This is a genomic window from Bacillus sp. AK031, from assembly GCF_053903065.1.
The window spans coordinates 2,123,658-2,179,760 of record NZ_CP096424.1; the positions used below are offsets into that span (position 1 = coordinate 2,123,658).

Annotated in this window: 71 protein-coding genes (1 of these 71 cut by a window edge); 58 read left to right on the forward strand and 13 right to left on the reverse strand. The window is 38.6% G+C overall.

Going from position 1 to position 56,103, the window contains the following annotated elements; all coding sequences use genetic code 11:
• The first annotated feature begins 801 nt into the window (after positions 1-801).
• The 5 genes from M1E09_RS10805 to M1E09_RS10825 all read left to right on the forward strand — a co-directional run bounded on the left by M1E09_RS10805 (position 802) and on the right by M1E09_RS10825 (position 3,985).
• Positions 802-1,149: a hypothetical protein gene (locus M1E09_RS10805; protein ID WP_456274830.1), complete on the forward strand. Its 348-nt coding sequence runs from the start codon at positions 802-804 to the stop codon at positions 1,147-1,149.
• 91 nt (positions 1,150-1,240) lie between these two features.
• Entirely contained in the window at positions 1,241-1,486 is a 246-nt protein-coding gene (locus M1E09_RS10810; RefSeq protein ID WP_456274831.1) for a hypothetical protein, read from the forward strand.
• Between the two features lie 135 nt (positions 1,487-1,621).
• Complete coding sequence (locus M1E09_RS10815; RefSeq protein WP_456274962.1) at positions 1,622-1,861, forward strand: hypothetical protein; 240 nt, start codon at positions 1,622-1,624, stop codon at positions 1,859-1,861.
• 226 nt (positions 1,862-2,087) lie between these two features.
• On the forward strand, positions 2,088-3,221 hold the full coding sequence (locus tag M1E09_RS10820) for a YibE/F family protein (protein WP_456274832.1): 1,134 nt from the start codon (positions 2,088-2,090) through the stop codon (positions 3,219-3,221).
• Positions 3,218-3,985, forward strand: a complete 768-nt coding sequence (locus M1E09_RS10825) for a YibE/F family protein (protein WP_456274833.1) — start codon at positions 3,218-3,220, stop codon at positions 3,983-3,985. Before M1E09_RS10820 ends, M1E09_RS10825 begins: the two co-directional genes overlap by 4 nt.
• Positions 3,986-4,623: 638 nt before the next feature.
• Here the strand turns inward: M1E09_RS10825 and M1E09_RS10830 are convergent.
• Complete coding sequence (locus M1E09_RS10830; RefSeq protein ID WP_456274834.1) at positions 4,624-4,767, reverse strand: hypothetical protein; 144 nt, start codon at positions 4,765-4,767, stop codon at positions 4,624-4,626.
• 757 nt (positions 4,768-5,524) lie between these two features.
• On the opposite strand from M1E09_RS10830, the gene M1E09_RS10835 reads away from it, so the two are divergent.
• The 5 genes from M1E09_RS10835 to M1E09_RS10855 all read left to right on the forward strand — a co-directional run bounded on the left by M1E09_RS10835 (position 5,525) and on the right by M1E09_RS10855 (position 8,274).
• Positions 5,525-5,968 carry a hypothetical protein gene (locus M1E09_RS10835; RefSeq protein ID WP_456274835.1) on the forward strand — a complete coding sequence of 148 codons (444 nt, stop codon included), beginning with the start codon at positions 5,525-5,527 and terminating at the stop codon, positions 5,966-5,968.
• A gap of 343 nt (positions 5,969-6,311) precedes the next feature.
• Complete coding sequence (locus tag M1E09_RS10840; protein WP_456274836.1) at positions 6,312-6,593, forward strand: hypothetical protein; 282 nt, start codon at positions 6,312-6,314, stop codon at positions 6,591-6,593.
• A gap of 175 nt (positions 6,594-6,768) precedes the next feature.
• Positions 6,769-7,200 (forward strand): hypothetical protein, encoded by a 432-nt coding sequence (locus tag M1E09_RS10845; RefSeq protein WP_456274837.1) that lies wholly within the window; start codon positions 6,769-6,771, stop codon positions 7,198-7,200.
• 172 nt (positions 7,201-7,372) lie between these two features.
• Positions 7,373-7,696 carry a hypothetical protein gene (locus M1E09_RS10850; protein WP_456274838.1) on the forward strand — a complete coding sequence of 108 codons (324 nt, stop codon included), beginning with the start codon at positions 7,373-7,375 and terminating at the stop codon, positions 7,694-7,696.
• A gap of 197 nt (positions 7,697-7,893) precedes the next feature.
• Positions 7,894-8,274, forward strand: coding sequence for a hypothetical protein (locus M1E09_RS10855; RefSeq protein WP_456274839.1), 381 nt, complete (start codon positions 7,894-7,896; stop codon positions 8,272-8,274).
• Positions 8,275-8,391: 117 nt separating this feature from the next.
• On the opposite strand, the gene M1E09_RS10860 is transcribed toward M1E09_RS10855, so the two are convergent.
• Complete coding sequence (locus tag M1E09_RS10860; RefSeq protein ID WP_456274840.1) at positions 8,392-8,775, reverse strand: hypothetical protein; 384 nt, start codon at positions 8,773-8,775, stop codon at positions 8,392-8,394.
• A 158-nt stretch (positions 8,776-8,933) separates the two neighbouring features.
• Here M1E09_RS10860 and M1E09_RS10865 point away from each other — a divergent pair, with 158 nt between their 5' ends.
• From M1E09_RS10865 to M1E09_RS10890, 6 genes are all read left to right on the forward strand, one after another.
• Positions 8,934-9,128, forward strand: a complete 195-nt coding sequence (locus M1E09_RS10865; RefSeq protein WP_456274841.1) for a hypothetical protein — start codon at positions 8,934-8,936, stop codon at positions 9,126-9,128.
• A 570-nt stretch (positions 9,129-9,698) separates the two neighbouring features.
• Positions 9,699-10,733 carry a two-component system sensor histidine kinase NtrB gene (locus tag M1E09_RS10870; protein WP_456274842.1) on the forward strand — a complete coding sequence of 345 codons (1,035 nt, stop codon included), beginning with the start codon at positions 9,699-9,701 and terminating at the stop codon, positions 10,731-10,733.
• A 229-nt stretch (positions 10,734-10,962) separates the two neighbouring features.
• Positions 10,963-12,399, forward strand: a complete 1,437-nt coding sequence (locus tag M1E09_RS10875; RefSeq protein WP_456274843.1) for an ATP-binding protein — start codon at positions 10,963-10,965, stop codon at positions 12,397-12,399.
• Between the two features lie 707 nt (positions 12,400-13,106).
• A complete protein-coding gene (locus M1E09_RS10880) occupies positions 13,107-14,276 on the forward strand; it encodes an anti-sigma factor (RefSeq protein ID WP_456274844.1) in 1,170 nt (389 codons plus the stop codon).
• A gap of 95 nt (positions 14,277-14,371) precedes the next feature.
• Positions 14,372-14,557: a hypothetical protein gene (locus M1E09_RS10885; RefSeq protein WP_456274845.1), complete on the forward strand. Its 186-nt coding sequence runs from the start codon at positions 14,372-14,374 to the stop codon at positions 14,555-14,557.
• Between the two features lie 118 nt (positions 14,558-14,675).
• Positions 14,676-14,807 carry a hypothetical protein gene (locus M1E09_RS10890; RefSeq protein WP_456274846.1) on the forward strand — a complete coding sequence of 44 codons (132 nt, stop codon included), beginning with the start codon at positions 14,676-14,678 and terminating at the stop codon, positions 14,805-14,807.
• A 236-nt stretch (positions 14,808-15,043) separates the two neighbouring features.
• Here the strand turns inward: M1E09_RS10890 and M1E09_RS10895 are convergent, their stop codons facing one another.
• Positions 15,044-15,418, reverse strand: a complete 375-nt coding sequence (locus M1E09_RS10895) for a VOC family protein (protein WP_456274847.1) — start codon at positions 15,416-15,418, stop codon at positions 15,044-15,046.
• Positions 15,419-15,695: 277 nt separating this feature from the next.
• Here M1E09_RS10895 and M1E09_RS10900 point away from each other — a divergent pair, with 277 nt between their 5' ends.
• Positions 15,696-16,292: a YdeI/OmpD-associated family protein gene (locus tag M1E09_RS10900; protein ID WP_456274848.1), complete on the forward strand. Its 597-nt coding sequence runs from the start codon at positions 15,696-15,698 to the stop codon at positions 16,290-16,292.
• Between the two features lie 237 nt (positions 16,293-16,529).
• Here the strand turns inward: M1E09_RS10900 and M1E09_RS10905 are convergent, their stop codons facing one another.
• Positions 16,530-16,655, reverse strand: coding sequence for a hypothetical protein (locus M1E09_RS10905; protein ID WP_456274849.1), 126 nt, complete (start codon positions 16,653-16,655; stop codon positions 16,530-16,532).
• A gap of 423 nt (positions 16,656-17,078) precedes the next feature.
• Here M1E09_RS10905 and M1E09_RS10910 point away from each other — a divergent pair, with 423 nt between their 5' ends.
• Both M1E09_RS10910 and M1E09_RS10915 read left to right on the forward strand, forming a co-directional pair.
• Positions 17,079-17,369, forward strand: a complete 291-nt coding sequence (locus M1E09_RS10910; RefSeq protein WP_456274963.1) for a S41 family peptidase — start codon at positions 17,079-17,081, stop codon at positions 17,367-17,369.
• A 172-nt stretch (positions 17,370-17,541) separates the two neighbouring features.
• Positions 17,542-17,913 carry a VOC family protein gene (locus tag M1E09_RS10915; protein WP_456274850.1) on the forward strand — a complete coding sequence of 124 codons (372 nt, stop codon included), beginning with the start codon at positions 17,542-17,544 and terminating at the stop codon, positions 17,911-17,913.
• Positions 17,914-18,009: 96 nt separating this feature from the next.
• Here the strand turns inward: M1E09_RS10915 and M1E09_RS10920 are convergent, their stop codons facing one another.
• Positions 18,010-18,882 (reverse strand): TetR/AcrR family transcriptional regulator, encoded by an 873-nt coding sequence (locus M1E09_RS10920; protein WP_456274851.1) that lies wholly within the window; start codon positions 18,880-18,882, stop codon positions 18,010-18,012.
• Between the two features lie 318 nt (positions 18,883-19,200).
• Between M1E09_RS10920 and M1E09_RS10925 the strand changes: the two genes are divergently transcribed.
• The gene (locus tag M1E09_RS10925) at positions 19,201-22,266 is read left to right on the forward strand and encodes an efflux RND transporter permease subunit (RefSeq protein WP_456274852.1); all 3,066 of its coding nucleotides are present in this window, start codon (positions 19,201-19,203) and stop codon (positions 22,264-22,266) included.
• 141 nt (positions 22,267-22,407) lie between these two features.
• Complete coding sequence (locus M1E09_RS10930) at positions 22,408-22,659, forward strand: cytochrome P450 (protein WP_456274853.1); 252 nt, start codon at positions 22,408-22,410, stop codon at positions 22,657-22,659.
• 124 nt (positions 22,660-22,783) lie between these two features.
• Here M1E09_RS10930 and M1E09_RS10935 read toward each other — a convergent pair whose 3' ends face one another.
• Positions 22,784-23,221 carry an N-acetyltransferase family protein gene (locus M1E09_RS10935; RefSeq protein ID WP_456274854.1) on the reverse strand — a complete coding sequence of 146 codons (438 nt, stop codon included), beginning with the start codon at positions 23,219-23,221 and terminating at the stop codon, positions 22,784-22,786.
• A gap of 279 nt (positions 23,222-23,500) precedes the next feature.
• On the opposite strand from M1E09_RS10935, the gene M1E09_RS10940 reads away from it, so the two are divergent.
• Positions 23,501-24,088, forward strand: a complete 588-nt coding sequence (locus tag M1E09_RS10940; RefSeq protein ID WP_456274855.1) for a GNAT family N-acetyltransferase — start codon at positions 23,501-23,503, stop codon at positions 24,086-24,088.
• 617 nt (positions 24,089-24,705) lie between these two features.
• The gene (locus M1E09_RS10945) at positions 24,706-25,128 is read left to right on the forward strand and encodes an NUDIX domain-containing protein (RefSeq protein WP_456274856.1); all 423 of its coding nucleotides are present in this window, start codon (positions 24,706-24,708) and stop codon (positions 25,126-25,128) included.
• A gap of 77 nt (positions 25,129-25,205) precedes the next feature.
• On the opposite strand, the gene M1E09_RS10950 is transcribed toward M1E09_RS10945, so the two are convergent.
• Positions 25,206-25,310 carry a YjcZ family sporulation protein gene (locus M1E09_RS10950; RefSeq protein WP_456274857.1) on the reverse strand — a complete coding sequence of 35 codons (105 nt, stop codon included), beginning with the start codon at positions 25,308-25,310 and terminating at the stop codon, positions 25,206-25,208.
• 206 nt (positions 25,311-25,516) lie between these two features.
• Positions 25,517-26,635 carry an AI-2E family transporter gene (locus M1E09_RS10955; protein WP_456274858.1) on the reverse strand — a complete coding sequence of 373 codons (1,119 nt, stop codon included), beginning with the start codon at positions 26,633-26,635 and terminating at the stop codon, positions 25,517-25,519.
• A gap of 328 nt (positions 26,636-26,963) precedes the next feature.
• Between M1E09_RS10955 and M1E09_RS10960 the strand changes: the two genes are divergently transcribed.
• The 13 genes from M1E09_RS10960 (at position 26,964) to M1E09_RS11020 (ending at position 38,673) form a co-directional block, all read left to right on the forward strand.
• Entirely contained in the window at positions 26,964-27,338 is a 375-nt protein-coding gene (locus M1E09_RS10960) for a nucleotide excision repair endonuclease (protein WP_456270915.1), read from the forward strand.
• Between the two features lie 330 nt (positions 27,339-27,668).
• Positions 27,669-28,673: an LLM class flavin-dependent oxidoreductase gene (locus tag M1E09_RS10965; protein WP_456270916.1), complete on the forward strand. Its 1,005-nt coding sequence runs from the start codon at positions 27,669-27,671 to the stop codon at positions 28,671-28,673.
• Positions 28,674-29,477: 804 nt separating this feature from the next.
• The gene (locus M1E09_RS10970; RefSeq protein ID WP_456270917.1) at positions 29,478-30,692 is read left to right on the forward strand and encodes a S8 family peptidase; all 1,215 of its coding nucleotides are present in this window, start codon (positions 29,478-29,480) and stop codon (positions 30,690-30,692) included.
• A gap of 290 nt (positions 30,693-30,982) precedes the next feature.
• Positions 30,983-31,261 carry a hypothetical protein gene (locus tag M1E09_RS10975; protein ID WP_456270918.1) on the forward strand — a complete coding sequence of 93 codons (279 nt, stop codon included), beginning with the start codon at positions 30,983-30,985 and terminating at the stop codon, positions 31,259-31,261.
• Positions 31,262-32,908, forward strand: a complete 1,647-nt coding sequence (locus M1E09_RS10980) for a sodium:solute symporter family transporter (RefSeq protein WP_456270919.1) — start codon at positions 31,262-31,264, stop codon at positions 32,906-32,908.
• Between the two features lie 56 nt (positions 32,909-32,964).
• A complete protein-coding gene (locus tag M1E09_RS10985; RefSeq protein WP_456270920.1) occupies positions 32,965-33,534 on the forward strand; it encodes a YIP1 family protein in 570 nt (189 codons plus the stop codon).
• A 527-nt stretch (positions 33,535-34,061) separates the two neighbouring features.
• Positions 34,062-34,454: a hypothetical protein gene (locus tag M1E09_RS10990; RefSeq protein ID WP_456270921.1), complete on the forward strand. Its 393-nt coding sequence runs from the start codon at positions 34,062-34,064 to the stop codon at positions 34,452-34,454.
• Between the two features lie 361 nt (positions 34,455-34,815).
• The gene (locus tag M1E09_RS10995; RefSeq protein WP_456270922.1) at positions 34,816-35,418 is read left to right on the forward strand and encodes a hydrolase; all 603 of its coding nucleotides are present in this window, start codon (positions 34,816-34,818) and stop codon (positions 35,416-35,418) included.
• Positions 35,419-35,753: 335 nt separating this feature from the next.
• Positions 35,754-36,317, forward strand: coding sequence for an HD domain-containing protein (locus M1E09_RS11000; RefSeq protein ID WP_456274964.1), 564 nt, complete (start codon positions 35,754-35,756; stop codon positions 36,315-36,317).
• Positions 36,318-36,723: 406 nt separating this feature from the next.
• The gene (locus M1E09_RS11005) at positions 36,724-37,143 is read left to right on the forward strand and encodes a hypothetical protein (protein ID WP_456270923.1); all 420 of its coding nucleotides are present in this window, start codon (positions 36,724-36,726) and stop codon (positions 37,141-37,143) included.
• Between the two features lie 123 nt (positions 37,144-37,266).
• Positions 37,267-37,665, forward strand: coding sequence for a hypothetical protein (locus M1E09_RS11010; protein ID WP_456270924.1), 399 nt, complete (start codon positions 37,267-37,269; stop codon positions 37,663-37,665).
• Between the two features lie 172 nt (positions 37,666-37,837).
• Positions 37,838-38,122 carry a hypothetical protein gene (locus tag M1E09_RS11015; protein ID WP_456270925.1) on the forward strand — a complete coding sequence of 95 codons (285 nt, stop codon included), beginning with the start codon at positions 37,838-37,840 and terminating at the stop codon, positions 38,120-38,122.
• Between the two features lie 122 nt (positions 38,123-38,244).
• Entirely contained in the window at positions 38,245-38,673 is a 429-nt protein-coding gene (locus M1E09_RS11020) for a hypothetical protein (protein WP_456270926.1), read from the forward strand.
• A gap of 152 nt (positions 38,674-38,825) precedes the next feature.
• Here the strand turns inward: M1E09_RS11020 and M1E09_RS11025 are convergent, their stop codons facing one another.
• The 3 genes from M1E09_RS11025 to M1E09_RS11035 form a co-directional block, all read right to left on the reverse strand.
• On the reverse strand, positions 38,826-39,011 hold the full coding sequence (locus M1E09_RS11025; RefSeq protein WP_456270927.1) for a hypothetical protein: 186 nt from the start codon (positions 39,009-39,011) through the stop codon (positions 38,826-38,828).
• A gap of 104 nt (positions 39,012-39,115) precedes the next feature.
• Complete coding sequence (locus M1E09_RS11030) at positions 39,116-39,604, reverse strand: hypothetical protein (RefSeq protein WP_456270928.1); 489 nt, start codon at positions 39,602-39,604, stop codon at positions 39,116-39,118.
• On the reverse strand, positions 39,604-39,810 hold the full coding sequence (locus tag M1E09_RS11035; protein ID WP_456274965.1) for a helix-turn-helix transcriptional regulator: 207 nt from the start codon (positions 39,808-39,810) through the stop codon (positions 39,604-39,606). The genes M1E09_RS11030 and M1E09_RS11035 overlap by 1 nt, the downstream gene beginning before the upstream one ends.
• 378 nt (positions 39,811-40,188) lie before the next feature.
• On the opposite strand from M1E09_RS11035, the gene M1E09_RS11040 reads away from it, so the two are divergent.
• The 9 genes from M1E09_RS11040 to M1E09_RS11080 all read left to right on the forward strand — a co-directional run bounded on the left by M1E09_RS11040 (position 40,189) and on the right by M1E09_RS11080 (position 46,585).
• The gene (locus M1E09_RS11040) at positions 40,189-40,761 is read left to right on the forward strand and encodes a histidine phosphatase family protein (RefSeq protein ID WP_456270929.1); all 573 of its coding nucleotides are present in this window, start codon (positions 40,189-40,191) and stop codon (positions 40,759-40,761) included.
• Between the two features lie 154 nt (positions 40,762-40,915).
• Positions 40,916-41,107: a hypothetical protein gene (locus M1E09_RS11045; protein WP_456270930.1), complete on the forward strand. Its 192-nt coding sequence runs from the start codon at positions 40,916-40,918 to the stop codon at positions 41,105-41,107.
• Between the two features lie 53 nt (positions 41,108-41,160).
• Entirely contained in the window at positions 41,161-41,481 is a 321-nt protein-coding gene (locus tag M1E09_RS11050) for a hypothetical protein (protein WP_456270931.1), read from the forward strand.
• Positions 41,482-41,880: 399 nt separating this feature from the next.
• The gene (locus tag M1E09_RS11055; RefSeq protein WP_456270932.1) at positions 41,881-42,225 is read left to right on the forward strand and encodes a hypothetical protein; all 345 of its coding nucleotides are present in this window, start codon (positions 41,881-41,883) and stop codon (positions 42,223-42,225) included.
• A 156-nt stretch (positions 42,226-42,381) separates the two neighbouring features.
• Positions 42,382-42,915 (forward strand): hypothetical protein, encoded by a 534-nt coding sequence (locus M1E09_RS11060; RefSeq protein WP_456270933.1) that lies wholly within the window; start codon positions 42,382-42,384, stop codon positions 42,913-42,915.
• A 208-nt stretch (positions 42,916-43,123) separates the two neighbouring features.
• Entirely contained in the window at positions 43,124-43,510 is a 387-nt protein-coding gene (locus M1E09_RS11065) for a DUF3021 family protein (RefSeq protein WP_456270934.1), read from the forward strand.
• Positions 43,511-43,623: 113 nt separating this feature from the next.
• On the forward strand, positions 43,624-44,100 hold the full coding sequence (locus M1E09_RS11070; RefSeq protein WP_456270935.1) for a DUF4367 domain-containing protein: 477 nt from the start codon (positions 43,624-43,626) through the stop codon (positions 44,098-44,100).
• Between the two features lie 974 nt (positions 44,101-45,074).
• Positions 45,075-45,548 carry a GNAT family N-acetyltransferase gene (locus M1E09_RS11075; RefSeq protein WP_456270936.1) on the forward strand — a complete coding sequence of 158 codons (474 nt, stop codon included), beginning with the start codon at positions 45,075-45,077 and terminating at the stop codon, positions 45,546-45,548.
• 116 nt (positions 45,549-45,664) lie between these two features.
• The gene (locus M1E09_RS11080; protein WP_456270937.1) at positions 45,665-46,585 is read left to right on the forward strand and encodes a GNAT family N-acetyltransferase; all 921 of its coding nucleotides are present in this window, start codon (positions 45,665-45,667) and stop codon (positions 46,583-46,585) included.
• A gap of 105 nt (positions 46,586-46,690) precedes the next feature.
• Here M1E09_RS11080 and M1E09_RS11085 read toward each other — a convergent pair whose 3' ends face one another.
• Complete coding sequence (locus M1E09_RS11085) at positions 46,691-46,954, reverse strand: hypothetical protein (protein WP_456270938.1); 264 nt, start codon at positions 46,952-46,954, stop codon at positions 46,691-46,693.
• Positions 46,955-47,116: 162 nt separating this feature from the next.
• Here M1E09_RS11085 and M1E09_RS11090 point away from each other — a divergent pair, with 162 nt between their 5' ends.
• From M1E09_RS11090 to M1E09_RS11140, 11 genes are all read left to right on the forward strand, one after another.
• Complete coding sequence (locus M1E09_RS11090; RefSeq protein WP_456270939.1) at positions 47,117-47,980, forward strand: aminoglycoside phosphotransferase family protein; 864 nt, start codon at positions 47,117-47,119, stop codon at positions 47,978-47,980.
• A 693-nt stretch (positions 47,981-48,673) separates the two neighbouring features.
• Complete coding sequence (locus M1E09_RS11095) at positions 48,674-49,006, forward strand: hypothetical protein (RefSeq protein ID WP_456270940.1); 333 nt, start codon at positions 48,674-48,676, stop codon at positions 49,004-49,006.
• A gap of 61 nt (positions 49,007-49,067) precedes the next feature.
• Positions 49,068-49,202 carry a hypothetical protein gene (locus M1E09_RS11100; RefSeq protein WP_456270941.1) on the forward strand — a complete coding sequence of 45 codons (135 nt, stop codon included), beginning with the start codon at positions 49,068-49,070 and terminating at the stop codon, positions 49,200-49,202.
• Positions 49,203-49,266: 64 nt separating this feature from the next.
• Positions 49,267-50,481 (forward strand): hypothetical protein, encoded by a 1,215-nt coding sequence (locus M1E09_RS11105; RefSeq protein WP_456270942.1) that lies wholly within the window; start codon positions 49,267-49,269, stop codon positions 50,479-50,481.
• 48 nt (positions 50,482-50,529) lie between these two features.
• Positions 50,530-50,826 carry a hypothetical protein gene (locus tag M1E09_RS11110; RefSeq protein WP_456270943.1) on the forward strand — a complete coding sequence of 99 codons (297 nt, stop codon included), beginning with the start codon at positions 50,530-50,532 and terminating at the stop codon, positions 50,824-50,826.
• Between the two features lie 72 nt (positions 50,827-50,898).
• Positions 50,899-51,318, forward strand: coding sequence for an RND transporter (locus M1E09_RS11115; protein ID WP_456270944.1), 420 nt, complete (start codon positions 50,899-50,901; stop codon positions 51,316-51,318).
• A 52-nt stretch (positions 51,319-51,370) separates the two neighbouring features.
• Positions 51,371-51,841 carry a DUF4306 domain-containing protein gene (locus tag M1E09_RS11120; protein WP_456270945.1) on the forward strand — a complete coding sequence of 157 codons (471 nt, stop codon included), beginning with the start codon at positions 51,371-51,373 and terminating at the stop codon, positions 51,839-51,841.
• Between the two features lie 33 nt (positions 51,842-51,874).
• The gene (locus M1E09_RS11125; RefSeq protein ID WP_456270946.1) at positions 51,875-52,093 is read left to right on the forward strand and encodes a DUF4190 domain-containing protein; all 219 of its coding nucleotides are present in this window, start codon (positions 51,875-51,877) and stop codon (positions 52,091-52,093) included.
• 152 nt (positions 52,094-52,245) lie between these two features.
• The gene (locus M1E09_RS11130) at positions 52,246-52,707 is read left to right on the forward strand and encodes a DIP1984 family protein (RefSeq protein WP_456270947.1); all 462 of its coding nucleotides are present in this window, start codon (positions 52,246-52,248) and stop codon (positions 52,705-52,707) included.
• A gap of 631 nt (positions 52,708-53,338) precedes the next feature.
• On the forward strand, positions 53,339-53,590 hold the full coding sequence (locus M1E09_RS11135) for a hypothetical protein (protein ID WP_456270948.1): 252 nt from the start codon (positions 53,339-53,341) through the stop codon (positions 53,588-53,590).
• 320 nt (positions 53,591-53,910) lie between these two features.
• Positions 53,911-54,492, forward strand: coding sequence for a DUF4256 domain-containing protein (locus M1E09_RS11140; protein WP_456270949.1), 582 nt, complete (start codon positions 53,911-53,913; stop codon positions 54,490-54,492).
• A gap of 68 nt (positions 54,493-54,560) precedes the next feature.
• On the opposite strand, the gene M1E09_RS11145 is transcribed toward M1E09_RS11140, so the two are convergent.
• The gene (locus tag M1E09_RS11145; RefSeq protein WP_456270950.1) at positions 54,561-54,890 is read right to left on the reverse strand and encodes a YueH family protein; all 330 of its coding nucleotides are present in this window, start codon (positions 54,888-54,890) and stop codon (positions 54,561-54,563) included.
• A gap of 118 nt (positions 54,891-55,008) precedes the next feature.
• Between M1E09_RS11145 and M1E09_RS11150 the strand changes: the two genes are divergently transcribed.
• Positions 55,009-55,455 carry a hypothetical protein gene (locus tag M1E09_RS11150; protein WP_456270951.1) on the forward strand — a complete coding sequence of 149 codons (447 nt, stop codon included), beginning with the start codon at positions 55,009-55,011 and terminating at the stop codon, positions 55,453-55,455.
• A 251-nt stretch (positions 55,456-55,706) separates the two neighbouring features.
• A protein-coding gene (locus M1E09_RS11155; protein WP_456270952.1) for a DUF2975 domain-containing protein crosses the window boundary here: on the forward strand, positions 55,707-56,103 show its 5' portion. Its footprint extends 86 nt past the window's final position; 397 of the gene's 483 nt are visible here — the first part of the coding sequence; it begins with the start codon at positions 55,707-55,709; its stop codon lies off the right edge, out of view.

The window sequence follows — 56,103 nt, forward strand, 5'->3', positions numbered from 1 at the left end:
TATATCGGGCATCCTTTCTTGAAAAAAGAGCTTGATGTCCTAAGAGTGCTGATGTGCCAGCATCATATTCTTAAAGAACCTCTATGGGGTCGTCAAATCCGAGAACGGTCAAGATGACGTCCCCATAGAGCTTCAATGGGGTGGTCAAATTCGAGAACGGTCAAGATGACGTCCCCAAAGAGGCTCAATGGGGTGGTCAAATTCGAGAACGGTCAAGATGACATCCCCAAAGAGGCTCAATGGGGTCGTCAAATCCAAGGATGGTCAAAATGACGTCCCCATAGAGCTTCAATGGGGTGGTCAAATCCAAGGATGGTCAGAAAGACGTCCCCATAGAGCTTCAATGGGGTGGTCAAATTCGAGAACGGTCAAAATGATGTCCCCATAGAGCTTCAATGGCGTCGTCAAATTCAAGAACGGTCAAGATGACGTCCTCAAAGAGCTTCAATGGCGTCGTCAAATTCGAGAACGGTCAAGATGACGTCCTCAAAGAGCTTCAATGGGGACGTCATTTCCAAGAACGGACAAGATGAAGTCCTCAAAGAGCTTCAATGAGTGCATCATTTCCGAGGAAGGACCAAATGAAGTCTTCAAAGAACCTCAATAACAGCACCATATCCCGAAAGCCTAAAAATGAAGACCATAAAAACCTCCAATAACAGCATCATAAAACAAAAAAATGCTCAAATCTATTCATCACAGGAGCCTCATCCCCCACACCATTAATTTCACCAAAATCGGAATCAATAACGAGTCTCCACCTTATATATAGTAGAAAGAGAGTATAAGAGGTGACAGGATATGAGCTTTAACAGGCAAATGGCTAAGCTGCTGGCACTAAACCTGCAAGGCTTTATAGACTTGGTTGATCGCACCTACCGACAACCATCGGCAATCGTTCTGAATCAGGAAATTTTGTATAGGTTAAAACTGCTTGTCGAAGAATTCAGGTTTCAAATTTTAACGGATGAATTGCTCAGGTTGTCGAAATATGAGGGAGAGGACAAACAAACCCTGATGAATATTGAGAAAGTGAATGAAAAAATCGCCATCATGGAAGAGTTCGTTGAGCAAAACTACGATGACTTGTTTCTATTTACGGGAAGGATACATAGCATCCGATCCATAATAAATACATTTAACGAATAGGCGCACACGGAACAACCCAATGTCAGTCTCTAATAAAAAGGGTCCTGCATAGTTTGTAAATATGAGACTGATATAGGAAGGAGGGAGTCGTATGTTACTTAAACTGATAAAAGGATTATTCGCTAAATGGGAATTGGTTTATTCAACACACGATATTGGTGAATACTCAACCATGAAAGGGAGGCTGGAGAATCAAGGCATTCCTTATAAGACAAAAACGGTGAGTTCAGGAGGAGGACAGGGTGGAGGTTACGGGTTTGCTGCCACTTATCAGCTGTTTGTTCCAAAAGAATTGACCCACAAGGCCCATGAAGCTATTCATCATTCTAAAATCTAGGTTGTTTCAATGGCTAATCTGAAGGGGAAGGATGTATGTCCCTTCATTTCCTGGAGGAAGCTTTTTCTTATTTAGGCAAAGTGCCCAAGCCAAACCCATTCCCGGGCATATATATGGTGTATATCCCTATTGGGAATGGAGGTAAGAATCATGTACTATAGAAGCCCTTACCAGCCGCAGGATCAACGGTTTTTTGGATTCGGATTTGGATTGCCATTTTTAGGCGGCTTGGCCGGAGGTTTATTAGGATCTGCTTTATTCTACCCGCGACCGCGTCCTTTTTATGGATACCCGCCGCCACCGCCGCCGCCAAGACCGCCAGTTTACCCAGGGCAATGCTGCCCGCCAGGTTATGGATATCAATACCCATACTAATTGTTAATGAGGGAAGCAGCTGCTTAATGAGCTGCTTCTTTTTTCTGTCATTGGCCTGATTGGATGTAGCGATTAGTAAGACTCCAAACGTTTGTGAGAATAATCGGGGCATCATCCTAAGTTCTTTTTGAATAACCCATTCTTTTATGGAATAATGAATGGATATGTATATCTGGCTGCTATCATTTTTAAGTTGGTGACATCCCGTCCATTGGAGGAATTATCTTTGCATTCACTTATAAAAAGATTTAGAGAATTAACTATTAAACATTTATTCATATTCGCATTACTTGCAGTTTGTTTCACAAGTTCTGTTTTTTTTGTTTTCAATAATCACGATTATTATAATCGGCCCATTGCTAAAGTCGTCAGTGCCACGATGGTCGAAGCATCCGAAATAGAAGATATGAACGGGAATAAGGATCGGTTATATACCCAGGAAATCGTAGCAGAATTGATGAATGGCGAGCTAAAAGGAGAGAGGGTCCACTTAACGAACGAATATTCTGCTTCTGGTGCATATGATCAGGAATACAACCCTGGTAATGAGGTATTTGTGTCCATTGATAAAAATAACGGTGGATCATTGACCGGTATGATCGAAGACGTGAAACGGGATAAATATTTGATGATCATGGCGTGGGTGTTTATCCTGCTCTTACTGTTGATTGGAAAAAAACAGGGTCTGTTATCCATCATCAGCCTGGCTGTCAATTCCTTGATTTTATCTTATGCCCTGGATATTTATGTGCATTCAGGCAGAGTCAGTCTCTTAGTCGCATGCAGCGTCGGAGTTATATTGTTTACCGGGATCTCCCTTTTACTGGTGAATGGCTTCAATGAAAAGACGTACTCTGCTGTCGCAGCTACATTGATTGCGACCTTTATAACACTATTGATCAGCTATATGGTCGTAGAATCGCTTTCAGGGAAAGGGCTGCATTATGAGGAAATGCAATTTTTGACCCGCCCTTATAAAGTCGTTTTCATGGCCGGTATCTTGGTGGGATGCCTGGGAGCCGTAATGGATGTTGCAATCACCTTGTCATCGTCGATCTTTGGTCTGTATGAAAAGAATCATCATATTTCCATTAAAGCATTGAGACAATCGGGTCTTGATATCGGCAAGGATATAATGGGGACGATGACCAACATTTTATTCTTTGTCTATATCAGCGGTGCGATTCCTATGCTGATTTTGTTTTTCAAAAACGCTTCGCCGCTGGGATTCACCCTTTCGATCAACCTTTCACTAGAGGTGGCGAGGGCGTTGAGCGGTGGAATCGGCATTGTGCTGACCATTCCGATTGCCATTTATACATCCATTTTCTTTGTTAAACGAAAGAGGGCTGCGCTATGACTGTACAACTATTGCTCGCTGCCATTCTTTTCACACTGATGATTCTGATTGGGGGTAAAAAAGGAGCACGGTCATTCTTTGCTTTATTTCTGAATTTCGGCGTGCTTCTTTTCGTCCTTTTTCTCATGAATGACCCGAACATCAATCCCATTATCCTCACGTTGATTGCTTGCATACTGATCAGCTGCATTTCACTTTTTTACATAAGTGAATACAATATCAAGACATTGACGGCGTTTATCTCGACTATGGCCACTACCGGGGTGTTACTCTTCTTCATTTTGATGCTGACGGAAGTATCGATGATCCAGGGGTTCAGTGAGGAAGAAATTGAAGAAATCGGAGCATTCTCCCTGTTTGTCGGGGTGGATTTTGTCAAAATAGGCGCATCGATGGTCCTCATGAGTACTATTGGAGCGATCATCGATTTATCGATTTCCATCTCTTCACCGATGAGAGAAATTCATTATCATAATCCCGCCATCTCAAGGACCGAGCTTTTCAAAAGTGGAATAAGCATTGGCCGCGATATACTGGGCACCAGTACAAATACCTTGTTCTTTGCCTTCTTTGGAGGATATATGGCGCTTCTGATATGGTTCAAGGATTTATCCTATTCCATTGGTGACATCGTGAATTCCAAAGTATTCAGCTCAGAAATGATCTTTATTGGATCGGCTGGGATTGGAGTTGCCCTTGCCATTCCAATTACGGCTTGGATCACTGCCTACTATTTAGTGAGGACAGAAAAAAATAAGGAGTGAAAAGAGTAAGGAAGTACCGGCTGGATTTGTAATGAAGGAAGGCTGCAAATCAATAAATAACGGGTTCGGAACAGGAGTAGAAAATATCAAATAGCAAAAACACAATCCAATTCGCATAGGAATTGGATTGTGTTTATTTGTTGATATATAAGGGTTTATTATTATCTTGACAAGACAATTAGCAGTACATTTCACACTTCAATATGGTTAATTCGTTCTTATAGGGATTAAAATAACTTAACAAGTACTCTGATTGAAAATGCCAAAAAAGCAAGGACCAAAAAAGAATCAGCACCACCATGAGATTATACCTTAAGGGAAGAAATTCCCCTTATTTTAAGTAGCCTCCCTCTTACCTTGGTGACTTTCTCAATTAAAGGATTTATTATGTGATTTTTATTACGATTTCATAGAAAAAAGCAGTCCCTTTTAGACTGCTTTTTCTATTGCTATTTATTATCTGATGTTGTGATAATTGCACTGCGAATCGAGCTAGGAGTTACAGTTTTCTACATCTAAACCAAATCTTTTAGCAATAAAGGCAGCTTTTCTCTTTAAACAATCGGGGAAAAAGCATAGTAGAATAAATAACGCTTGAATTTAGATCCAAGCGTTGATGGTTGAATGAAATTCTACTATTAAATATTATCTGTATTAATTCTAGGGAAACCAGGCTCAAGAGCCGCTGCTGCCCTGGCATTTTCATTATGCCGATTATTATTGGATCCATCTAATTGATTGGATCTGTTTTTGTTTTCCGGATTTTTCTTTTTGTCAGCCATATTCTCACCTCCTATGGATACTATGTCCAACTTTTGCCTTAAAAATCTTTGGAAAGAACATAGTATTGATTGGCATGAAGATCAATGAGAAAAGGACTTTTAATTGGCATAAAGGCTTCCTTTTTCGGGTGCGTATTCTAGAATGACATTAATACTGACCTATGAATTGCCATTGGCCAGTTATATCAAGGCATATAAAGCATTATCCTTGTAAATGGAAGTCCATATGACAGGGTGTTTTTAGAGGACAACAGCATTGTCGTTGGAAAATGGAGTGTGTCAATTCGATTACCAGTTCATCTGCAAAAAAACCTTTAAGTCTGGGGTTTGGCCTATGGTAAAATAAGAATAGAGATTTTTGCGAATGTTCCGTTAAAGGAGCAGGTTAATTGAAGATTAGACAGTATTCTTTAATGTGAAAAAGAAATGTTTTCTATGGAAGATGTTTCTACAATTCAAATATACATAGGCTTCTTTATAGCTATCATTACTTTCCTTCAGGCGTTTAGCAACTGGGGAGAACGAGTGGTTTATCTTTTTTCTTATTAATTTGTGGAGTTAGTCTTTTAGTTCTTTACTCTGTTGCACTATATAAAAAGTTGGAAAATAAGAGTAATACGTTGAATATCGAAAAGTAATCCAGTAACCGCGGCGTTTGTTAAAAAGGAGCTGCCTATGCTCAAGTAAATGGAGTTTTATCTTGAGAATGGAAAACTTGTAGTATAGATATTAAATAACCTTTATTGGCGGTGAAGAAGTGAATAAAACTCTGATGACTAAGCTAAAGAAATTTTTAGCATTCATACTAATAGCGAGCATCTTTGCAGGTGTTTCATATCTGGTTGTTTTCAAGATTTCATTTTTACCAAATGGTTATGATATTGTCGAAGTCCAAAATGAAAGTATTAAGGTTAAATCATTTACTATGTTAGGAATTGAAGAGGAGATTAAAACCATAAGTTTTTCTGAAAAAGAGATTTGGAAGGTTGACGCTATAGAACACGAAGTAAACAGACAAAAAGAATTTTTATGGTCTTTGTTTTCATTCTTTTCAATATCTGTATTTTTGTTAGTTTATAAGATCCGCAACGAGATGAAACTATGGAAAGCAATCTTGGAGAGCAATATTGTTTTTTCCGTTTTATTACCCTTACCTACTGTTACTAGTTCACTGAAAAGCATACAAGTTTTAATTAACTGATTATGAAACAGCCTGAGCCGGACAAGCAGCTGCCTTGTTCAAGTATAGAGCAGCATTAACGGAACAATTGAGCGGGCAATTGATTATGGATATAGTGTTTGGGGTCTTAATTGCTATTTTGTTATTATTTTACTCTTCTTTGGAACTTTGGTTTGCACTAGATAGTAGTTCGTTATTTAAGGATTTCAGAAAAAACTAATGGTCATTCTTCTTTTGTTTTAATTGACATTTGTAATTTATTGTTTCTTTTTGGCGTGATTATTATTTAACTAATATTCCATGAACGGGGGCAGATTATCAGTTTCACAGTACGTAATAAACGGAAAGATATTGAGGTGTGGTTATGTGGATAATATTAGGGGTTATTGCAATAGCAGTAACTACTATTAATCTTTATATGTATACAGCAGGAAAGGATTATAAGCTTGCTATGGCGCTAGGATTATCATTTACTGCATTAACACTTTGTGCAGAATACAGTCTTGTATCGGAGTGGGTTGAAAAGGAAAACTACCCGGCTTTATGGGAAGTGCCTAATTTTGCAAGGGTATTATGGTTTTTGACCATTGTTTCTATCTTTCTAAATATAGCACCTATCCTTTTAGAACGAAAAGGTAAGAAATAATGACTGATTGTCCCATCAAATATATCGCAATTAATGTGGAAGTCTTTATGTATAACCAACAGGGGTACTGCTGTACAAGAAGCCGCCTCTCTTCAACTACGCCAGCAAGCGTTAGCATCTTAGTCGAATGAGCAGGAATGTTTAAGAAGAGATAAATGTAATCGGGGGTGGCAAAATGAATTATTTCTTGAAGTTAAACGTTATTAGTATTCTATATGCCTTAATGATATTTATACCTGTTCAACTTATTGTGAATGTTTATAGAATAAGTAGACTAACAAGTTGGGAAATCAGCACGGTAAATATTTTAACTGCTGTTATTCTTTTAATGGTAGTGATTGCTGGCACAATAATGCTTTATTTCTTAACAAAAAAATGGCTGAATGGGCGAAAAGCAAACTTTTGGGCTATTATTTTATGGATACCTTATTTTGTACTTTTGATTTATATTTTTGCGTCTTTATTCCCATTAACTTACGGTGGTGACGACCCTAACCCCGCCTCTGGACTTTTAATAATCGGAGGATTGATAGTGTATCCTTTTTATATTCTAATTCTTAATTTCTTTAGTGGGACTTCTAACGAAAAAAGGATTAAGACCTCTTGAGAAAATAAGCTTGTGATGAATTGTACATAAATTAACGGGGTCGTTTGCTGAACAAGCAGCGGTCCTTTCATCAAGTATCCGGCCGGTTTATTGAAGAAGCAACATACAGGATTGAAACTTTTTTTCGAAAAATCCGTATAGTTATTAAAATATTACACAAGGGGGTGTTACTTTGGAAACTAATGTCCAAACATCTCAAACCGTTCGAGTGGTGACCAAACAAGAAGTGAGTATGAGGAAATTGCTAAACATAATAGGCCTATTCATTTTTGCTGGATTAGCATTAACTAATCTAACAAATCCACTCTCTTCAACCGATTACACCAAAGAATTTTTACTATTTATTGCTGTAAGTGCTATAACCTATTATTTTTTAGTCAATGTCTATTTCATTGGAGAAATCGGTAGAAAGGTAGCCCTTACAATGCTTTTTGTATTAGGTTCTTTTAGCATTTTTATGGCTATATACCTTGCAACTAACCCGGTATCACACTAATAGCTATCTTCAATTACAGGTAGCGTTTGCTGAACAAGCAGCGGTCCTTTGTTCAAGTAATAGGTATGTTAATTGAATATGATGAAACTTGTACGGGTTGTTTCTCGTCAAATGATTATAGATAAATCGTCCAAAGGCCATCTACATTTATTTTTGAATTTAAGAATTTTTAAATCATGGGAATGGAGTGGTTAAGGATGGTGCGAAAAATCACCATGCTCATTGTACCTTTACTATTGTTAGCGGCATGCAACTTTAAAGATGTGACTTTTTCAGGGGAATCAGATAGTTGGGAAGCTGAATTGAAAATAATTCAAAACAGCGATACGTTTGAAAACCAGGATTTTGTGCTCAAATACAAGGGAGAAGATATTGATTCTGTTGGGGAAATCGCCTATGAAGTAGATAGCATAGGAAGTGATTTTGGCAGGGAAGGAGAACCCTTGGGGGAAAATGGTTCAATTAGGGATGATAGAGAATCCAGAGCTGATGATGCTGAAATCCCGGAAGAAGCAGAGATTGAAGTGACAGTTGAGTGGAACGGTCATACAGAAACATTTACTTTAACTGAACAATAACCACTGGATTCAATAAACCTGGGCTTTGATAGAAGATCGGCTTATAAGGTCACTAATCCATAGACAAGGCAAAGACTCGTCAATTGACGAGTCTTTTTGGCCTGAAAGTAAATCGGTTCACTCTTTATACCTTATATACTCAAAATTAGAAGTCGGAACTTCTTTGATCACCTTGCCGTTTGCATCCTTGTAAATTTCGTATTCACGATAAATTTCCACGATATACCCGTCTTCCTCCAACTTCGCGTCGAAAAAATAGTCCAATTCAGCGGATAAAACTTCTGCGTCAGTGGGGACAGTTGTTTCTTCATCAAATATCTCTCCCAGGTCTGCAGGAATCAGAATATTTTCTCCAGAAGGTTGAGCAGCTGCCTGACTTGAGGAATCCTCTTCAGAGAAGCTGGAGAAACTTACGTCTTTCACGTTTTCAACCAACCCGTTCAGCATAAGAACCGCCGCAACGGCTAGAATGATTGCTATAGATATGATGAATTGTTTCATTATTCACATCCCCCTAAGCTTATTACTTTAAAAATATGGTTTGTCCCGGTAAAAAATGACTTAAAACTTAATAGCTACCCCCTTATAGGACTAAGAGGTATAAACTCCGGACAAAAAACAAATGGTAATGTCAGCAACTAAAAATCTGGAGGACATAGATGATGAGATTTACTGAAGAAGACCAGGCAATCATTGAACAGGCTTTAAAAGCAGCTTCTGCGAATACAGCTGATTATCAGGAAATAACGCAATATCAGAAAGTACTTGAAAAATTCCAAACCAGTATTAACAAGGATGGAACAGCAATGCATGACGGCTTTCGTTATGATTATGATGATGCTTCGGATGTTTAATTTAAACGATGAATTCATTACTACTTTAGAGACCAGCGAAACGACTAGTTTCAGGAATCACAGATAAACCTTCCACACCTAAGGATACCAATTCGGATTGAATTGGTATCCTTTTTTTGATTTAAATTAATTCTTTCAGAAAGGCTCTTTTCTAAAAGGTTGTTGGTTTTAATGCTATTTTACACTTCACCCTAATACGTAGGAGGATTGGAGCGGAAATCCATTACTTTTAAACAGCCACAATTATTTAGAAAAGAGCCTTCAGAAAAAAACTGTTTCAGTAAAAATTCTATTAAACATATAAATTAATTTTCAATTTCGAAACTTAAATTCCTTGGGAAACGTCTAATTCAAAATAGGACTTATGTAGGAGTAGGAATCAATCATCCCTTGCTTTTACATCGGGTATTGAGCAATAGAAGCAACTATATACCCGAATTGTTTAAAGAATAAGTTGTTTAAAAACAATTAGCTATTTTTGGTAGTAATGCGAAAGAATTAAAACCATTAGAAATATAAATCTATATAAAGTTCGATAACTCAATAGATTGAGGCAGGTGCTTTTAAGAGGTGCAAGAGTTTGATGGAAATAATAATCTAAATATGTTTCATATCATGGAGAATATCTCTGATGGATGCTTTTTCTTAAATTCAGAGTGGGAATATACATTTATCAATAAGGCAGCAGCTGAATTCATGAATAATGGAGTGACCAGCGAATCATTTTTGGGTAAGAAAATCTGCTCTCTCTTCCCTGAATATCATGATTCTTACGAAAGCCAAAAAATAATCGAAGCTTTCAAAGAACAAAAAACATTAGAATTTGAAACCTTAAGCAAGTACTCAAAAAAATGGCTCGAAGTAAAAGTGTATCCTGAACCAGAAGGCGTTTTTGTGTTGTTTAGCGATCTTCCTGAAAAGAAACGACGGGAAAAACAGAAGGAATACTATGAAAAATTAAAAGTTATGGGGGAAATGTCAGCAGGGGTGGCACACGAAGTTCGTAATCCCCTTGCTTCTGTGAAAGGATTCCTGCAGCTAATGGCTGAAAACAAGAAACTCATTCAATACAAGGACATTTACAACTTAATGATTGATGAGATTAACCGCGTGAATGGAATTATTACAGAGTTCTTGGAAACCGCTAAAAATAAACCTTCTCAAAAAGAAGTGTGTAATTTGAATGAAATTATTGAGACGCTGCTGCCCTTACTGGAAACAAGGGCGATTCAGGAAGACAAATCTATCATTTTAGAATTAAACACCATTCCTAATCTGAAGATTGACCCCAATGAAATCAGGCAGCTGCTGTTAAACATGGTCAATAATTCATTGGATGCAATGGAACCGGGAAGAAGGGTGTCCATTTTTACATATGAAAGAAAGAAAGAGGTTATCATGACTATACAAGATGAGGGCCAGGGCATCCCTGATCATCTTATTAATGAGATACCGAACCCCTTTGTTACAACCAAAGAAACAGGGACGGGTCTTGGCTTACCGATTTGCTTTTCCATTGCTGAGAGAAATAATGCTCACATCGATTATTCCTCTGATGGAAACGGGACCACATTCAATGTTTGTTTTACATATGGTAAAGAGTAAAAACATGATCAAAGGCCAAGTGAGTTGGCCTTTTTCAGTTGAGACAGTGGCCAGGGTGACCAAGGACGCTTCCTGGAGCCGGGCATTCTTCAAAAAAAACAGACTTTTGTTAATGGCAAGAATATTAGAAATGGTATAATTAAGGTATACCGAGAAAAACACTTGGATTAATCGCTAAGAATTAAAAATTCAATTGGCAATTGCTTAATATTAGAGGGGGTTGAAGGCAATGGTCTTATCAAACCTAATCAGTGACAACAGATTTAGTTTGAAATCTCTGTTTCAACAAATTGATGAAATGGTCTTTCTAATCAAAGTTGAAGGAGATAAGTACCGTTGTGTTGAAGTGAACCAGGCGTACCTGGAGCAAACGGGGGTTCAGGAAGAAAATATTGTGAATAAAACTATTGAAGAGATAGTGGAAGGCATTGAGGCAGAACATGTCATTGGAAAATATAATGAAGTCATCGCCACTGGGAAAACGTTATCTTATGAAGAGGACATCACCTTAAATGGGGGAAAAAGGACTTATGAAACAACCCTTATTCCCTTGCACATAGAGACAAAAAAAGGCAGTTATATCATTGGGATTTCCCGGAATGTTTCCACGAGGAAGAATTATGAAGAGGAATTATTGCGCTCCAAGGAACAGCTTAATTGCGTCATTCATCATCAACAAGGCGTAATCTTCAGTGTGAACAAAGTAGATGGAGAGTTTATTTATACTTTGTTTGATGGAGAAGTTCTGCAGCTAATGGGGCTGACTCCGGAGCAAACGGTCGGCAAAAGGCCACAGGACATCTTGGGTGAGAGCTTGGGAAATGATGTCTGCAAGGTCTATGATGAATGCTGGATAACCCAAGAAAAAATCATTTTTGAAGAGAAATGCACAAGAAATCATGATTGGTTGACCGTCATCAATCCAATGGTTGGAAATGGACAAACGAATCTGATAATTGGATCTTCCATAGATATTACCCAAAGGAAGGTGGCGGAAAGAGCTCTTCTGAACAGTGAGAAATTATCATTGCTGGGTGAATTGTCCGCCGGCATAGGCCATGAAATCAACAATCCTTTAACGAGTGTAAAAGGGTTCTTCAAGATCATAAAGGAAAATAACAGCAATATAAATAAGGAAACACTTAATATTATCGAGAATGAGTTAGAAACCATTGAGCGATTCTCTGAAGAGCTCATCATGCTGGCCAGGCCCCAGGAACACCAAAAGCATACGTTTGATGCCCTGTCTTTAGTAAAAGAAATTACCAATATTATGGAGGTGAATGAGCCAAAGGTCCAGATTGAAATAAAACCTTCACCTGGCGAATTTTTCATTCATGGGGTTCGAAAACAAATGAAACAAGCCCTTTTTAACATAATGGAAAATGCGATTGAATCCATTGATCCTATTCATGGTGGAAAAATGCTGATCGAGTGTTCTGGATTCCAGGATGAATTGGTCATCCTGGTAACCGATAACGGCAGCGGAATACCGGAAGAACGCTTGGGCTCCCTAGGTGAACCTTTCTACACAACAAAAGACAAGGGTAATGGATTGGGATTGATGATTACCAATAGAATCATCAAGAATCATGGAGGACATGTGGAGATCGGTAGTAAGGTTGGCGAAGGGACAACGGTAACAGTAAGTTTGCCGCTGTTGTGACTTTGAGCAAAGGCTCTTTCTTAACTTTGCTGTTATGAATATGAATTCCACACCAATCTGTTGTATCGTTAATGGTTTAAAAGCTGTAATGACAACTGGGAGGGATAATAGAATCCTTACAGGCATTCTGGCTGCATGGAGGTGGTTTTGTGGAACGAGAGGATTTTCTGACATAAAGCGTTCCAGGACTGAGAAAAGTGAACATCAGAGCACCCCGTAATTTTAGATTTATCATGAAATAGAACTGGATTTTTAGAATAGTATGTACTTAGAGGGGGTTTTTTATTGGTTACTATATTGGAATATATATTCCAAGTGTCGGCAATAATCCTGCTCCTTTGTTCATTCTATTATTATAGACACTTTAAAAAGGTCAAGCGAGAAAGAAAACTGACGGTGTTGGAACTTTCTATTTATATTATCACTCAAGTTGCATTTCTTCTTTGTGCAGGCAGCTATCTCCTTTTGCTATTGAATAGGAATTATTGAACAAGGGGGACTAGTTGTAAACGGCAATGAATAGAGGCAGCATATTGGTTGGTTCCATATTGATATAGTAAGAGGTACTTTTTTAAATGAAAGGAAATGCTGAAGATTGATTCATAGATCTCCAGCATTTTTATGTTGTACTGGATGTTCAGTTAAAGATCGTTCTTGGTTAGTGAGTTACCAATTCCATTAGTGCGCGCAGAAAGGGACGAAAGCAAATGAGTGATGAATTCAAACGCAAATTAGAGGCCTATGAGCAAGGGGAGTTATCGGAAGCAGAATTAGAAGCCTTTGAGAAAGAGTTAGAGAAACTGGAAGAATACCAGGAATATCTACAAGAGAGGGACATCCCAATTAATCGGATAAAAACCAAGACAATGAATGATAAGAGACAGCCGAAAATTAAAAGACGGGGGAAGTGGAAATCCAGATTTCGAACAGCACTGACACTTGGTTCGTTTTTTATCTTATTCACTATAGTTGCAGGGGTATTCACTGGTATGTATTATTCATGGGGGAAACCAGACAGGCTTCAAGTGTTTAGCAATGTCATAGACCACACGCTTACAATAACGAATCCTTATGGTTACCTGGGAGGGACCAGTACTAACACGAAGGCGTACTTTGGTTTGGAGGCGACAAGAGATCTTAATAAAATGGTGGGTCAGGACCAACTGGAAGTAGGCGAAATGAAAGTGGATTTTCTCTTTTCGTTGATGGCTGTACCTGAAGAGCAGACATACGGAAGAGTCTCTCAGGACCGGCCGGCTTTTACTTTTCCAGGTGCAGGGAACAGGAATATGTCCGACTGGGATCATCTCAATGAACTGCCTGAAGGTACAGTGGCCTCAGCTTATGTATCGTTTTCCGATCTGCTGGAAACAAGGGAAGTATTTGATTTATTTGAAGGAAAGAATATGGACTTATTGTGGCTCGCTGTTGATACAGGAGTTGAAACGAAAGGGTTTGCAGAAGGAATCATCTTCGAACCGGTTGGCTTTCCGGGTTATCCTATCTGGCATGACGATGATTTTGTTGTAACCGAACGACATGAGGAAGAAGGAGGATGGTTCGGTGGAAAAGTGATCTCTGAAGGTGCTGAATCACCGGAATATGAGACAGGTGACCAAAACATGCTTCATAAACAGTTTATCAAGACACTGGAATTTTTAGAAAAACATGAACGTAAAGCGAACCGATTGGTATTCGGAAGGTTGCAACTTGCTGACCAAATCGACTATCTCAACGACAATGGAATTCATCATTATGGAGCAGTCATAACAGGCCCGACCAAAGAAATACTGAAACTGGAAGAAGAAGAATTGGTTGCAGAGCTGGAAGTAGATGAAGTTGCCTTTTGGAACTGGACTGAACGGCAGGAAGAATAGATGGTGCATTTTTCCTGAACGCTATGATTTTTTACAACTCTTCCTATCGGGGAATTGTCTTTTTCACATGATCTATATTAGAAGGAGAGAGGATATTGAAAAAATATATCAAACCCTTTTTAGTTTGTGAGTGGATAACACTCTTAGGGGCCACGACAGCAGCTTATTTCCGATTGGATATCCCGCTTTATATTTGTATAGGCATCGTTTTGTCAGGGGTTGCTCTTACTTTATATTTTTCAATGAAATACGAAAAGAACTCAGAAGTAAAAACCCTATAAAACAACGGGCGTCACTGGGGAATAATGTTTTCAAATAAATTTATTCCTGATTAATCTGAAACCTTTCTAGGAGTACATCGTACTTTAATAAAAGGTTCGCATTTAAGGGAGGGGTTTGATGAAAAAAACATTTTGGTTCCCGTTACTTGCAGCGTTCGGTGCCATGGTTTTTCTTTATTTGATTGGCTTTGTATTTGATCTAGCCATCCTGGAGTTTAAAATTTATCAGCATGGGACTCTAAAAAAATGACTTCAGTCTGAATACAGAAATAGCCCTGCTTCCTATAGCCGCTGGCTTAGCGGTCGGATATATTGTTGAGCGCATTGTAAAAGGAAGAAATATATAATGGTTCGAATGGGGCTATTGCTGTTTCCAGCAATCGCCCTTCAGTCTGCTTAATTCAAGAAAAAAAGCCTGGAGGAACCAAGCTGGTAGAAGATGAAGGATTCATACTAATGTGTTTTTAAGCCGGAGCAGGAAACTTTTTATTCATGTATCGCTAATACAGCACCTGCCGGATCCTGAATGACGCAGAAGAACATCTGTCCAAGCATTCTGGGACCGTCTATGATTTTTCCGCCATTTTCAACACACCGTTCAGCACTTTCTTTTACACTCTCTACCTTTACATACATAAGCCATTGAGGGGGGAGCGATGAGTTGGTTCCTTTTGCATGACAGATGCCTGTTACTGTTTCGCCTGAAGGCGTGTGCATGTTGAAGTCATGATAATCCCCCATTTCATGCGGAGTTGATTCCCATCCAACGACATTACAATAAAAATCTTTAATTTGTTCAGCATTCTCTACCGTTAAATCCCGCCATTGGATTTGGCCGATATCGTTTTTATTATTATTCATACTGTACTCCTCCCGCGGTTTAATCATTCTTATCTCTAATTCTCTCAAAGATTTTATTTTCCTGCATTATGATTGGATTAATAGCAGGGAGGGTGCATTTCTTATTATAGAAGAATGAAAGGTGTCATCAAGTAATGAATGGTTTAAAAATAGTTATTAAATTTTTGATACCTTAGTTGAAATTGGTTTAATGACTCTTATCCCGACTTATTATAAGATACTAATTATACTTACATAAAAAAATTACTGGCCGATAGCTTAAGAAAGGGTGTTACATATGACAGAGCGTAAACTGAATCCCATGGTGGATGAATATTTAAGCAAAATCACAAAATGGAAGGAAGAATCGGTGAAATTAAGAAATCTAATAATCGAATGTGAGGAGCTGACTGAGGAATTTAAATGGAAGCATCCTTGTTATACGTTGGAAGGGAAAAACGTCGTATTGATACATGGATTCAAAGATTATGTGGCATTGCTGTTTCATAAAGGGGCTTTATTAAGGGATCCTGATGAGATTTTGGTTCAGCAGACAGAGAATGTCCAGGCAGCCAGACAGATTCGCTTCACGAATTTGCAAGAAATCGTAGAAAAGGAAATCGTCTTGAAAGATTATATTCTTAATGCCATCGAAGTGGAAAAAGCCGGTTTGGAAGTGAATTTAAAAAAGATGGAGGAATACACCATTCCAGACGAACTTCAAACGAAATTCGATGTGGACCCATCATTGAAAACGGCTTTCGAAGCATTGACCCCAGGAAGGCAGAGGGCTTACATACTTTATTTTTCAAAAGCCAAACAATCCAGGACCCGGGAGGCCAGGGTTGAAAAGTATATGCAGCACATTCTCAGTGGAAAAGGATTAAATGATTAGCATTTATCCATGCGGCGTCACATGCATGGAACGGAAATCACTTTTAATCCCATTGTCCAATATCCATAATATTCACGAAAACAGCATTTTGATTAGTTTAGCCAATAAGAAAGTACCTCTTGAACAGAAGCCAGTGTAATGCAATGGTCCTTTGGAGGTCAGGGATCACTGCATAAATAAAAATAAAGTAAACATCCTGGGTTGCAATCCAGGACGTTTACTTTTTATGTTGTTCAATCAGTATTTTAGGTGTTTTCTAGTTCGTTTTTTCGGATAAGCTCTTTTTTCGGGGATTCTTTTTTCATTTTGTTTAGCTTCTTTTTCATACATCTCACGCGCTTTTTGATAAATATAAGTCATCATGATCCCTCCTATTTTTTGCTTATTCGATTGTATGTTGCATCTTTGGTTTTCATACTAAATCGTTTGAAAAGATTTGTCCATATGCCTGATGAAATTTTCATAATTTTTTCTCATACATATCGGAGGAAGATTCTTCATATTATTCTGAAATCATTGTAAGATAGATGTAGCTATTAATTTGGCAGACGATACACATATGAGAATCTGTGAAATGTGGGGAACTGACATGGTAACTACAAAGGATAAAATGATTGGCCAAGAAGAAATTACTTTGTTTGCGGACCGACCCATTTCGAAACTTTTTATCGCAGGGATGAAGACCGTACGTCAGAGGTATGGATCCTTCCTTATGTACCTGGTAAGCTGTATGGGGAGAAGCCGGTCTACATCCTGACAAGCAAAAAGACATTTTCGGCAGGGGAGCTGTTCGCTTACGCTTTCAAGCATATGGGAAGGGACGAAATGATAGGTGAAAGGACCGGCGGCGGTGCAAATCCCGGACATTATCATCAAGTGACAGATACTATCCGTCTATTTGTTCCAAACGGCAGGTCAATCAGTCCATACACCAACACGAATTGGGAAGGCACTGGTGTTGAGCCGGATCTGCAAGTTTCAGCTGAAGAAGCATTTTCTATTGCCTACGAAAGAGCTCTGTTAAAGGTGAAAGAATCGTATAGCGATAAAGAAGGATATGGATTTCTAATAGATTAAATTAATGAAGCTTTAGAAAAATAGAGATGATAAAATGGCCATTGATTTCTAGAGGATGAATGAAGCTAAGAAAAAGGGAAAACGATAAAAGAGATAGAAATAGGTTGGGTTAGAAGGTATTACTGAAAATATGGAGAAGTTCTAAATAAGCTATTTAAAAGGAGGAGATTTTGTGGAACTTGGGGCGTTTTCTGTCAGTTTAAGTGTAAAAGACATCCACCGATCAAAAGAATTTTACGAAAAATTGGGGTTCGAAGCCGGCGGCGGGGACATTAACCAAAATTGGCTTATTATGAGAAATGGTCAAACGGTGATCGGCCTTTTTCAAGGAATGTTTGAGAAAAATGTCCTGACATTCAATCCAGGATGGAATAACAGTGCTGAAAACCTGAAAAACTTTACCGATGTTCGGGAACTGCAGAAAGAATTGAACGAAAAGGGAGTTAACCTTATTCAGAAAACGGACGAATCAACAGAAGGGCCGGCCTTTATTACTATGGAAGATCCGGATGGAAACCCGATTTTAATTGACCAGCATCGATAAGGGAAAGCGCAGACATAAGACTCGTCAATTGACGAGTCTTTTTATTATTCACCGTTGCCAACTTATATCATCCGCTTTGTCCAGTCCAACGTCAATCTAGGATAGCAGCTCTTTCTCCAACTCAGCTGCTTCTATCTGTAACAAATCCACATCAGCAAGCAGCCGGAACATTCCCCTGATGATCAGTTCATCTGGTTTTGATTTACGGCATTCTTCAGAAATACGGTCAGCTATATTGATATATTCACCAGCATTCTCTTTGAGGGAATGAATTTTTTCATAAAGTTTTTTCCATGCTTCTTCCCGTTTTTCAAAAGAGGTGAAGGCGCCATCCCGGTCCATGTTGACAGAAAAGGGTCTCATGATCTCGTCATCGAGGAGTGGAGTGGTATTTCCATTAAAGAAATCATTGGCAATGATAGTGATTTGCCTCACGATATGTTTCCCGAGCCGGGCAGGGTCCAGTCCGCTTTCGGTTGAAACGAGCAGCATCATATAGGAGGTATAAATAGATTGGGTCATCCACATGAGATCCCATTTGTAAGGGGTGATTCTTTCGCCGTAAAGCTGCAGGAGGTTATGCTCAAGCCAGCTGAACAACCTGCCCCTCATGCGGTGTTCCATGGCGGAAAGTTTTTCGCTGTTTCTAGCAGAATCGCCTCTCATATGCATTTTCATATAAGATTTGTATTCCAGAATCCCTTCGAATTGCACTTGGAACTGCTTCGCTAATTTCTCCTCACCCGGCATATCCCCATCAAGGCCAACAACAACTGCCCGTTCAAAGACAAGCTGCTGATAGTGTTCATATATTGAAATGATTAAATCTTCTTTGGATTGAAAGAATGAATACAGTGAACCTTTTGAGATGCCGGTACTGTCAGCAATCTGCTGCATCGATGTCTGGGTGTATCCGTGTTCTGCAAAAAGTTCAACGGCTGCTTCCAATATTGCCTTTCGCTTATCCATCGTATTCACCTTCCTTAAATGAATCTTTTTATGAGTATGAAAGTTTTAATCTGTTAACAAACAACTTTATTACTATAAACCACCTTATTATAGCATAAATTCAGATCGCTTCTTTTTCAGGATAGGACTCGATTCAACTGGTAAAAAATTGATTGTGTAGTCTTTGTTAAAACTGCACATTATTTCTTGACTATATCTTATAACCATGTAGAATGACTATTGAGTCACATGTGTTAAATACCGTTATATAAGCATTTATAATTAAATTTAAAATTAAATTTGACCGACGGGTCGATTTTGGAAGAAGGAGGCTTTATTATGTTGAAAGCAATTTTGAATCGATCGAGGATCACCTTGATTTTCGTGTTATTATTCGTGATCATTGGAATCTTTACATTTTTCCAGCTGCCACAAAGGGAAATACCTGAGACGACGATTAATATTGGCACGGTTTCGACCGTATATCCTGGAGCGACGGTTGAGACTGTGGAAAGGACCGTCACCAATCCCATTGAGGATTCGCTGCAGTCCATAGACGGCATTAAAGAAGTGAATTCTTCATCCGCAGCCGGTTTCTCTACTATCATTGTAGAGGTTGAAGACGGCGCTGACAAAAAAGAAGTGTTCAGCGATGTGCGCCAAGCCGTTTCCGATGCTTCAACGTCTTTTCCTGAGGAAGTATTTGATTCTGAAGTCAATGAATCAACGGTGAAAATGCCGATCGTTTCCTATCAATTGACAAGTGACAGCCGGGAGTCCCTTCAACAGCTTAAGGGGGAACTCGACCGCTGGAGTGATGAAGTAGAAGAATTAGCAGGTGTCGAAGGGGTAGCTGTAAAAGGGCTGCCTGACGAAGAAATCTTAATCAAGCTTCAGCCTGATGCTTTAAAGGAAGCAGGCTTGAATGTTGGCAGTGTTCTGTCAGCAATCAACGAGGAGTATTATCCCACACCACTTGGAAAGCAAGAAATTAATAATGAAGTTGTCCAGTTATCCGTCGACCACTTTGCTTCAATCGAAGAAATGAATGAAGTGTTCGTCGGTAATAATCCTCAAGGCGAATCAGTCTTGCTCGGCGATGTCGCCAATGTGGAGATCGTACAGAAAGAGGCAGAAGACCTGATTACCTTTGAAGGAAAGCCTGCGATTTCGTTCACGGCTTTCGTTCAGGCAGGTGAGGATATTCCATCCGTCGATGAAACAGTCAGTGAAAAGGTAGAGGAACTGGCCGAAGAACTGCCAGCAGAAATCGAATTGGTACCTTATTATTCACAAGCAAATCTTGTGACGGAAATTTTTGACGGGCTATTCACTTCACTCGCGATTTCTGTTGTAGCGGTTGTCATCACCACTTCACTTGGGTTAACGGGTTCCGGTGCGTTCGTTGTCGCATTAGCCGTACCAATTTCGGTTTTGATGGGTTTGATCCCGCTTCCGTATGCTGAAGTTGACCTTAATCAGATTTCTGTAATTGGTGCCATCATTGCACTGGGTATCCTTGTCGATGACTCCATCGTCGTTAACGATAATATCCAAAGAAGATACAGGCTTGGTGATGATGCATTGGCTGGTGCTATTACTGGAATTAAAGAGATCTGGGTATCGATTGTAACATCATCTTTCGCAATCGTATTCACCTTCCTGCCGCTGGTGTTTTTATCTGGTGGTAACGGAGCCTTTATACGTGCGCTGCCGACGGTGTTGATCACGACGATTATTGCTTCCACGCTGGTTGCTTTAATTTTTGTACCTGTGATGCGCTATCTTCTATACAGCAGAACAAGCAAAAAAGTCTCTGATTCACCAGGGTTCTTAGGAAAGCCGCTGGATAAGCTGGCTGATTTCTATGCAGACAGCATTCTGACGAGATTTTCAAAGAAGCCATTTGTTACATCATTGGTTGGCTTGGTGTTCACGACCGCTATCTTTGGATTGGTGGTTTTGACACCGTTTGAATTCTTCCCGGCAGCTGACCGTGAAGAGGTGACGGTCGATGTGACACTTCCAATCGGAACAACATTGGAAGAAACATCGAATAGTCTTGCCGAAATGGAAGAAGTGCTGAAAGCGGATGAGGGTGTCTATGAAACGAGTGTGTTTGCAGGCACGGGCCTTCCCAACTTGTTCAACAGCTCTTTATCCAATGCAGGGCCAAACACCGGCCAGATTGTTGCCCGTGTAGACCGCGAAAACCAAACAGCTCAAGGGCTGATTGATGAATGGACCGAAAAACTGAGAAATGAATTCCCTGATGCGGAATTGTTCATGGAAACCATTCAGCAGGGACCTCCTGCAGGTGCGCCAGTAACGGTGACCGTCTCAGGACCAGAGCTGGAAAAACTCCTTGAACTTCGCGGATCGATAAAAGAAGAAATCAGAGAGCTTGAAACAAATCTAGTCGTTGATAATGTAGGTGAATTTGCCCCAACAATTGAATACGTGCCAAACCGCGATGTATTGGAGGAAAACGGCATCACCGTTAAGCAGATCAGCGATCAAATCCGTTTGGCCACAGAAGGAATTCCGTTTAAGTCCTTTGATAATGGCGTAACCAAACGGGATATGAGCATCGTACTGGAAGGAAATGAAGGGAATGTTGATCTTACTGCACTGGAACTTCCAGCTGCTGCAGAAAACCCGGCAGGACCACCGACACTCATCTCACTCGATGAGCTGGTCACTGTATATGAGAATAAGGAAATACAGCAGATTCCGCATAAAGACGGTGAGCGTGCCATCACCATTCGCTCTTTCCCTGAGAATGAGGAAGGATATGAAGCCAATGTCCAGGAAATCGTGGATAACGTCAAGGAAGGGCTGGACAAAGACTACAGTGTGACACTTGGAGGGGAAAATGAAGCACAAGATGACTTCTTCTCTGAAATCACGATTCTCTTTACGATTGTGATCTTCCTGGTGTATCTGTTGATCGCATTACAGTTCAACTCTTTGTCACTTCCATTCTTGGTATTGGTGGCTGTGTACCTGGCCATTGCCGGCGCGATCCTTGGGTTGTTCGTCACCCAGACACCAATCAGCTTCCTGGCAGTGATGGGGATGGTATCCCTGACGGGTATCGTCGTCAGGAACTCCATAGTCCTGATCGAATTCATCGAACAGGGGCTGAAGGATGGCATGAAAGTAAGAGAGGCTGTCATTGAGGCTGGCCGCACAAGACTGCGACCGATCCTGCTGACGGCATTGACATCGATTGTCGCATTGATTCCGGTAGCTGTGAGTGGAGATGCATTATTTACACCGCTTGCGGTTACGATCATTTCGGGAATCTTGTTCTCAGCGATCCTGACGCTATTGATCGTGCCGATGTTGTATCTTGTGTTTGACCGTTTTAGACAGAAGAAGAGAGAAAGAGCGGTTTCATAAGTTTGTATGAGAGAAGGCCTCGCCTTCTCTCTTTTTTATGGGGAAAACAAAAGTGTTGAACCATTTTGTAAGAAAGAAGCAGCAATCATAGGAATACAATAGCTGTAAAAGTCTGTAAAAGAGGATTATTTCGAGCAGCCATTGGATTTCAACCCTGACCGATTCAGTCAAAAGCAAACCTCCTACGCTTATTTTCCATTCGAGGGAGGTCCTCGTGTCTGCATCGGGAATCACTTTGCTTTGCAAGAAGCGACCATTATTATCGCCATGGTTATGCAAACGTTCGAAATCGAATCCTGTCCAAGTGGAGAAAAGCCGGTCTTTGAACCACTAATTACAATGCGTCTCAAAAATGGCCTGACTTTAACTATTCGACCTAGAAGGCATCAATAGCAATATAGGACTATAAAGTGTGAAGTAATAGTTAATGTTGAATTCTCAGTGAAAATGTGGGGAACCAAACTATCCTGGCTCCCCACATTTTATTGAATCAGCTTATTATATGTAAACAGTTGTACTATAAGGACATACTCATTGTAATGGTTCTATTTTTGAATCCCATTTTTTCATATAGTTTAATAGCATGGTTACCTGCATATACACTTAAACGAATCTCTGAATATCCACCCTGTTTCAAATGTTCCATCCCTGATTCCATCAATCTTTTTGAAATTCCATTACCTCTGAATTCTTCCAACACAAACAATTCATAAACAAACCCATATTTCTGTTCAGTAAAGGGATCTTTATTTGATCCTATAAGAATCCACCCTAGCAGTCTGCCGTTTTCAGTTGCTATTAAATAGCAGCTTCCTTTCTGCAGAAGAGGTTCAATAAGTTGTTTGATTTTTTCAGCCGAGGGTTTTACCTCACCTAATGTTCCATCGAATAGTGCTTGAGGCGAAAGCGATAAGATTATTTGATATTCTGAATCGTTTGGTTCTCTTATTTCCATAAATTTAGTTCTCCTCTTCCAACATTCAGCCCTTTTCAGTAATGCCAGGTTGATCTTTTAGAGTGTTTAAGAAATATAGTTTGTCCGCCTTAACGTTTAGCAGTCAGGACGAACTATTGTTCCCTTGTATTTAGTATAGCAGAATTCAAACAGGCTTCAAATATCTACATGTACCTTTAAAAGAGGAATTATTCTGGAGTTAAAACATTGATTTCAACCAATTCATCCTATATCGTTATTTTAATCAGACTTTTTATCAGATAGAAATAGAGGTGCAGTATGGAGGATTACAAACAGATTTTCACAAAAACAGACCGCCTGATCTTAAGAAGGTTTAAAGTACAAGACACCAATAACTTTCATTCATATCGTACGGATCCTGATGTTGCTAAATATCAATCATGGGAAAATTATCAACATGAAGAAGCCCTGTCGTTCGTTAAGAGTCAGATGAATAACAATCCTGATATAGCGGGCACATGGTTTCAGTTCGCGATCGCATTAGCTGAAACAAACCAACTCATCGGTGACTGTGCCCTTCATACGCCTTCAGTTGAACCACGTATTGTGGAAATCGGCTATACTCTTTCGCCAGAGTATCAGGGAAAGGGGTATGCAAGTGAGGCTGTTCGCGCCTTATTGCACTATATCTTCCAATCCCTAGGGAAACACAAAGTGACGGCCTTTTCAGATGTGCGAAACAAAAAGTCCATCGCTGTACTGGAGCGTGCAGGAATGAGGAGGGAAGGGCACCTATTGCAAAACTATATGTCAAAAGGGCAGTGGGTGGATGAATATCAGTATTCAATCTTGAAGTCAGAATGGGAAAGCAATTTTCGGCAGCTGAATTATAATCGTTTTTGTTGAGGGAATGTTGCAGGGGAAGTATGCGTTTAGTTAATAACTTGGATTGCTTATAATTATATTATGTAAACTGATGATATGAAACATTCACCAATGCTTTAAATTAGATGAACGCTTGCGAAGGATCATGAATTTGTGGTAGGTGTTTATATCCTTTAAAGACATTTAACTTTAATCTAAATGTCTTTAAGACCGCTCTAGCGACACTTAACTTTTAAAACAACAAACTAACTGTCTTTAGAGCTGCTCTAGCGACACTTAACTTCCAAAACAACAAACTAACTGTCTTTAGGACCGCTCTAGCGACAGTTAACTTTCAATTCACCAAACTAACTGTCTTTAAGACTGCTCTAGCGACACCTAACTTTCAGAACGACAAACTAACTGTCCTTAAGACCGCTCTAGCGACAGTTAACTTCCGAAACGACAAACTAACTGCCTTTAGGACTGCTCTAGCGACAGTTAACTTCCAAAACGACAAACTAACTGTCTTTAGAGCTGCTCTAGCGACGCATAACTTCCAAAAAAACAAACAACAAACTATATGTCTATAAAACAGTTCTAGTTAGACCGGCAATACAGACAGCACTAAAGATCAATTTAATATAGGGGGAAATCTGATGTTCGTAGTAAATGTAGAAGGGGCTATTCACCGTAACGGAAAATGGCTATTGATCTTGAGAAGTGAAAAGGAAGAACACGCTGGCGGGACTCTTTCACTCGTCGGTGGGAAATGTGAGATTGAAGGTGTTGCCTCAGATATTCTGGAAAGGACGCTAGAACGTGAAATTTTTGAAGAAGTGGGTACAGAAGTTACTGGGGTTGAATATGTTAACAGTTCTTCTTTTGTCACCGAGTCAGGGATAAATGTCATTGATATTGTATTTCTATGTCAATTTAAATCAGGTGAACCGTATGCTAAAAGCAGCGAGGAAGTGGATGATGTTGTATGGATGTCGACTGCAGAGATACTGGCTCACAAGGAACTGCCATCATATTTAAAAGAAAACATTCGTTTGGCTGATGACAAACGAAAAGATTGATATATATTCCTCTGTAAATGTTAAAAAGAGTCCGGATTTGAATGAATCCGGCTCTTTTTGATTACTCTTTCACATTATTAATAACCGCCACCGACATACGAAGCACCGATGATGATTAAAAGGATAAACAATACAACAATCAACGCAAATCCTGAACCATATCCTCCTGCTGTTCCACTCATTCATTAACACCTCCTTTTTATAAGGCGTAATGGCATTATATGTAATAGCAGGAATTAAGGAACGGCTGGACTCTCTGTATGTTTAATTTTAAGGAATTTCCTTTACTTCGAATAATAAGGAGTAAGAGTTTCACCCAGCATAAAATCCCCGGCAAACAGACCACTTGAACTGTCCATTTACCGGGGGTTTTCTTATTTGTACAGGATCAACTTTCCGGTTCGGGCTCAGGTTCACCCCTCAAACGAGCTTCTTTCCTTGCCCTCAAAAACTTAACCAGATTTATGACAATCGTTTTGATAACAGCATAAGTCGGAACGGCCAGGATCATTCCCAGCACGCCTGCCAGGTTACCAGCGGCCAGCAATAATATGATGATCGTTGCCGGGTGGGTGTCGAGTGTCTTTCCGAGAATCAAAGGGGAAAGGATATTGCCTTCCACCTGCTGGGCAATGACCAGAATGAGCAATACTAGTAAAGCCTTTCCCGGTGAATCGAACAATCCCACGATAAGGGCAGGCGCACCCCCAATAAGGGGGCCGACATACGGAATGATGTTGGTGACGGAAACGGTGATTGCCAGTACAAGGGCAAATCGCAAATCAATGATCAGATAGCCGATCAAAGACAGGACGCCAACAAATAGTCCAACCGTTACTTGGCCTTGTATGTACGCTGCCAACGTGCTTCCGGTTTCTTTTAAAATCGTCATTGCTTCTTTACGGTAAGCTGACGGTAAGAAATTGGCTACCGCCACAGGAAATTTATGTCCGTCTTTAAACATGTAAAAGAGCAGAAGCGGCACTGTTACAAGGATGATTGCGATGTTTGCCACAAAGCCCAATACATTTTGAAAGCTTCCGGTAATGAGGGTGGGCAAGTTATTCGCAAATTCGACCAGGCGCTGTTGGGCCGTTTCCAAAAGGTCCTGCTGTTCATTCATAAACTCTCTAAATTCATCTGAACGGGACAAGTTTTCAAAGTATTGAATGGTTTTCGATGCATACTCTGGAAGTTCATTCGCCAAGGCAGTGAACTGCTTTGTAATCGTAGGGACCAGATTTCCGATCGCCAGAACCAGCAGCCCTATGATCAATATGTAAATAATCAGGATGGCGACGACCCTGGGAACTTTGAACCTCTGAATGTAATTCACAATTGGGTTCAGCAGGAAATACAGAAATACCGTAATTAAAATCGGGAAAAACAAGGTTGTGATGAAAATCGTGATTGGATGAAATAAGAATGAGATTTGGGTCGATACAAATACAATTGTGACAATCAACAGGATTTGTATGAGCCAGAATTGCAGATTTTTTTTAGACACGGCGATACCTCTTTTTACTAGTATGTATTGCTTGATTATACCAATAAGTCTAGTTATTAACAATTGGTAGCGTTGAACGGAGTTGTCTTTTGTTACTATTCTGTATAGTAGATACTCTACACAAGAAAAGCTGCCATTTTCGGCAGCTTACTTTTTAGTCCTCTTGTATATCCGTTTTTACTTTGCTGGCAAACTTGTTATGATAAAGTTAAACAGTCCACCTCTATTTTTCATAAATAGCAGAATACTGACCATCCTAATACGTATAGTATTTCGTTGTAATGTGTGGTACCATTTACCTTTACAGGAAAAGAGGTTGTAATAAGTTATGATAAAAATTGACATTCCAAAAGTAGACGTTTCCATTACGGAACGCAAACAGGCTCCACAAGAAAATGAACCGGTGATCAAATCGATTGAGGGATTCATTGATCTGCATGAAATACCACGTGATAAAGGCGGCATCATCTTGTTTTACAACATCAATGATGAGTTGTTGTTTGTTGGGAAAGCGAGAAAATTAAGACAGCGTGTGAAGAAGCACTTGGAGGATAATGTGTCCCCATTAAAGCCTCACCGTGAAGAAGTGTACCGGATCGATGTAAGCTTCGTGGAAGATCCGATGGACCGGGAGATTTATGAAACGTATCTGATTAATAAGCTGGAAGCTAAATATAATATTGATAAAGTGTTTTATAAATAATCTGTGTACTGTTAAAAATAGCCGGGAACCCAAAAGGGATCCCGGCTATTTTTGATTGCTTAGGAAACAAAAATCTCGGGTTGTGGATAATTTGGATCGTTTCTGCATCCAGCTCCAGCGCCTAGCCCCTCGGGTCATAAGTCAACACGTCAAGAAGGTTAAAGAGCAACCTTCTCGCCGGCCTGCCTTATGCCTGTCGGGCCTGAACAAGGCGCTTGCGCTTTTGATCTGGCAAATTCAATTCATTGACAACTAAAACTGTAAATAATATTATTACAGTATTCTTTTTACTTGAAGAGATCTATTTATTCAAAGGAAGTGACAATTCAAATGACTAATATAAACATTCCTGTATCTGTATTGAACCTGGCACCCATCCGAAAAGGACAGGGGCCAAAAGAAGCCATTGACGCCATGGTTGATTTAGCACAGGCGACAGAACAAATGGGGTATACCCGCTACTGGATCGCTGAGCACCACAATACGTCTACCTTGGTCAGCTCTGCGACGTCTATTTTGATCAAACACACTTTGGACCATACTGAAAAAATCAGAGTCGGTTCAGGCGGTGTCATGCTGCCGAACCATTCGCCATTGGTTGTAGCAGAACAATTCGGTACGATGGAGACCATCTATCCAGGCCGGCTGGATTTAGGACTTGGCCGTGCGCCTGGAACGGACATGATGACGGCCAGCGCGTTAAGAAGGACGTCCACTCAGGAAAATGTTTATACATTCCCGGAAGATGTCCAGCAGCTGTTGACCTATTTCGGGCCGGCAGAGGAGCAAGATTATGTAAAAGCTCATCCAGGTGTCGGGACGGAAATCCCGCTGTACATACTCGGATCTTCAACGGATTCAGCATACCTTGCTGCAAAACTTGGCCTTCCGTATGCGTTTGCTTCCCATTTTGCACCAAGACATATGGAAGAAGCCTTGGCGATATACCGCAGACGCTTTCAGCCTTCACAATACCTGGATAAACCCTATGCCATTGTCTGCCTGAATGTCATAGCTGCCGAAACAGATGAAGAGGCACAAAGAGAGCAGACGACGATGCAGCAGTTCTTCCTGAATGTCGTCAGGGGAACACAAACGCCTTTAAGTCCGCCAGTAGAAGACATGGATTCAATCTGGAACGACCAGGAGAAGCAAATCGCCTCCTCGATGTCGAGTGTGACATTGATGGGAAGCAAAGAAACGGTAAGAGAACAATTGACTGCTTTCCAGGACAGGTATCGTGCAGATGAAATCATGGCCGTTTCGTATATTTTTGATGAAGATAAACAGAAACGTTCTTACGAGATCTTCAAGGAAGTTGTAGATGGGAAGTAATTTAAGAAAGATTTTAAGAAGAGGGTAATCGTTCGCGATTCAATCCTCTTCTTTTTTTCCTTTGTAAAAAGTAACAGATTATTTCTTTTTGCTAAACAATGTCCTAGGGTGGCGGCCATTCGGACTCAAGCTGCTCCAGTGGTAAGTTTTCTGTCCGAATGGAACATCGATTCGGACTCAGCCCGGCTAAAATGGTGTCTTTCAGTCCGAATGCCCCCCGTATTCGGACTCAAGCAACTCTTTCAGGCTGGTTTCTGTCCGAATAGGGCGTTAATTCGGACTCACCCCAGCTTCAATGATGTTTTTCAGTCCGAATACACCCCGGATTCGGACTCAGTCCTCTCCGTTAGGCTGGTTCCTCTCGGAATGGGGCATCCATTCCCACCGAAATCTGCTGAATTCGTGATGCGGCATGCGAATTACTAGTCCAGCAGGGATTAAAACGGCGGATTCTCATTCTTCCACGAAAAAAAATGAAAAACGCTATTGAGAAAATCAATGTCTTTTTTACTATGAACATTTGAGTGAATTCAGTTAGTTTGTGGAAATATTTCAAGATTCAGCATCCTTTATGAAAATCCCTTCATTTCACTCCCTAATAATATCCATTTTTCGAATTTTACATCTATTCAGTTAACTCGATGAATCTGCTAGAATCCTAGTATCAAGAGTCATTACATAACTGTCTCCACAGATATTCTATGACTCTTGCCATCTAATAAAGGAAGGGGGTTCGTTTTTAGAATACATTAACATCCGTTTGAAAAGTTTCTGAACAAAAAACTTAAAATGGAGGAATGTGAAATGAAATTCAAGAAAATTGCCGCCCTGTCCCTTGCTGCATCACTTGCCTTATTCCCTAGCTTCGGTGGAAGTGCGCTTGCCAAGGATTCCAACCCTCTAGAAAAAGCTCCTAAAATCTCAGCAGTCAAAAAAGGAATTGAAAAAGGAAGTTATGCCAAAGGCGAAGTTATCGTGAAATTCAAAGACAGTGCCAGCAAGGCCGTGAACAGCAGCACACTCAAGGCTTTAGGTGCATCAGAAGTATCTGATACAGATAACGTCAAATCTGACTTCAAAGTCTTGAAAGTCGGAAATGTAGAGGCAGCAGTAAAAGCACTAAGCAAGAACCCTAATGTCGAATATGCAGAGCCTAACTACAACTTCTCGGCAACCTGGACTCCTAATGATACTTACTATCAAGGTTACCAATACGGCCCTCAAAACACATACACAAATTACGCATGGGATTATACGAGAGGCAGCAGCGGCCAGGAAATCGCTATTCTTGATACGGGAGTGGACTACAACCACCCGGACTTGGACGGTAAAACACTGCGCGGCTACGATTTCGTAGATAATGACTATTATCCAATGGATCTCAACGGACACGGAACCCATGTAGCGGGAACAGCAGCAGCTGAAACGAGTAATGGAGCAGGGATCGCAGGTATGGCTCCTAATACAAAAATTCTTGCAGTCCGTGTATTGGATGCAAGCGGAAACGGATCTCTTACAGACATTGCCGACGGTATCCGCTATGCGGCTGATGCTGGAGCTGAAGTCATCAACCTTTCACTAGGGTGTGACTGCAGTACAACGACTCTTCAAAATGCAGTAAACTATGCATGGAACAAAGGTTCTGTAGTCGTTGCCGCAGCAGGTAATGACGGCGTATCAACCACTTTCGAACCAGCTTCCTACTCAAATGTCATTGCAGTTGGGGCGGTTGACTCCAGAGACCGCAGAGCTTCCTTCTCCAACTACGGTTCATGGGTAGATGTAACAGCCCCTGGTGTAGACATTGCAGCCACAGTCCCTAATAACGGGTATGCTTACATGTCTGGAACATCCATGGCATCCCCACATGTCGCTGGATTAGCCGGACTTCTAGCGAGCCAAGGACGAAATAACGTCCAAATTAGGGCGGCCATCGAACAAACGGCAGACCCGATCAGCGGAACAGGTTCATACTTCAAACATGGCAGAATTAACTCTTATGATGCTGTAAGATACTAATCAATTAATAAAGAAAGCAGTCCTAAACTTTTTGTTTAGGGCTGTTTTTGCTTCTTAATACTTACCTTTTAGACCAGCGTTCTTCGGTTAAAGGGACATAAAAAGCTCCCAGTTATTTAAATTATTATCTAAAAAATAAAAATATTTAAAAATTTTCTTTTGTATTTATTGTATAATAGTCACATAAGACAACTTTGTTATACATAACACATCAATTGGAAAGGAGGTAACTTTGCAACTCAAAACGATTGAGCGTTCGCTCATAATATAAAAAAGCTAGGAGGACTTATATGGGGGCTTATAAAAAAGAAGTATGGTTTACGATTGGAATGACTGTGCTATTCTTAGTGGCTGGGAATATGGGGCTAATCTTTACCATTTTTCCTGTTGAAGGTAATTGGTTTGGGTTCCCGATAATGTATATTGTTCCTGTTGTTGTTGGCTGGTTTGGAGTTGTGCTGTTAACAATCGTTGCTGGCAGACTCGGCAATAAAATTGATGCTGCGATTGAAGCAGAGGATAAGCGGAACCAGCAGCTTAAAGATCGTATGGACAAGGAGGCTGTGTAAATGGACCAGAACTGGCAATTGGAAAATCCACTAATAGGGCTTATTGTAGTAGCATTTACTTTTATTATGTTCTATGGAATCAGCTGGTTTTCAAACAGATCAAGCAAATCTGTTGAAGATTTATATGCAGCAGGCGGGGGAGTGGGAGCCATCACGAACGGCCTTGCAATGGCTGCTACGTATATGAGCTTAGCGACTTTCCTGGGCGTAACAGGACTTATCCTTAATTTAAAAGCACCATTCGTATTTTTATGGATCCAATTGATATTGGCAATCCCATTAATCACCATTATCTACGGTACGAGCTTGAGAAGAATGGGAGCGTTTTCACCGGCCCACTTTGTTAAAGAACGTTATGGAAAATCCGCGGCTGTCATCGTTGCTCTGTGGATGATCTTAATATCCATCATGTATGCATTAGGGCAAATGATCGGAATTGCAAAGACATTCGAAATGCTATTCGGCATTCCTTATATGACAGGTTTATTTGTAGGAGGCCTTTTAATTACAGGATATGTAACTATTGGGGGAATGAGAGGGGCTACGAACAACGCCGCAGTCCAAATGGTTATTATTGCACTTATGTTTGTCGTACCGCTGGGCGCAATCATGAAGGCAATGGGCTCTTCCGGCTGGTTCTTCCCGCCTTTGTTCTACTCGGATATGGTGCCGGCAATGTTGAAAGCGGTTCCAGACTTTTTTGATTACCAATTTGGTGCAAAATGGTATTTTGCCCTCATCCCAGCCATGACACTTGGTTCTTTAGGTTTACCTCATCTGGCCATGCGGATCTACACTGCTTCAAGTCTTAAAAGTGCACGCCAGGCGATGATTTGGTTTGCTTTAGTTCTTGGATTAGTATTCTCAGCCACTTATGCAATGGGGTTTGCAGGTGTGTTCTTTAACAGTTCCAACGGCAATATGATCTCTGCAGCAGACGCCGACAAACTTACCATTATTTTGAATCTTGTTTATAATCCTGAATGGGTGACAGCTTTGGTCATTGCCGGTGCAATTTCGGCCGGTGTTTCCACCTTAAGTGGAAACCTGCTGGCAATCGGTGCTCTTTTATCACAAGATATTTTTGCAACATTAATACCGAATATTACTTCCAAAACAAAGATGCGTTTGGGATACGCAGCCATTGCTTTGGGAGGACTAACGAGCATTCTGCTTGCAGTAAAACCGCCTGCCTTCCTGGTAGTAAGTATTCTATGGGCGTTTGGCCTTGCGGCAGTTACAAACGCCCCGATTATCCTTATGGGCGTTTGGTGGAAGGGAGCCAATAAATATGGCGCCATTGCATCTGTAGTCATTTCCGGAGCCATTTATGTAATTGTTTCTCCATTTGTTTTTCCAAGTATAGTTGTCAGCGGCCACGGTCTGACAGACAGCTTGGGCTTATCGGGCGCTATGCTATGTGTGCCAATTGCTTTCATTATTTTAGTGGTGGTTTCCATGATTACAAACAAGATGCCTTCACTGCAAAACAAATTAACAACACTTCAAGACCACAAATTGATTGAACGCATTCACGGATGGAGCGATGTGAATCCAGCAAGATATAATAGCCTGACTGGTGCCATTATTGTAGTAATCGCGAGTGCATTGACCTTGATATGGGCCTTGACACCTTGGCAATATTAACATAAAGGAGAAGGGGGGTTCCTTCCTTCTCCTTTTCTCTCAAAGGAGGGAGATAAATGAATCAGCTATCATCTATATTTCGAGCGATTTTTCTAGATAAGGAAGCGACAGAAAAGCTTGCTTCGAATGAAACTTATAACAAATGGGCATTTATTTTCACATTTATCGTCGGCGCTTGTTATGGATCGGTCATTTACTTTAGAGTGCCGGAAGAATATATTACATTTGACTCTTCAATTTTACAGTCAGCTGTCTACCTATTCCTCATTCTTTCAGGAACCGGGATGGTGTATCTCACCAGGCTAGGTCTTACTCTTTTATTGTGGGCAGGGGGAAAAGCATTTGGCGGAAAGGGGTTTATGGGCATTATAAACCGGCTTACCGCGTTTGCCCTTGTTCCTTCCATTGTTGGCTTGCCTTCTATTGTTGCATTAAGCACAGGTGAACAACTATCAATTATCATGACAATCCTTCTGGCAATCTCTTTAGTATGGATGTACTTTGTTTCTGTGCATTTTATACAAATAACCCAGAAAATAAATACATGGAAGGCGTATGGTGCAGTTTTAATTGCTTTTTTATTCTTTTCAAGTGTTTATTATTTAATCCTGCCGCCTGCTGCCTAATACGGAAATAATGTTTACATGGCCCTCACAAAATGTGGGGGTTTTTAGTATTAAAAATAAAAATAACGTGTAACGAATTGTGCTTAGCGAAAGATTGGGAGTTAACGGAATAAGCGAAACTTAAATTGCAAGTAAGGAGTATGAGTGTTGTTTAAATCAGAGATAACAAACAGAATTATAACTTTGGTGGCTCTTTGGGGAATTGCCGCTTTTGTCCTATTTAACAATGATAACTTTCTAAGTAGTCCAGTGTTATTGAGCATTATAATTGTAATAGTGATTTTTGGTACAGCGTACGATTTATATAAGATTTTAAAAATAAGAAAATCTAAATAAATCAAATCATCAACATACGAGTTCATAACGGGAAACATAGAGGTAAATGCAGTATTCTAAAAGGGGGCGTTTGCTGAATAGCAGCTCCCTTTAGTCTGTACAAGGAAGAGATAGTTCAGGTTGATACAGAAGCTCGTTTTGGGGATAGTAACAGTGAAATTCAAAACGAGGTGAATTAATATGATTAAACAATGCTTGATTTATTTGGACTAACATTTGTTTTAATCCCGCAGCAAAGTGTTCTGGCAGAGTCAGCTCCAAAGGCAGAAGATATGTATGTCACAACAGAAGACATTATTTTAGACCTCGTTATGCCAAGTATTGATAAAAGAGTAATAAAAGAGTATCAAGGTGGTCCTCTTTTTTACTGGAAAACGCAAAGAATCGTCGGAATTACCTACAATGATAACCATTCTTATGATGTGGCTGTAAGGATTAATATTCCTTCCGATAACGATAATGACAATGAAGATTTAGTCAGAGTAAGAGTGTCCCCCTCCTGTGACAGTGGAAAGATTAACGAGCAAATATGTAATCACAGTTTCAAAATTGAAAGCGTCGACTACAAACACCTTTCTAAATAAGATAATACTCTTTCTTCATGTAAAGGGGCGTTTGCTGAACAAGCAGCCGTCCTCTGTTCAAGTAGATATAAATGACAAAGAATACTAAACAACACTGCTTTTATTTACTTGAAAAATGTAAAGTTGACCCCTTTTTCTTTGCCTAGTTCTCCAATATATCTTGATGAGTTAATTTTATTTTCGGACCATTTATTAGGGATAACTGTTTCTTAATGTGTATTCCATAAACAGGGGCTTATCCAGAACAGGAGAAGCTCTTTTTAAATGCAAGTTTTCCTTGAGTAAGCTGCTCTATTTTGAAATAATTGGTATTAAAAAGGGGAGTTTAGCTTCTGTATATAGATTAAAAAGGGGGGGTAAATTGGGCTCCAGAATAATGCACTTGGTTATTGCAAATAGAATTGCAGATGTCCTATCGATACATGATAAAACATCATTTCTTTTAGGGGGTATCGCAGCGGATGCGGTTTCACCTAAAGACTTATCACATTTTTATAAAGGCGACGTAAAAGACTTTTCTCGATATATTGACTACCAGGAATTCATACATAAATATAGCCTTAATAAAGATTCCCACTTTATACAGGGATACTATACTCACTTAATCGCTGATAACATTTGGTTAAAAGGCTTTTATTTACCTTGGTTAAAGAACCGAATGGAAGCAGATGAGAATATATTCAATCGATACCATAATGATTTTCGATTACTCAATGGGAAACTATTAGATTACTATGGCTCCACACAAAGATTAAGTGAATCATTGAGTAAACATGGTACAATCTTTGACATTGAGGAGGTTAAATCTAAAGATATTAGAGAATTTGTCCCTTGTGTAATAGGTGATATGGATTATGGCAGAGACGAACTTGAGCAGCCACTAACAGTGTTTACAATGGAACAGATTATTGGGTATATAGAGACTTCCGTAGATAAGGGCATAATCTGCATTAAATCTTTATAAATAGTTAATTGATGGTTATTTTCATCAAGCCTTACTAACAGGTAAAAAGTGTTCTAAACAAAAGTTGAAACAAATGTACTTTGAAGTTCTTCTTATTAAAGTAAAGGGTGCTTATCCGAAACAGGATGAGCTTCTTTTTTGTGTGAAATTTTTCTTGAGTAAGTTCCTGGATTTTGAAATAATTGGTATTAAGTTACAGACAAAGTTGGAAAATAAAACAACTCAAAGGATAGTTTATAAATAGACGCAACTATATTAAGGGGGAAACATATTTGAAAACAAACCTATTAAAGATACTGGAAATAATCAAACTGGGAGAAAAATTGAAATTTGAAATGAGGCACAGTTGGCTATCTAATGGCAGACAGGAAAGTGTAGCGGAGCATACCTGGAGGGTTACCTTAATGGCTATATTAATAGAGCCCTATTTAAAACAGAAGGTAGATACCTCCAAATTACTAAAAATGATTACAATCCACGATTTGGTTGAGGCAGAAGCCGGGGACATTCCTGCATTTAATACGATGGATAATCATGCAGCTAAGGATCAAAAGGCATCAAATGAGATTAAATCAATAGAAAGGATAAGGGATACTTTAGGGAATTCATTAGGGAACGATTTATATGATCTTTGGTTCGAGTTTGAAAATAAAGAGACATACGAAGCAAAAGTGGCCAATGCTTTAGATAAATTAGAGGCACAAATTCAACATAACGAAGCTGATTTATCAACATGGATAGAAATTGAGCACAGTATGAGCTTTATGATGGGCAAACATGTAGAGTTTGACCAAACTCTACAACTATTAAAGGATTTAATTGAAAGTGAAGCTGAAATGAAATTGAAAAAAGCAGGAATGGATACGGAAATCATTAAAGATACTGTCCTAAATAAATAATAAAAATTAGGTATATTATTTAATTACACTTAGAGGGACTTCTGGTTTTTCTAAAATTAAAAAATGGGATAGTGGAAGAACTATTGAGATAATATTGTTATATTAATAAATGATTTTCTAAAAGGAGCTGCACAATGGACATAATTATAGCAAGTATATTTTCAGCTATAATAATATTTATTACTGTCTTTAGTCTAAATAAGGTGTTTATTATCGCCTTTAAAAGGAGAGAAATTTCCTTTAGCAAGTTAGTTGTTTTTGCTTCTTCTTCAATCTTTATAGGTTTACTAGTTACTTTCATTTTACCATTTGGGCTTCAAAAAATAATGGGTTACATTTATTAACGTCTCCTTTTAACTCCATTCTAATCCGGCTGTTAATAAGACCATTAAGTGGGTGATGAGTTTTGAAAAAGGACAATCAAATAGATATTTTTAAAATTTTCCACGATGGAACAATAACTAACATTAATAAAAAAGCGGATATTATTCAATTGGAAATTGAGATACAATACTTGGCTGAAATGATAAACGAAAAGTTTAACCTGTTTTATTGTGAGTTGGTGGAGTGTGAAGTATTTTTGTTAGAAATTTGGGGTGATAAGAAGGAATATACAAGTGATTTAACCACAATGGCTGCATATGAATTAGAGATACTGGATGCCCACTCATCAAATGATGGAATATCTGTTAGTTGTATTAGTGATGAGGTTATTGGTGGCAACCTCCATATAAAAACAAGAAATATTAAACTCTATGATGAAAACAAAAAAGAATACTCCCTTGATGAGTTGGCTTCTGTTTGTCGGCACTATTGGAGTGAATAACTTATTCTCACACTCCATTAACAGTGGCAATAATTGAAAATCAGGGCTTGATCCAGTTGTTGACCTTGTTCCATTATTGAACATTAACTGTTACTAATTACATTCTTAGAAAGGAGCTAATTGATGAAAAAATTATCATTTCTAAGTGCTATTATACTCTTAATGTCTTTAATAACTGGTTGTAGTCCTAAGGAAGAAATCATTACTAAAGAGGTCACAAAGATTTCTGTTATAGAGGTTTCTTCTGTTTACGACCCTGAACATGAAATTGTAAAAGAAATAATTTTTGACTCGAGTGAAGAAGAATTAGTTGAAGAAGTTGTATCAGAAATAAACAATTCCAGGAGACCAGACAGTTGGGATACTCTTGGCTCACCTTACAAACTCGTTCTAACTACAAAAGATGATGAAGAGATAGAGCTTGGTCTATACTACGATACAGGCCATGTAACTAAAGGACAAGATAAAGTTATGACTGGCTTTGATTTCTATAAGGAAAAGCCATGGTGGAAGTTTTGGTGAACAATGTTCCATTATAGAAGGCGTTGATCCAAGAAGGATTAACGCTTATTTTGTTGAAGTCATTGAATTGGACAGCTTAAGGGAATATAGCCGAAACTAAATATTATTTGAAAGCGTCTAACTTATAGAATCTGGTTTACTTAATGAAAATTAAATATATGGAGGAATAGTTATGTGGGTAATATTTGGGGTTATTGCAATAGTAGTAACTTTTATAAACCTTTATATGTATACAGCAGGAAAGGATTATAAGTTTGCTATGGCGATGGGCTTATCATTTACAGCATTAACACTTTGTGCAGAATACAGTGCTGTATCGGTGTGGGTGGAAGTGGAAGGTTGGAACGCGTTAGCGGATGTAGTACCTGGTATGGAGAGGGCATTATGGTTTTTGACAATTGTTTCTATCTTACTAAATATCGCACCTATCCTTTTAGAACGAAAAGCTAAGAAATAATTGCTTATTGTCACATCACTTAATAGGCAATTATTGTGTAAGTCTTTGTATAGAACGAAGGGAGGCAATAACTGAGGGCAGCCGATGATCTCAAACTATTGCCTTCTTCAATGGGAGGTAAGTTGAAGAAGATTAGGGGTGCTCCAAAGAAGAGAATTATCTCTATTCTCCTTGTTATCCTTTGTGTATTTATTACAATTTTACTTTACAAAGGTAGTATAGAGGGGGTTAAAGAATTCTTAAGAGAAGAAAACATTGAATTTAATGAAGTATCAATTAACCATAAGTCCATATTTGATAAAAGACTGCTCGGAATGGAACCCCATCACCTTGAAATTACAAGTAAAGATTTCCTGCATATCTATAAGTATCCGAGTAAAAGCTTAGCTCAAATGGCAAGAGATGCTTTTATTAAGAAAACAGAATCGATGGATATGGTTTCCCACAATTTATATGTGAGAGAAGATATGTTTATTATCTATGAATATCATAGCGAGGCAAATGATTTCAACAAGTACCTGTCCGAAATAATAAGTGAGTATAACAAGTGAATATGTTTGCTGTTCTGCGATTTATTCCACAATTAAGATAGCAGCATTATCTTCTTGACGAATGGGGCGATTGCTGATCAAGCAGCCGCCCTTTGCAAAAAAATATTCTGATCATGCATGGATCAGTACCATATCTTATTCTACACTGAAAATCATTGCTTTTTCATAATACCTGCTGCTTGAAGCTTTGCTAATAGCTCGTTAAAGTCTGCCACTAACTCCGGCAGTGTAGTTGCAGAAGAATCCGTTTGGTGCTCTATCTGAAAACTGACCTCATCTGGTTGTATCTTTACTAATGTGCCTAATCCCGGGAAAAGCTTTTTACCCTCCTGTGCCATCTCTATTACCTCCTTAAAAATAGAATTGTTTTCCAAGTTGACCCCTTTGGGAATTGAAATCAGCTGTTGTCTTGCCGAACTTCCGCTGTCCTCTATTCCCGCATTCAAACTGGGGCTTTCCCGCTTCTTTCAGGAGTCAATGCACATATTAGCCCAATCATGTTTGGCGGGATGCTGGCAATCAGTATCCACCAGTTGCCTGTGGTAATAGATAAGATTGTAAATATAATAAGGGATACTGCCACGATCGTGATTCCGAATTTAACTCTGGAGGGTTTCAAAGGCTCAGCCATATTCATATTGATAGACAGGATCATGCCTGTAAAACCCCAGCTCGCCAGATGAACAGTCAAGATGATTGCCAGAACTATTGCAGCTTTTAGTTCAATTCCGAACATTATCAATGAGAATAAAACATAGATTGCAGCAAGCGTGAAGAACCAGGAAATTGAGCGGGACTTTTGCCAGATATGTTCATGCAGTTCATCCAAACCGCGCTGCTTTTTGGCCATCCGTCGTCCAAACCACCAAGCTAAAATACTAATTACAGCTCCACCATATAATCCTATCAACCCACCTATTTGTACTCCCATTATTCCTCTCCTCCTTCTTCGAATATAAAGACCTCTTCGATTATGCAATCAAACACCTTTGAAATGTTGTATGCAAGTTCGAGTGATGGATTAAATTTTCCTGATTCGATGGCAATGATCGATTGTCTCGAAACGCCGACCTGTACTGCCAGGTCCTCTTGCGTCATCTTTGCAGCTTTGCGTAAAACTTTTATTTGGTTTTTCAGCGTTACCTCACCTCCAAACAGTATTGTAAAGCTGGCTTTACAATCAATTCTAAGTAAAGCTTACTTTACATTCTAATAAATGTCAATAACACTTTACATTTTTTTATTTTAGGTTCCAGCATAGGATTGATGTTGTAAGGTGGATATAGTGCATGTTAAAATCCTCTGAACAATTACTGCAAAGAAATTCATTTACAGTGAGTGAAGAGTAATAAATTATCAATAAAGAATTGGATGGCAATCTGGATTGAAAAATGCTTGGACTATATAACGATAATTAGAAACTAAAATAACGGGGTTTTCGTCTAATGAATAAAGCTGCACAAACTGATTCAGTTTCAGAATAGAGCTGCATACTTCTGATGAGGGAAATAAATTATGAGTACGGTTGTTTATATGGTGAGACACGGTGAGTCACATAAGGAAGGAAATGAAAGATCAAGGGGGTTAACGAACAAAGGAGATTTAGATGCCCAACGGTTAACTGGCATCTTGAAAGGTGAGAATATTGATACGGTTGTTTCCAGCCCATACAATCGGTCTATATTAACTGTAAAACATCTGGCTGAACAAATAGGGCAGGAAGTTTTAGTGTTTGAAGATTTAAAAGAAAGAATGTTTTCAGCTCAAGATACCCGGTTATCTGATAAGGAATTGTTTCCACTATTGGAGAAGTCTTTTTTGAATTTGAATTTCTCTTTAAAGGGAGGAGAATCAAATGCTGAATGTCAAAGAAGAGCTATACAAGTTTTAGAAGAACTACTGGATACTTTTAGAAATCAAAAAGTAGTGATAGGGACTCATGGGGCTGTGATGACCTTGATGATGGGCTATTTCGATAGCACATATGACTTGAATTTTTTACTTCGTACATCCAAACCTGATATTTATAAAATGGAATTTTCAGATAAGAAATTGATAAATGTGCAAAGGCTTTGGAGTGAAAGTTAAAGTGTTACCAATTTAAATTCAAATTCTTACTATGAAGATAAGGGCCACAATCACCGAAGATTAAGTAAATGACTTTCATGTGTCTATATCCATTATCGGAAGGACAATTAATCCAGTCATAATAAAAATAAAAAGGAAGAAGGGAGGAAAAGGTTTGGGACGTTATATCAGTATTTTTTTATTAACGGTATTTATAGGTGTTATATTCTTTTTGTTCGTTATTCCGGTAGTGATTGGAATCGGTGAATTTGATATTGTCTTGGGATCAATAACAATTCTTTTTGGTTCGTTTATCATCACTCAATTATTTTACATAACAGATATATTGAAGAAGAGCAAAAGGTAGTCTATACCCAGGGCAGAATTGTTTAATGGTTTACCTGGTTGGAGGGATAGGGATTGTTTGTAAAAATCTATCAATATCATATTCAAAATGATAAAGTGGAAGAGTTTTTAAATATTCAAGAACAGGTAGCAGAGGTTTATCGAAGGCATGTGGATATTGATACAATTTATCTTCAAAGCAGGGATGATAGTACGAAATGGATGGAGATTTCAAAGTTTAGAGATGAGGAAGAATACCAAAAAAGCATTGCTCTCATTAACCGAGAAAAAGAAATTCAAGAATTATTTGCTGCATTCCAATCTCTTTTACTTAGTGAGAAACAGGACATACACGAAGAAACCTTTATCGAAAAGAAAGTATTGGATAGCAAGTAACTCTTCTTCAAGTTAGGGTGCGTTGCTGAAGAAGCATCTGAGTTTGGTTTGCTCAGGACAGTTCATAATAGAATCAAGTCCAAAACGGAGACGTTTGCTAATCAAGCAACTGCCCCTCTATTTTTATTAAATTTCAGCTTCAATGGAATAGAAATGACTCTGCGTTGCAAGTATTTGAAGTGTTCGAAATGCTCTATATTTAGTAGGATGTGTGATTGGTGTAAGTGATTTTTTTATGTTAACAAGAAAACAAGCAATAAAAGAATCGATGTAAAACAGCCTTCAAGAATCCAAACAATAAAGGCTCCTTAAAACATATCATAATGCGCCGGCCATTCTTTAGATAATGTTAAAGTTAAGTTAAGAAGCGCACGTGTACAAGGAGGGCAGGACAATTCTATGAATACATTTAACCTAAGAGTTTTCTTAGTAATAGCGATGACGGCCGGTTTTATTCACTCTGCTATCAGAATATTGAATTTCCCTTTGGAATTAGAGTTTAATATACATGTATTCATTGCTTGTATAGGCACGATTATCACCATTATTTTTACAACGAAATGCAAACATATTCTTTTTTTTATTTTTGCTATTTTCCCCTTATATTTATTTTTTGTTATTTTTTGGGTAAGTGCCAGTACTGGTGATGATTATCATTTTACAGCAGGTATGTACCTCCTGCCGATAGTAGGGAGTGCACTATTAATTAGCAGAGCTTGGAGTCAAGAACCCTATAAACCTTAAGCAGCAAATAGTAGTCAAAGCAGAAAACTTATTCGTTCAAAAGAACTCAGCGGATACAGCATAGGACTTTGCGCATAACATATTTATCATAGCAGCCACATGAACTGAAATTCACATGGTTTTGGAGAAATAATGTTACGGAAGAGGGGGAGTTCAATGACGTTACATCATTTCATTGGTGCTAATAAAAAAATTCCTATCGGCAGTTTCGGCCGAAATCCCATATACAAAAGTTTTTCCGAGTTGAATTTTAAAAAAGTCAGTGTACATAAACCTTTTAGGATTAATAACGGTTCTAAGTTTGTTAAAGTCTATGAAACTGAAGAAGATGCCAGCGGAATTGATGTTTTGGCCTTAGATCCTGGATATGAATCAGTCAGAAATAATTTCGCGGCGCCCTTTGTATATGAAGTACAAGGAAACTTGTACGCAAACCATACATCAGCTCAACGCAAATCCATCAAATCGCTTTTTCATTATATTGATAATCACTTATCAGAAGGAGATTTCATGGAGGTTTACTCTTGTTTGGATGGACAGGAGGAAAAAAAGAGAGATTCACGTAAGGATGTAGTCATTGACCTAAGTACGTTAGAATTCGGAAACCATCTAACCGTCAAAGATATAAATCACCTCTGCGAATCGTTCTTTCTAGAAAACAAGCAATATGTATTGGTGAAAAAAAGCTGATCATTCAAAGGGGGAGGAGGCTCACCACATGCCCCGCGAAGTCGTGCAGCTTGAGTGAAAACCCATTACTTTTAAAAAGCCACAATCATTGCGAAAAGATCTTTTAACAAAAAGAAGATAGTTATTTGATTTTTTTGAAACTTTAATCTTAAAACTACCGTATATAGTGTTATAGATTGTTGAGTTGTATTAAGAAAGGAAGAGTTTAATGAACCTATTTTCAAAAGGCTTGGTTAGAGGCGGAATTCCCCTTGTTGTATTGCTGCTATTTTGTTTGTGGAATAAGGTACAAGGGTCAGCGGAGGCTTCAAATGTTTTCTTTTATTATGGTCTGATTGCTTTTTTCTTAGGACTGACCAGTGTGATATATCAAATTGACCATTGGAGCTTTTCTAAACAAATTATTGCTCATTATCTATCCATGCTGATTACGGTCTTTCCAACTCTGCTTCTTAGCGGTTTTTATCCCCTGAATTCTTTTTCAGATCTAGTAAAAGTATATCTGGAGTTTAATAAGGCTGGGATTATCTTGTTCTTCTCAACGTATTTGATTTTTAACCTGCTTCGAAAATCTAAAAAATTCAGTACAGAATGAACTGTTTAATCAATAAGTGGACCGCAACTGAAGATCCTCTTAATGGATTCCGAGCATCCATTGGTTTGCGGAAGATGAAACCGAATATTTGTAACTTATGAGGGGGTTAGATTATGCGGAAAATCTTCTTTTTGCTTATTGCTGTATCTTTTATTCTGTCAGCATGCAGCATCAATAGTAATGGAGAAAACCTGGTAACATATGATAACAGCCAGCTTTCTAGTGACTTAGAAAAAGAAGGGATAGACCCTAAATTACCAACCGGATTTCCAATAGCTATAACGGAATATGAACTGTTTAAACCTCCGCACCAAACCAGCAGGTATGAAACGAATCTTATTGGTGAAAATGGAGAAATTTTCACAATTATTGTTCATTCAACCACAGTTAGTTATGAGGGGGAATTTGAGAATCAAGAAGAAGTGACGATTAACGGAAATGAAGGGTTCTATACTGAAAATGAAGTAACTGGTCCATCATTACATTGGACAGATGGAGACTATCATTACATATTAGATTATCAAACTATAGGATTAGAAACGGCAGTTAACAAAGACACGATGATGGCGATCGCAGATTCATTTGAATGAATGCTTTATGGGGTTTTTTATGAAGGGGCGATTGCTGAAGACAGCATCCGCCCCTGAATTGTTCATGTAAATGTAATGTGTCAAATTACATAAATGAAAGGCTTCGTTAGTTGATGATGTTGTTATTTAGATGAACCGAATATCTGATTCATTAATAAACTGTTTTGGTTTTAATTTTACTTCTTATTTTATTTATTAGTGAAAATAAGATTTGGAACCAATTTATAGAAGCAAACACGTTTCTTCGTTCTAGGACCTTTGTCGATTGGAGCGGAAGGTGTGCGACCTCCTGCGGGACTAGCGGGACAGGTGAGACCAAGGTTACGTACCCACTGGAACGTAACCCCGCAGGCGAAGCTGAGGAGGCTCACCGCCCGCCCCGCGGAGTCGTGCACCTGGAGCGGAAATCAGGCAACACCAATTAAATAGGTTCATAAAAGTACATCCTTCTTAAACAAAGCCAAATGATAAAAGGGGTGAAAACGTGTCCCGAAAAGTTAGGAACATAATGAAATATAGAAAAATTTCACTAGCGTTCTTGTTTCTCTCTGTTCCGCTATGTGCATTAGGCGGGGCTTTCCGGAGAGACTGGCTGACTTGGCCTGGTATATTATTTTTACTTATCTTCTTTACAATGACTTTTACTTTATGGAAATGTCCGGTGTGCAGAATAAGATTGCCCTTACGATTCGATATAGATAATGATATCGACGATGTCTATCGTTGTCCTTATTGTAAGACAAAGTTTTTAGATGGAGAAATTATAGAATAATAGGAGTTCTTAATGAGCATTGGTGGATTGCTGAACAAGCATCAGGATTCCGTCAATCATAATCTTTGGTACGATTCAATGTAAGATAGCGTTGCCTAAAGATAGAATATTTGAAATAATTGGCAGGAACCATCTGAATTTTAGATGAGAATTGAAAATAGGAAATACGCGGGAATGAAAAGGATAAAGAGAGGAAAGTGACATGGCTATGCACATCATTAGAGAAGCCACAAAAAGTGATTATGAAGTGGTTCACAAAATACAAAAACAAGTTCACGAATTTCATACGAATGAAAGACCAGATCATTATAGGATGGCTGATATCACGTTGGACAAGGAGTACTTCAACAGTCTGATAGATGGAGAAAACACAAAGGTATTCCTATTTGAAAAAGACCAACCAATCGCTTATACAATACTTACTATAAAAAATACAGAGGAGAGACCAATTCTTATTCCGAAGAAAGTTGTCTATATGGATGATTTCGGTGTGGATGTTAAGTACAGAGGAAAAGGACTAGGGAAAGAATTTTTTGGTAAAATTGTGGATTTCGCCAAGAAGATTGAGGCATCCTCATTAGAATTAGGCGTGTGGGAGTTTAACGAAGATGCGATAAAATTTTATGAATCAATGAATTTGAAGACAAAAATGAGGCGGATGGAAATAAATTTATAATGCTCTCATTGTTCAAATAAAGAGTGGATAACGGAAAATCAGCCAAAGTTCACCGTTAAACTTTCAAGTGTATACAAGAAAAGTAGAGGTTTGTTCAAGATGAAGGGGAGAAAAAAATGAGTGTGCAAGCTAAACCTTTAAATAAATTTATAGATCTGGAATGTGGATTGAAATTAGTTTATCAAAAACCTCAAGAATATATGAGATATTATTCCATTTATTATGGCCAAAAATATGCAGACAATTTTTTTAGAAGATCGTCGGCGACATTAATAGAAATCGCCTCCATTTTTGATTGCGGATATTTAATCATGAAGGATGAAAATATCATTGGTGGTGTTTTCCTAAAACCAAATTTCATGTCAGATTTATTCATTGTTCCACCTTATGAGGATTATGAAGGGCTGGTCCATAAGCTTTTAGATTATTTGAGAAAGGTCTCAAAGGCTGAAGAAAAAATCTTCGTCAGAGAGGTGGTTGAAGAACACATACTAACTTATGAACAACAAGGTTGCCAGATTCATGAAGTTAATCATTGGATGATCCGGCCAACCGAACCAATTAAGGCGATGCTTCCTGAGAGGTATACATCCAGATCTGTTTTAAGTGATGATACGAATGAAATAGCATCCTTAATAATGAAATCCTATAGGGCAAATCCAGTGTATAAACATATAGGTGCCAAAGAGGACTATATTCACCATGTTAAGGAATTCCTGGATACACATCAAAACAATAAAATCATGGATGAATGTTCAAGAGTTATTGTAGAAAAGAACACGAACAATATTGTTGGTGTCTGCCTGCACATGGAATTTGAAGACTATCCTCTGATCATGAGTTTAGTCGTAGACCCCGACCATCAGCGTAAAGGGCTTGGACGATTTTTGTTGAGCCATTCTATAAACATATCGAATAAAGAGTACCCGGCTACACGGTTATCTGTCATTAAAGATAACCCTGCAATCAAGCTATATGAAGGCCTTGGATTTATTAAAAGTAAGTCTATAGCAGATATGCATTTAGATCTTAATTAGAGGGTTAATAACTAACAAGCAGCGCCATAACATTCCCGATATCGAAAGTTAATTTTATGAAAAAAGCAATATGGAAAAAAGACCATAATGCTTTATACATAACTATTATAATTCTTTCGGTTTATATATTTTTGTTTTTACGAACCTGAAGGATCTTTGAAAAATTTCTGTTAGAGCAATTTGTCCTTTTACGAGCTCATATTCGGCTTCAAATTGATCTCGATCACAAGGATATTGTTCCCCGGTTTTGTCTGTGATCAGATAATCTCCTGGAAGCCCTTTCATTGTACCGTTGGCTGTTTCAATTGTGATAGATCTTGTGAGCTTCACAGCTTCAACCGTAATGGGTTTCTTTCGATACTTAGGCATGGGTATCCACCTCCTATTCTCTACAATACCAGCCTATGCAAAAACGGGTTGATGTGTATAGGCTGAGAAACCAGGCATTAGTTGTTGAAGTAATTGGGTGAAAGGTTACCTGAAGAAATCGTGTTAAAGAAGTAGCAATACAGTAAAAAGGGGAAATGTTTGATGTTAAATCGTATCATTCAACAGTTTGGATTGCAGGTACTTTCAATTAATGAGGTGGAAGACTCCTTTAGTTCAACCGTTTATAAATGTACTCTGTCTAATGGGAAAAATATTTTTTTGAAAATCCCTTTTTCAAAATTGAAGTACCAGCGAGAGTTAGAAGCCTATCAAATTTTAAAAGGACATGTCTCCATTCCTGAGATGCTGGATTATTGGGAGGGGGATGAAGAGTGTGCGGGTGCTTTTCTATTATCTGAATTAAAAGGGAAACCACTAACATCTAAGGCTTCACCACACGTTGCGTACCAAGTCGGGGTACTTCATGCTGAAATGCATTCTATTCGGCCGCCGGCCAATAAAGTGCTGATGGGGATAAAAAATGAGTTTCCGAACTGGTCAGCTTTTGTGGAACAACAATTTTATAGCTTTGCTGAAGATGTAAAGGACATTCTGGATGAGAAATTGTATGTAAAAGCCATTGAAAAATATGAACAGATGAAACAACAGCTTCCTGCTGCAGACGGAGCAAGCTTTGTACATATGGATTTTCGTCCAGCAAATATCATTGTTACTGATGATAGAGTTTCAGGAATAATCGATTTTGAAAGCGTAAGATTCGGTTCAACAGAAGTCGATTTTACGAAACTGTATCGCGATTTCTTAAGTGAGGATGCTGACTTGTTTAACGCCTATCGGATAGGTTATAACAGTATCAGGCCATTAATTGACCTGGAAAGTGTATTGCCTTTCTATCGATTTACCGATGCCTTTAATAGTATTGGCTGGTGTAAACGGAGAGGCATTGAAAAAAATGCTGTTTTCCTGGAAGAAAATTTAGTGAGATTAAAAGAATGGTTACTATAAAGTGCATGTAACCTTATTTACTAGTTAAGAAGATGTTTTTACCCTCCGGGGTGATGGCAACAAAGAACTATTTAAACTGCTGTGAGAAAAAATTAAGTAGTTCAGTTTTGGGGTACAAAACTAGAAAAAGCAGTTCAAAACAGACTGCTTTTTCACTATGAAATCGTAATAAAATCTACATAATAAATTTCATTAATTGAGTAGGTCACCAAAGGAAGAGACTTAAAATAAGGGAAAATTTTTCCGTTAAACTGCAGATTTTAGATGCGTAGAGGTGAATAAGGGAAGGATTTTCCGTTAAGCATGCTCAGTAGCCCACTTTTTCATGTTTTTAAGTAAATAGCGGAAAATTTTACCCTTATTTGACCTGTTTTTTCCGAAATTTATACCATAAGGGAAATTTTTTCCCTTATGGTATAAGCTCATGGTACTGGTTCTTTATTGGTCCTCGCTTTTATGGTGGAGGGGGCCATGAGCTGCGAAAAAGTGATGCGATTTAGATACGAAAACACACTTAGAAGCAAAAGATAAGACGTATCAACAAAAAAACATCCTACGAATACTGGTGCGAAGGTGTATGCTATTAGATACTGGATTTTAACATTTTGTATCTCTAAACTGAACTACTTAGAGAAAAAATACACTATTTATTTTTCACCTTGAGGCTAATAACAGAAAAGGAGTTGTGTTAAGGTGACCAAACACAGAAAGGGGTATTTATTTTCATTTCTTTTCATTGGAATAATTGCCTTGCTTTTGACTTCCTATAGTAAAGACCAGCCAATCCGGGACATTGCATGGCAATATATAGAGAAAAATAATTGGGAACAAGATGGAGCAGGAAAATGGACATCTACTGTTTCCACAACCACTGCAAGTGATAAATACCATCTATATGACACTACTTACATTGGGAAAGAAGTGTATAAAGTAGAATTTTTTGGTGGAGATGGTCTCATTGGAATTCCGGCTATATTGATATCAAAGGATAAAAAAACTGTAGTAGGGATCATTCCAACTGAATAATAGCAACATATCTTTTCCTCCGCCAGCTGATAGAGGAAAAGGAATTCAAAGGTTTGAAGAGATGACGGTCACAGCAGATTTAGTGGATCATCAAGCATATGGAATGAATAACATTCTTGTGCTTTATGTAAATGATGATAAAAAGGTTCAAAGTACGCTGTATAAAGCATTACAAAAGTTAGATACTCCAGAATAAAACGATTGTGATAATATATAGAATTTGAAATAATTAGAAAAACAGGGTGAAAAAGGAGAAAGTGATGAGCGACACGACGCAATTGATTCTTTATATTCTCGCTACCATTGTGGTTCTGGTGATTTACCGTAAATCCAAAGAGGAGGAATCTCTTTTACTTCTTAAATTGTTTGGTTTTACTTTTCTTGGTGCCTTTATGCTGGATTTAAATGGACTCAAGCTGCCATTGGGCTTTGCCGTATTTCTGCTGATCTTTCGAGTGATTAAAGTTAATGCTGAATCAAAATATAAGGCAGCCTGCCTTGGACTGACATTATTCCTACTGGGTGTTTTCATACCACAAGTTGAAAGTATGATCTATGAGCGTACGCATCATGTAGATTTGTTAGATTCAAATTTCTATAGCGGCAGCTTGGTAGAGGAATTGGAACATCTAAAAGATCAATTTAACATGAACGCTAATAGCCTTGAATTACGCGGGTTCGACATGGTGATTGACCAGGATGGAACCTATAAAAACCTTGGGATAGGGCTTGCCGAACAGACGCATGAAGGTACGGTCAACTATAGCATTTCCCTTTCAAATGATATGAAAAGCCTTGAAGTTTACAGGTATAAGGTAAAAGAAGAAGATGATTACTTGAATGACTTAATATTCACAGATGCTGAGCTCGTGTTAGCGAATCTGGACCTTATTACAGAGTCTATGCTGGACTTTGAAGGAAAACGGTATTATCAGCTTAGGACAGATGGACAGCGTACCGGCTATGATGTTAAATATAAGGAAACATTCCAGATTAACACAGCAGGGAAGTTCAAAGTAGACAACAGTCAGCTTCCAGTCCGGGCGATTGTAGCTGAAGTATGCGGAAGCAAAGAATTGGACGAACACCGTAATCCCTTTAAGTGTGGTGAGGATAAACACTTCTTGCTGGACATGTTGAAGAATGAGTCAGTACTGAATAAATCCAATGTATTAGATATTGCAAGGAAGGCGTCTGCCGAGATTGATGAATGGCTAATGAATCATACAGGTGAATCAATTGGTTATGAGAAAGACGGCACATTCATACTCATTAAGGATGGTACTGAAGAAAAGGTACAGGAGCCAGAATATATAACAGCTTTAAAAGAAACCCCCGTAACAATCATCTCACATGACGAACAGGAAGACATATGGGATGTTACCATTGATATGCCGTACGGAGATGCCCCTCACATATTGGAGTTTAGGCTAGACGGGGAAACACGGGACATTCTTGATTTGAAATATCGTTAAAAGATTTTGCAGCGTCCCTAACTTTTTCAGGTAGAATAGAGGTTTGCTATGGATCAATTGTATGTGCAGTTAAGGAAAGCAGGATTGATGTTTCAAGGGCAAACAGAAATGGGAGCGGTTGATTTCATACTTCTTGAAACTGATGACAATGGAACAACAAATTCAGTGGATATCATTTCATTCGAAACACTCTTCGGGGATGTAAAAGGGAATCCAAGTTATGAAGCCTTGTCGGGATTACATACTTTTAAGCTGGCAAATAAGGAATACAGTATGACAGCCAAGGATATGGGGTATCAAAAGTATTTCGACAAATGGAAAGAGGAAGGTTGTTTTAAATTCTAATCGACTATAAAGCTTGCTGAAAATCGAAACCTTTAGGTGTTGTCTGTCGTCAGCTGATAAAGGGGGAGAAGGATGAAGAAAAAGAAAACAATCAGGAATAAGAAGCAGTTTCGAATGATCAATTGGATTGTATTTGGGGTAATTGTCTTAATTGGTTCGTTACTCGCTTTTGAAGCTTTAGAGGAATTGGACCGCATAGCAAACTCACCAAGGGGAGATGAGGCCCAATCACGAATAGATTTTCGATGGGATACCGGTACATCCAGATTGGGAATGCTTTTATTGTTTCTAACGGCATTGCTTGCTATCGGCTGGAAGCGGGTGTTTCCATTTAATGTTCCCCTTGCCATCATCCTGTTTGGCTTTTGTTATTTCCTATTCTTTATGGTATTCACAACAGGCTGGGTCGGTTTAATAGGAATAATAGGATTGGGGGCAGCTCTGGCAATCGCTATCATCATGATAATCTCTTACGCTATTTATCTTTGGTAATAAGGTCTGTTTTCAATATTCATTATTAAAAAATCAGTATGGAGGTTATAAAGTGAATCGTATTGTCGTGCAATTCGGGCTTGGCCTGGTGTTCCTTTTATTTTCCATCTTCGCAACCTGGTATGAGGGTTCTGCCTTATTAAATAGCCCTTACGAATGGAAATATTCAACCCCTTTTTCTGGTTTGGTCCTTAAAGCTAGTGATATTTCACCACTGGATTTCTTTGTTTATGCCATAAAGTTCAAACCAACTTTCCCCATTGTAATGTTTGTCAGCAGTATATATTTAATTATTATTGGCGGACTTTACATATTAAAAAATAAAAGCCAGGTTACCCTTTTTCTAGCGATTATCGCCGCAGGATTAATTTTGTTAGGCTGGCAAATGTTCTCCGCCACTACAGCTGGCGCTCAAATAATATCTTATGTTCTCTTATCCTCCGGGACCGTTTGCTTGGTCCTTTCTCTTCTATATCATATTGGTCTTATTGACCGTAACCATGCTTTATCTAAAAGGGGATAAAAATATCGTCAATTTGGTTATGAGTAGTTTTCTATGGAAGAAAAAACAAACGGAAAAGCAATTACTTCTCTACTTTTAGGTACTTTATCAATTATTACACCATATATTGGCCTATTTCTTGGGGTGGTTGGAATCGCAGGAGCAGTAACAGCTCTGCAAGAATTTAAAAAAAGCAGGAAGAATCATACATATCAAAAAGGGGAGAGTCTCGCAGTAATAGGTATCATCATTAGTGTATTTGGCTGTTTATAAATAAGTTCTTAAGCTATAGTGTTCAGTGATTGATTAATAGCATCCGCTGCTTTATTTAAGCAAAGGGTTAGAATCTTATGGAAAATCATTGAGATTTCACTTGAAGTTAGAGATAATTGGTAGATAAAGGATGCATTGGGGAGGGGTATTAAATGAAATTGGCAGAAGCACTCATTCTAAGGTCTGACTATCAGAAGAGAGTCGATCAATTAAGGAATCGATTAATCCAAAATGTGATTGTCCAAGAAGGAGACGTTCCTAACGAAGAGCCAAATATGTTAATGGAAGAGTTAACCGAGCTGTTAGGGAAACTGAAAGTGTTGATTCAACAGATTAATAGAACCAATTTACTTACGAATTATGATAAATCACATTCCCTTGCAGATGCGTTGACCAGCAGGGATCTAATCGGCCAGGAAAGAAGAATATACAGTGACCTTTTGGAACAGGCGACCATGCGCCATGACCGATACTCCAGGACGGAAATTAAGAATGTCACCACGATTAACGTCAAGGAAACTCAAAAATATACAGATGAATTATCACAAAAGTACAGGTTGTTGGATATCAAAATACAAGAACTCAATTGGACGACAGAGTTAATAGAAAAATAACTTAAGTCCGAGTCAGTTGGTAGCGAAATTGAAAAGGCGAATACCAAAACTCACAACAAGTGTATGTTGTATTAGTGGCACGGGTTACGGGGAACCCAAGAGGTTCAAGTCCTCATATCACAACTTATGCCCCAGTAATGTGACAACAGCAAAACTTACACTAACCGTTAACTACCGGGTATTGATTTTCATTTCGTGAGGGTGGATAGGGGAAATACATAGTAACCAGAATTAGTTGGCTTATCCTAAAAGGATGAGCTTCTTTTGTAATAGGGATATCGAATCTCGAACATCCAGCAGAACATAAATAGACGAGTCAATCTCTAGGCTCTCCGGATGATTCGGATTTATTAGTTATTGTAAGTATTTGGGAAAATAGTTTCAGAAGTGGGCATTAAAAAGGGAGTTGTACTGGTGTGTTAATCTTGTTTTTAATTATTATTGTTATTGGAATTGGTACAATGATTGGATTGTTAAAAGAACAATCCAGTCAAAATAAAGAAATAATAAAGCTTCTTTCAGAGATAAAGAAAGACAAAGAATGAGGTATTGATCCTATAAGGGAAATTCTGTTATTGAAGTAAACAAGTCTCTCATTTCTATACCTAAAAGAATAAAGGAGTTTTTACCAATGTCGAAAGAGGAACGCAATCAATGGTATTCTACTAAAAAACTTATTACCAATAAATATTTACTAGGTGGAATGCTGCTACTAAACTTTATATTAATGGTTGTTTTGGTATTGACTCTATCCAACCAGTATTTTATAGGTAAGGAATTAGAAACACTAACATCAAGGTGTTACGACAGTGGAGGTACAGCTGAAATGGAAATCCAGGATTTATCTGCAGGTAAGTACTCATTTCAATGTGTAAGGAATTAACTATTTTGAGGTATTTAAGAAAAAAACTTCAAAATAAGACGGGCAGCATCAGAAGCTACAAGAGTATCTAAAATCACCAGACTATTCAAGGATCAGTATCTTTTTAAAGTCTGGCAGGCATTTCTCTAAGACTTGATTTTAAAAGTATGACCAATCAAAGGATATTCCAGCACTTACATAGAAGGTAACTTATAGCAGAACTTTTAATCGTCCTGGTAGTTCTAAAAGGAGAATTATTTATGGCGAGAGTGTTATGATGGAAAGCTGGAAAAAATAGTTTTACATAAGTCAATGAGAAAAACAATTCGGAGGCGATGAACATGACAGAAAGTACTGAAATTATTAATAACAAGGAGTTATCACCAGAACAACGTGAAGAATTGCTTAGAGTATTGAAAGCTCGCTTTGAGAAACACATGAATCGCCATGAAGGTCTTGAATGGGAAAAGGTGGAGTCAAAGCTGGATGCTAAAACTGACAAACTGTGGTCGATCAACGAAATGGAGAGAACTGGCGGCGAACCGGATGTCATTGGGTATGATGAAAAGGAAGACGAGTACATCTTTGTTGATTGTTCTCCGGAAAGTCCAAAAGGACGCAGGAGTGTTTGTTTCGATCGTAAAGCACTTGAGTCACGGAAAAAACATAAACCTGAAAATAACGCTATTGAAATGGCTGCTTCCATGGGTATAGAACTCTTGACGGAAGAGCTATATCGGTCATTACAGGAAGTCGGGAATTTTGATATGAAAACGTCAAGCTGGGTACAAACCCCCACTGATATTAGAAAGCTTGGCGGTGCGCTATTCTGTGATTTCCGCTTTGGCCACGTGTTCGTTTATCATAATGGAGCAGAATCCTACTATGCTGCAAGGGGATTCCGAGGGTCGCTGAGAGTCTGAATTTTTGATTAAGGCATTTGAGAATTTATTGCCGGCAAGTAAAAAAACAGCAAAAGGCTGTTTTTTTATTAGAAATGCTTTTCAGCTAATTCACTTATAGCCGCTACCAAATCATCTGTATTGCCCTCAAACAAATGAAAATTTAGAGAAGATCTAAGTTTATCCGTTTGAAACTTCAAATCATCTTTTTGAAGAAATTCAGCAGACCAATGTATGGCTGGGATGGAAACGATAAATCTGTTGTCAGGTGTAAGGTGAAGGAATACTTCGGCGGTCTTATTGCCAGACAATGTTATCTTTTCATAAGAGGTTATCATGTAATCACTCGTTTCGTTATTATATATTAAATAAATATAGCATATGTTCTTATATAAATGAATTTGCAGCGCTTTGCCCATTCCTGAATAAAGTTTGCTGCAAAAGGCCAGGAAAATAGAACATTGCGCTTTTTGAAAAACGAATTAAAGGGGAGAAGGAAGGTAACAAAAAATAATTATCCTGAGAGGAGAGAGAAGGTTGGGAGAATTAAACTATATTAAATTAAACACCATTTTACTTCTTGCAATAATCCCACTTTTCGCTGTTGGCTATTTCTTTGCAGTATCTAATGAATCTATGTTTTTTCTATATGAATGGCTTCTAACACTCCTAATTTCAAGTTCGATTATTGTTTCGCTAGTAAGTATTTTTAAAATTAAAAGTGGATTAAAATGGATTTCTGCCTCTATACTTGCCTTTCTTGTTCAATTTTCAGCAATGAGTTTGTTTTTAGGGCCTTTTACTGAATATTGGGGGTTCACTCTCTTTTATATTGCTGCATTCTGCGCTCTGGTTGTTTTTATTGTAACCCTTAAAAAAGCAGACAAATTCAAATTCATCCCAGTCCTTTTTATGGTTTTAACTCTATTCTTCACTTTATATATGATCTTGTTAAATAATCTTTGGGGGAAAGATTTGAGTTAAGTTGCTTTAACCAAGGTGATGCATGTACAAATAGAAATGTTAGATAGCTCTTGGACTGATCCCGCGTCAATAAACCTGACAATGGAAAAAAGAATATGTAAACTCTAACGAAGGCGTGATTCCTAAAAGGGAACACGCCTTCGTTAACTTAAAAAGCAATAATAAATTAACTAAAATCAATATTATTTTATTGAAAAACGATAAATTATATATTAAAATCAAATTGACATTAAATATGTGAGGTGCTTTTCATGAAAAAAGTAACAACATTGTTTTTAAAGATAGCTGTCATTCTTATCGGGGTTCCGGTTCTTGCTTTATGCATTTTTCTTGTACCTGAATTAGGGAGTGTTTCTGCTGAGCTGCTTACCGATTTCTCCTTTGTAAAATATCTCGTTTCCGGTGTGTTTTATGCTTCGGCGATCCCTTTTTACTTTGCATTGTATCAAGCCTTCAAGCTACTACGCTATATTGACAAAAATATAGCTTTCTCCGAATTGTCGGTAGAAGCGCTAAAAAGGATTAAATACTGCGCAGTTACAATCAGCGGGTTGCATTTGCTGGTCCTGCCGATGTTCTACGTCTTTGCAGAATTAGACGATGCTCCAGGGGTCATTTTTGTCGGATTGGTCGTTCCTTTTGCTTCCA

Coding starts and splice junctions, on each gene's coding strand:
- M1E09_RS10805 (WP_456274830.1), top strand. CDS start 802: ATGAGCTTTAACAGGCAAATGGCTAAGCTGCTGGCACTAAACCTGCAA.
- M1E09_RS10810 (WP_456274831.1), top strand. CDS start 1,241: ATGTTACTTAAACTGATAAAAGGATTATTCGCTAAATGGGAATTGGTT.
- M1E09_RS10815 (WP_456274962.1), top strand. CDS start 1,622: ATGGAGGTAAGAATCATGTACTATAGAAGCCCTTACCAGCCGCAGGAT.
- M1E09_RS10825 (WP_456274833.1), top strand. CDS start 3,218: ATGACTGTACAACTATTGCTCGCTGCCATTCTTTTCACACTGATGATT.
- M1E09_RS10830 (WP_456274834.1), bottom strand. CDS start 4,767: ATGGCTGACAAAAAGAAAAATCCGGAAAACAAAAACAGATCCAATCAA.
- M1E09_RS10840 (WP_456274836.1), top strand. CDS start 6,312: ATGTGGATAATATTAGGGGTTATTGCAATAGCAGTAACTACTATTAAT.
- M1E09_RS10845 (WP_456274837.1), top strand. CDS start 6,769: ATGAATTATTTCTTGAAGTTAAACGTTATTAGTATTCTATATGCCTTA.
- M1E09_RS10855 (WP_456274839.1), top strand. CDS start 7,894: ATGGTGCGAAAAATCACCATGCTCATTGTACCTTTACTATTGTTAGCG.
- M1E09_RS10860 (WP_456274840.1), bottom strand. CDS start 8,775: ATGAAACAATTCATCATATCTATAGCAATCATTCTAGCCGTTGCGGCG.
- M1E09_RS10865 (WP_456274841.1), top strand. CDS start 8,934: ATGATGAGATTTACTGAAGAAGACCAGGCAATCATTGAACAGGCTTTA.
- M1E09_RS10875 (WP_456274843.1), top strand. CDS start 10,963: ATGGTCTTATCAAACCTAATCAGTGACAACAGATTTAGTTTGAAATCT.
- M1E09_RS10880 (WP_456274844.1), top strand. CDS start 13,107: ATGAGTGATGAATTCAAACGCAAATTAGAGGCCTATGAGCAAGGGGAG.
- M1E09_RS10890 (WP_456274846.1), top strand. CDS start 14,676: ATGAAAAAAACATTTTGGTTCCCGTTACTTGCAGCGTTCGGTGCCATG.
- M1E09_RS10895 (WP_456274847.1), bottom strand. CDS start 15,418: ATGAATAATAATAAAAACGATATCGGCCAAATCCAATGGCGGGATTTA.
- M1E09_RS10900 (WP_456274848.1), top strand. CDS start 15,696: ATGACAGAGCGTAAACTGAATCCCATGGTGGATGAATATTTAAGCAAA.
- M1E09_RS10905 (WP_456274849.1), bottom strand. CDS start 16,655: ATGATGACTTATATTTATCAAAAAGCGCGTGAGATGTATGAAAAAGAA.
- M1E09_RS10920 (WP_456274851.1), bottom strand. CDS start 18,882: ATGGATAAGCGAAAGGCAATATTGGAAGCAGCCGTTGAACTTTTTGCA.
- M1E09_RS10925 (WP_456274852.1), top strand. CDS start 19,201: ATGTTGAAAGCAATTTTGAATCGATCGAGGATCACCTTGATTTTCGTG.
- M1E09_RS10935 (WP_456274854.1), bottom strand. CDS start 23,221: ATGGAAATAAGAGAACCAAACGATTCAGAATATCAAATAATCTTATCG.
- M1E09_RS10940 (WP_456274855.1), top strand. CDS start 23,501: ATGGAGGATTACAAACAGATTTTCACAAAAACAGACCGCCTGATCTTA.
- M1E09_RS10945 (WP_456274856.1), top strand. CDS start 24,706: ATGTTCGTAGTAAATGTAGAAGGGGCTATTCACCGTAACGGAAAATGG.
- M1E09_RS10950 (WP_456274857.1), bottom strand. CDS start 25,310: ATGAGTGGAACAGCAGGAGGATATGGTTCAGGATTTGCGTTGATTGTT.
- M1E09_RS10960 (WP_456270915.1), top strand. CDS start 26,964: ATGATAAAAATTGACATTCCAAAAGTAGACGTTTCCATTACGGAACGC.
- M1E09_RS10965 (WP_456270916.1), top strand. CDS start 27,669: ATGACTAATATAAACATTCCTGTATCTGTATTGAACCTGGCACCCATC.
- M1E09_RS10970 (WP_456270917.1), top strand. CDS start 29,478: ATGAAATTCAAGAAAATTGCCGCCCTGTCCCTTGCTGCATCACTTGCC.
- M1E09_RS10975 (WP_456270918.1), top strand. CDS start 30,983: ATGGGGGCTTATAAAAAAGAAGTATGGTTTACGATTGGAATGACTGTG.
- M1E09_RS10980 (WP_456270919.1), top strand. CDS start 31,262: ATGGACCAGAACTGGCAATTGGAAAATCCACTAATAGGGCTTATTGTA.
- M1E09_RS10985 (WP_456270920.1), top strand. CDS start 32,965: ATGAATCAGCTATCATCTATATTTCGAGCGATTTTTCTAGATAAGGAA.
- M1E09_RS10990 (WP_456270921.1), top strand. CDS start 34,062: ATGCTTGATTTATTTGGACTAACATTTGTTTTAATCCCGCAGCAAAGT.
- M1E09_RS11000 (WP_456274964.1), top strand. CDS start 35,754: ATGAGGCACAGTTGGCTATCTAATGGCAGACAGGAAAGTGTAGCGGAG.
- M1E09_RS11010 (WP_456270924.1), top strand. CDS start 37,267: ATGAAAAAATTATCATTTCTAAGTGCTATTATACTCTTAATGTCTTTA.
- M1E09_RS11015 (WP_456270925.1), top strand. CDS start 37,838: ATGTGGGTAATATTTGGGGTTATTGCAATAGTAGTAACTTTTATAAAC.
- M1E09_RS11025 (WP_456270927.1), bottom strand. CDS start 39,011: ATGGCACAGGAGGGTAAAAAGCTTTTCCCGGGATTAGGCACATTAGTA.
- M1E09_RS11030 (WP_456270928.1), bottom strand. CDS start 39,604: ATGGGAGTACAAATAGGTGGGTTGATAGGATTATATGGTGGAGCTGTA.
- M1E09_RS11040 (WP_456270929.1), top strand. CDS start 40,189: ATGAGTACGGTTGTTTATATGGTGAGACACGGTGAGTCACATAAGGAA.
- M1E09_RS11055 (WP_456270932.1), top strand. CDS start 41,881: ATGAATACATTTAACCTAAGAGTTTTCTTAGTAATAGCGATGACGGCC.
- M1E09_RS11060 (WP_456270933.1), top strand. CDS start 42,382: ATGACGTTACATCATTTCATTGGTGCTAATAAAAAAATTCCTATCGGC.
- M1E09_RS11065 (WP_456270934.1), top strand. CDS start 43,124: ATGAACCTATTTTCAAAAGGCTTGGTTAGAGGCGGAATTCCCCTTGTT.
- M1E09_RS11070 (WP_456270935.1), top strand. CDS start 43,624: ATGCGGAAAATCTTCTTTTTGCTTATTGCTGTATCTTTTATTCTGTCA.
- M1E09_RS11075 (WP_456270936.1), top strand. CDS start 45,075: ATGGCTATGCACATCATTAGAGAAGCCACAAAAAGTGATTATGAAGTG.
- M1E09_RS11080 (WP_456270937.1), top strand. CDS start 45,665: ATGAGTGTGCAAGCTAAACCTTTAAATAAATTTATAGATCTGGAATGT.
- M1E09_RS11085 (WP_456270938.1), bottom strand. CDS start 46,954: ATGCCTAAGTATCGAAAGAAACCCATTACGGTTGAAGCTGTGAAGCTC.
- M1E09_RS11090 (WP_456270939.1), top strand. CDS start 47,117: ATGTTAAATCGTATCATTCAACAGTTTGGATTGCAGGTACTTTCAATT.
- M1E09_RS11100 (WP_456270941.1), top strand. CDS start 49,068: ATGACGGTCACAGCAGATTTAGTGGATCATCAAGCATATGGAATGAAT.
- M1E09_RS11105 (WP_456270942.1), top strand. CDS start 49,267: ATGAGCGACACGACGCAATTGATTCTTTATATTCTCGCTACCATTGTG.
- M1E09_RS11110 (WP_456270943.1), top strand. CDS start 50,530: ATGGATCAATTGTATGTGCAGTTAAGGAAAGCAGGATTGATGTTTCAA.
- M1E09_RS11115 (WP_456270944.1), top strand. CDS start 50,899: ATGAAGAAAAAGAAAACAATCAGGAATAAGAAGCAGTTTCGAATGATC.
- M1E09_RS11125 (WP_456270946.1), top strand. CDS start 51,875: ATGGAAGAAAAAACAAACGGAAAAGCAATTACTTCTCTACTTTTAGGT.
- M1E09_RS11130 (WP_456270947.1), top strand. CDS start 52,246: ATGAAATTGGCAGAAGCACTCATTCTAAGGTCTGACTATCAGAAGAGA.
- M1E09_RS11135 (WP_456270948.1), top strand. CDS start 53,339: ATGTCGAAAGAGGAACGCAATCAATGGTATTCTACTAAAAAACTTATT.
- M1E09_RS11140 (WP_456270949.1), top strand. CDS start 53,911: ATGACAGAAAGTACTGAAATTATTAATAACAAGGAGTTATCACCAGAA.
- M1E09_RS11145 (WP_456270950.1), bottom strand. CDS start 54,890: ATGGGCAAAGCGCTGCAAATTCATTTATATAAGAACATATGCTATATT.